The sequence below is a fragment of the Halomonas sp. CH40 genome (assembly GCA_041875495.1).
Classification (GTDB): Bacteria; Pseudomonadota; Gammaproteobacteria; order Pseudomonadales; family Halomonadaceae; genus Vreelandella.
Genome location: CP112982.1, coordinates 1,438,689 through 1,496,359 on the forward strand (window position 1 = coordinate 1,438,689; position 57,671 = coordinate 1,496,359).

51 protein-coding genes (2 of these 51 cut by a window edge) are annotated in these 57,671 nt (G+C 55.9%); 41 read left to right on the forward strand and 10 right to left on the reverse strand.

All coding sequences use genetic code 11. The features are described from left to right. From OR573_06565 to nqrM, 8 genes are all read left to right on the forward strand, one after another. Positions 1-1,186: the 3' portion of a glyceraldehyde-3-phosphate dehydrogenase gene (locus OR573_06565; protein XGA81293.1), read on the forward strand. Its footprint begins 272 nt before the window's first position; the window shows 1,186 of its 1,458 coding nt (coding positions 273-1,458); its start codon lies off the left edge, out of view; its stop codon occupies positions 1,184-1,186. Positions 1,187-1,488: 302 nt separating this feature from the next. Then, on the forward strand, positions 1,489-2,838 hold the full coding sequence (locus tag OR573_06570) for a Na(+)-translocating NADH-quinone reductase subunit A (GenBank protein XGA81294.1): 1,350 nt from the start codon (positions 1,489-1,491) through the stop codon (positions 2,836-2,838). Continuing rightward, the gene (locus OR573_06575; protein XGA81295.1) at positions 2,838-4,064 is read left to right on the forward strand and encodes an NADH:ubiquinone reductase (Na(+)-transporting) subunit B; all 1,227 of its coding nucleotides are present in this window, start codon (positions 2,838-2,840) and stop codon (positions 4,062-4,064) included. The genes OR573_06570 and OR573_06575 overlap by 1 nt, the downstream gene beginning before the upstream one ends. Next, positions 4,064-4,882, forward strand: coding sequence for a Na(+)-translocating NADH-quinone reductase subunit C (locus tag OR573_06580; GenBank protein ID XGA81296.1), 819 nt, complete (start codon positions 4,064-4,066; stop codon positions 4,880-4,882). The genes OR573_06575 and OR573_06580 overlap by 1 nt, the downstream gene beginning before the upstream one ends. Before the next feature lie 3 nt (positions 4,883-4,885). Then, positions 4,886-5,554 (forward strand): NADH:ubiquinone reductase (Na(+)-transporting) subunit D, encoded by a 669-nt coding sequence (locus tag OR573_06585; GenBank protein ID XGA81297.1) that lies wholly within the window; start codon positions 4,886-4,888, stop codon positions 5,552-5,554. 1 nt (position 5,555) lies between these two features. Then, positions 5,556-6,173, forward strand: a complete 618-nt coding sequence (gene nqrE / locus OR573_06590) for an NADH:ubiquinone reductase (Na(+)-transporting) subunit E (GenBank protein ID XGA81298.1) — start codon at positions 5,556-5,558, stop codon at positions 6,171-6,173. Between the two features lie 74 nt (positions 6,174-6,247). Next, the gene (gene nqrF / locus OR573_06595; GenBank protein ID XGA81299.1) at positions 6,248-7,480 is read left to right on the forward strand and encodes an NADH:ubiquinone reductase (Na(+)-transporting) subunit F; all 1,233 of its coding nucleotides are present in this window, start codon (positions 6,248-6,250) and stop codon (positions 7,478-7,480) included. 186 nt (positions 7,481-7,666) lie between these two features. Further along, positions 7,667-7,927: a (Na+)-NQR maturation NqrM gene (nqrM, locus tag OR573_06600; GenBank protein XGA81300.1), complete on the forward strand. Its 261-nt coding sequence runs from the start codon at positions 7,667-7,669 to the stop codon at positions 7,925-7,927. Between the two features lie 11 nt (positions 7,928-7,938). Here the strand turns inward: nqrM and holA are convergent, their stop codons facing one another. Genes holA through leuS form a run of 3 tightly spaced genes read right to left on the reverse strand, consistent with a single transcriptional unit; the run spans position 7,939 to position 12,079 of the window. After that, positions 7,939-8,997 (reverse strand): DNA polymerase III subunit delta, encoded by a 1,059-nt coding sequence (gene holA / locus OR573_06605; protein ID XGA81301.1) that lies wholly within the window; start codon positions 8,995-8,997, stop codon positions 7,939-7,941. Beyond that, positions 8,994-9,497 carry a hypothetical protein gene (locus OR573_06610; protein ID XGA81302.1) on the reverse strand — a complete coding sequence of 168 codons (504 nt, stop codon included), beginning with the start codon at positions 9,495-9,497 and terminating at the stop codon, positions 8,994-8,996. Before OR573_06610 ends, holA begins: the two co-directional genes overlap by 4 nt. After that, entirely contained in the window at positions 9,494-12,079 is a 2,586-nt protein-coding gene (leuS, locus tag OR573_06615) for a leucine--tRNA ligase (protein ID XGA81303.1), read from the reverse strand. Before leuS ends, OR573_06610 begins: the two co-directional genes overlap by 4 nt. Before the next feature lie 156 nt (positions 12,080-12,235). On the opposite strand from leuS, the gene OR573_06620 reads away from it, so the two are divergent. The 3 genes from OR573_06620 (at position 12,236) to OR573_06630 (ending at position 14,152) form a co-directional block, all read left to right on the forward strand. After that, complete coding sequence (locus OR573_06620; protein ID XGA81304.1) at positions 12,236-12,745, forward strand: zinc ribbon-containing protein; 510 nt, start codon at positions 12,236-12,238, stop codon at positions 12,743-12,745. 329 nt (positions 12,746-13,074) lie between these two features. Continuing rightward, positions 13,075-13,266 (forward strand): hypothetical protein, encoded by a 192-nt coding sequence (locus tag OR573_06625; protein XGA81305.1) that lies wholly within the window; start codon positions 13,075-13,077, stop codon positions 13,264-13,266. Positions 13,267-13,276: 10 nt separating this feature from the next. Beyond that, positions 13,277-14,152: a hypothetical protein gene (locus OR573_06630; GenBank protein ID XGA81306.1), complete on the forward strand. Its 876-nt coding sequence runs from the start codon at positions 13,277-13,279 to the stop codon at positions 14,150-14,152. Positions 14,153-14,360: 208 nt separating this feature from the next. On the opposite strand, the gene OR573_06635 is transcribed toward OR573_06630, so the two are convergent. Further along, positions 14,361-15,680 carry a hypothetical protein gene (locus tag OR573_06635; GenBank protein XGA81307.1) on the reverse strand — a complete coding sequence of 440 codons (1,320 nt, stop codon included), beginning with the start codon at positions 15,678-15,680 and terminating at the stop codon, positions 14,361-14,363. A gap of 587 nt (positions 15,681-16,267) precedes the next feature. On the opposite strand from OR573_06635, the gene OR573_06640 reads away from it, so the two are divergent. The 6 genes from OR573_06640 to OR573_06665 all read left to right on the forward strand — a co-directional run bounded on the left by OR573_06640 (position 16,268) and on the right by OR573_06665 (position 23,720). Next, positions 16,268-16,909: a SatD family protein gene (locus OR573_06640; protein XGA81308.1), complete on the forward strand. Its 642-nt coding sequence runs from the start codon at positions 16,268-16,270 to the stop codon at positions 16,907-16,909. A 48-nt stretch (positions 16,910-16,957) separates the two neighbouring features. Further along, the gene (locus OR573_06645; GenBank protein XGA81309.1) at positions 16,958-17,305 is read left to right on the forward strand and encodes a hypothetical protein; all 348 of its coding nucleotides are present in this window, start codon (positions 16,958-16,960) and stop codon (positions 17,303-17,305) included. Between the two features lie 323 nt (positions 17,306-17,628). After that, entirely contained in the window at positions 17,629-17,847 is a 219-nt protein-coding gene (locus OR573_06650; protein XGA81310.1) for a hypothetical protein, read from the forward strand. 266 nt (positions 17,848-18,113) lie between these two features. Further along, positions 18,114-19,424: a TolC family protein gene (locus OR573_06655; protein XGA81311.1), complete on the forward strand. Its 1,311-nt coding sequence runs from the start codon at positions 18,114-18,116 to the stop codon at positions 19,422-19,424. After that, positions 19,421-20,548 (forward strand): efflux RND transporter periplasmic adaptor subunit, encoded by a 1,128-nt coding sequence (locus OR573_06660; GenBank protein ID XGA81312.1) that lies wholly within the window; start codon positions 19,421-19,423, stop codon positions 20,546-20,548. Before OR573_06655 ends, OR573_06660 begins: the two co-directional genes overlap by 4 nt. Continuing rightward, entirely contained in the window at positions 20,535-23,720 is a 3,186-nt protein-coding gene (locus OR573_06665) for an efflux RND transporter permease subunit (GenBank protein ID XGA81313.1), read from the forward strand. Before OR573_06660 ends, OR573_06665 begins: the two co-directional genes overlap by 14 nt. A gap of 35 nt (positions 23,721-23,755) precedes the next feature. Here the strand turns inward: OR573_06665 and OR573_06670 are convergent, their stop codons facing one another. Next, complete coding sequence (locus OR573_06670) at positions 23,756-24,832, reverse strand: TauD/TfdA family dioxygenase (GenBank protein ID XGA81314.1); 1,077 nt, start codon at positions 24,830-24,832, stop codon at positions 23,756-23,758. A gap of 100 nt (positions 24,833-24,932) precedes the next feature. Between OR573_06670 and OR573_06675 the strand changes: the two genes are divergently transcribed. Beyond that, the gene (locus tag OR573_06675) at positions 24,933-25,409 is read left to right on the forward strand and encodes a DUF6314 family protein (protein ID XGA81315.1); all 477 of its coding nucleotides are present in this window, start codon (positions 24,933-24,935) and stop codon (positions 25,407-25,409) included. Here OR573_06675 and OR573_06680 read toward each other — a convergent pair. Further along, complete coding sequence (locus tag OR573_06680; protein XGA81316.1) at positions 25,406-26,290, reverse strand: LysR family transcriptional regulator; 885 nt, start codon at positions 26,288-26,290, stop codon at positions 25,406-25,408. The two genes, OR573_06675 and OR573_06680, sit on opposite strands and share 4 nt — an antisense overlap. A gap of 158 nt (positions 26,291-26,448) precedes the next feature. On the opposite strand from OR573_06680, the gene leuC reads away from it, so the two are divergent. The 18 genes from leuC (at position 26,449) to OR573_06770 (ending at position 46,605) form a co-directional block, all read left to right on the forward strand. Continuing rightward, positions 26,449-27,900 (forward strand): 3-isopropylmalate dehydratase large subunit, encoded by a 1,452-nt coding sequence (gene leuC / locus OR573_06685; GenBank protein ID XGA81317.1) that lies wholly within the window; start codon positions 26,449-26,451, stop codon positions 27,898-27,900. Positions 27,901-27,903: 3 nt separating this feature from the next. Further along, positions 27,904-28,542, forward strand: coding sequence for a 3-isopropylmalate dehydratase small subunit (gene leuD / locus OR573_06690; GenBank protein XGA81318.1), 639 nt, complete (start codon positions 27,904-27,906; stop codon positions 28,540-28,542). Positions 28,543-28,607: 65 nt separating this feature from the next. Next, positions 28,608-29,690 (forward strand): 3-isopropylmalate dehydrogenase, encoded by a 1,083-nt coding sequence (leuB, locus tag OR573_06695; GenBank protein XGA81319.1) that lies wholly within the window; start codon positions 28,608-28,610, stop codon positions 29,688-29,690. Between the two features lie 109 nt (positions 29,691-29,799). Further along, positions 29,800-30,912, forward strand: a complete 1,113-nt coding sequence (gene asd / locus OR573_06700) for an aspartate-semialdehyde dehydrogenase (protein XGA81320.1) — start codon at positions 29,800-29,802, stop codon at positions 30,910-30,912. Positions 30,913-31,212: 300 nt separating this feature from the next. Next, complete coding sequence (locus OR573_06705) at positions 31,213-33,321, forward strand: hypothetical protein (GenBank protein XGA81321.1); 2,109 nt, start codon at positions 31,213-31,215, stop codon at positions 33,319-33,321. A gap of 20 nt (positions 33,322-33,341) precedes the next feature. Beyond that, complete coding sequence (truA, locus tag OR573_06710; GenBank protein ID XGA81322.1) at positions 33,342-34,280, forward strand: tRNA pseudouridine(38-40) synthase TruA; 939 nt, start codon at positions 33,342-33,344, stop codon at positions 34,278-34,280. Further along, positions 34,280-34,915, forward strand: coding sequence for a phosphoribosylanthranilate isomerase (locus OR573_06715; protein XGA81323.1), 636 nt, complete (start codon positions 34,280-34,282; stop codon positions 34,913-34,915). Before truA ends, OR573_06715 begins: the two co-directional genes overlap by 1 nt. Positions 34,916-35,052: 137 nt before the next feature. Then, entirely contained in the window at positions 35,053-36,240 is a 1,188-nt protein-coding gene (gene trpB, locus OR573_06720; protein ID XGA81682.1) for a tryptophan synthase subunit beta, read from the forward strand. A gap of 9 nt (positions 36,241-36,249) precedes the next feature. Continuing rightward, positions 36,250-37,053 carry a tryptophan synthase subunit alpha gene (gene trpA, locus OR573_06725; GenBank protein XGA81324.1) on the forward strand — a complete coding sequence of 268 codons (804 nt, stop codon included), beginning with the start codon at positions 36,250-36,252 and terminating at the stop codon, positions 37,051-37,053. 167 nt (positions 37,054-37,220) lie between these two features. Beyond that, on the forward strand, positions 37,221-38,273 hold the full coding sequence (gene accD, locus OR573_06730) for an acetyl-CoA carboxylase, carboxyltransferase subunit beta (GenBank protein ID XGA81325.1): 1,053 nt from the start codon (positions 37,221-37,223) through the stop codon (positions 38,271-38,273). Then, on the forward strand, positions 38,266-39,552 hold the full coding sequence (gene folC / locus OR573_06735; protein ID XGA81326.1) for a bifunctional tetrahydrofolate synthase/dihydrofolate synthase: 1,287 nt from the start codon (positions 38,266-38,268) through the stop codon (positions 39,550-39,552). The genes accD and folC overlap by 8 nt, the downstream gene beginning before the upstream one ends. Before the next feature lie 38 nt (positions 39,553-39,590). Continuing rightward, entirely contained in the window at positions 39,591-40,163 is a 573-nt protein-coding gene (locus tag OR573_06740; GenBank protein XGA81327.1) for an SPOR domain-containing protein, read from the forward strand. A 3-nt stretch (positions 40,164-40,166) separates the two neighbouring features. Continuing rightward, a complete protein-coding gene (locus OR573_06745) occupies positions 40,167-40,715 on the forward strand; it encodes a CvpA family protein (protein ID XGA81328.1) in 549 nt (182 codons plus the stop codon). Between the two features lie 113 nt (positions 40,716-40,828). Further along, complete coding sequence (gene purF / locus OR573_06750) at positions 40,829-42,349, forward strand: amidophosphoribosyltransferase (GenBank protein XGA81329.1); 1,521 nt, start codon at positions 40,829-40,831, stop codon at positions 42,347-42,349. A 119-nt stretch (positions 42,350-42,468) separates the two neighbouring features. Beyond that, positions 42,469-43,683: an O-succinylhomoserine sulfhydrylase gene (locus OR573_06755; protein XGA81683.1), complete on the forward strand. Its 1,215-nt coding sequence runs from the start codon at positions 42,469-42,471 to the stop codon at positions 43,681-43,683. Positions 43,684-43,933: 250 nt separating this feature from the next. Beyond that, positions 43,934-44,491, forward strand: coding sequence for a cytochrome b (locus OR573_06760; GenBank protein XGA81330.1), 558 nt, complete (start codon positions 43,934-43,936; stop codon positions 44,489-44,491). A gap of 47 nt (positions 44,492-44,538) precedes the next feature. Next, a complete protein-coding gene (locus OR573_06765) occupies positions 44,539-45,123 on the forward strand; it encodes a YceI family protein (GenBank protein XGA81331.1) in 585 nt (194 codons plus the stop codon). Positions 45,124-45,279: 156 nt separating this feature from the next. Then, positions 45,280-46,605: an MATE family efflux transporter gene (locus tag OR573_06770; protein ID XGA81332.1), complete on the forward strand. Its 1,326-nt coding sequence runs from the start codon at positions 45,280-45,282 to the stop codon at positions 46,603-46,605. 17 nt (positions 46,606-46,622) lie between these two features. Here the strand turns inward: OR573_06770 and OR573_06775 are convergent, their stop codons facing one another. From OR573_06775 to OR573_06785, 3 genes are all read right to left on the reverse strand, one after another. Continuing rightward, complete coding sequence (locus tag OR573_06775) at positions 46,623-48,104, reverse strand: NCS2 family permease (GenBank protein ID XGA81333.1); 1,482 nt, start codon at positions 48,102-48,104, stop codon at positions 46,623-46,625. Positions 48,105-48,204: 100 nt separating this feature from the next. Then, positions 48,205-49,395 (reverse strand): aspartate/tyrosine/aromatic aminotransferase, encoded by a 1,191-nt coding sequence (locus tag OR573_06780; GenBank protein XGA81334.1) that lies wholly within the window; start codon positions 49,393-49,395, stop codon positions 48,205-48,207. Then, positions 49,396-49,680, reverse strand: coding sequence for a 4a-hydroxytetrahydrobiopterin dehydratase (locus OR573_06785; GenBank protein XGA81684.1), 285 nt, complete (start codon positions 49,678-49,680; stop codon positions 49,396-49,398). Positions 49,681-49,907: 227 nt separating this feature from the next. Here OR573_06785 and cobA point away from each other — a divergent pair, with 227 nt between their 5' ends. From cobA to glpK, 5 genes are all read left to right on the forward strand, one after another. Continuing rightward, positions 49,908-50,714 (forward strand): uroporphyrinogen-III C-methyltransferase, encoded by an 807-nt coding sequence (gene cobA, locus OR573_06790; protein ID XGA81685.1) that lies wholly within the window; start codon positions 49,908-49,910, stop codon positions 50,712-50,714. A 152-nt stretch (positions 50,715-50,866) separates the two neighbouring features. Next, positions 50,867-52,135, forward strand: a complete 1,269-nt coding sequence (locus OR573_06795) for a kinesin (GenBank protein ID XGA81335.1) — start codon at positions 50,867-50,869, stop codon at positions 52,133-52,135. Between the two features lie 141 nt (positions 52,136-52,276). Next, on the forward strand, positions 52,277-54,106 hold the full coding sequence (locus OR573_06800) for an SLC13 family permease (protein ID XGA81336.1): 1,830 nt from the start codon (positions 52,277-52,279) through the stop codon (positions 54,104-54,106). 62 nt (positions 54,107-54,168) lie between these two features. Then, positions 54,169-54,951: a DeoR/GlpR family transcriptional regulator gene (locus tag OR573_06805; GenBank protein XGA81337.1), complete on the forward strand. Its 783-nt coding sequence runs from the start codon at positions 54,169-54,171 to the stop codon at positions 54,949-54,951. 147 nt (positions 54,952-55,098) lie between these two features. Continuing rightward, positions 55,099-56,583 carry a glycerol kinase GlpK gene (gene glpK / locus OR573_06810; protein XGA81338.1) on the forward strand — a complete coding sequence of 495 codons (1,485 nt, stop codon included), beginning with the start codon at positions 55,099-55,101 and terminating at the stop codon, positions 56,581-56,583. A gap of 113 nt (positions 56,584-56,696) precedes the next feature. Here the strand turns inward: glpK and OR573_06815 are convergent, their stop codons facing one another. Continuing rightward, positions 56,697-57,671, reverse strand: partial view of a glycerol-3-phosphate dehydrogenase/oxidase gene (locus tag OR573_06815; GenBank protein XGA81339.1) — the 3' portion only. Its footprint extends 678 nt past the window's final position; 975 of the gene's 1,653 nt are visible here — the last part of the coding sequence; its start codon lies beyond the right edge, outside the window — the gene reads right to left on this strand; it ends in the stop codon at positions 56,697-56,699.

Sequence of the window (57,671 nt, forward strand, 5' to 3'; positions counted from 1 at the left end):
TATTGGCAAGCTTGGCGTGATGCTTAAAAAGCAGGGCGGTGGCGACGTTGAGGCCTTCCTGCGCAAAGAGCTGCATGAAATTGTCGATGGCTATCAGCCTGGTGCCAGCATTGGCGAACCTAAAGATGTTGTTCTGTATGGCTTTGGCCGGATTGGCCGCCTACTGGCGCGCATCCTGGTCGAGAAAGCCGGTGGCGGTAACCTGTTGCGCCTGCGTGCTATCGTCGTACGCGGTCGCGGTGACGTCGCCAAGGATCTGGAAAAGCGCGCCAGCCTGCTGCGTCGTGATTCCGTCCATGGCCCGTTTGAGGGTACGATCAGCATAGACGTGGAAGCGCGTACGCTGACAGTGAACGGGAATGTCGTCCAGGTTATCTACGCCGACTCGCCAGACGAGATTGATTACACCCATTACGCTATCGACAATGCCGTGGTTGTCGATAATACCGGTATCTGGCGTGATGAAGCCGGCCTTGGCCAGCACTTGGCATGCAAAGGCGTTTCAAAGGCATTGTTGACGGCGCCCGGCAAAGGCTCAATCAAGAACATTGTTTATGGCATCAATCATGATGCTGTTACGGAAGACGACAAGATCATCTCTGCAGCGTCCTGCACCACCAATGCTATCGTGCCCGTTCTCAAAGCATTGAACGACCAGTACGGCGTGGTCACCGGCCATGTGGAAACCGTGCATGCCTATACCAACGACCAGAACCTTATCGATAACTACCATAAAGGTGATCGTCGTGGCCGCAGCGCAGCGCTGAACATGGTATTGACCGAAACCGGTGCGGCCAAAGCCGTGGCCAAGGCGCTGCCTGAGCTTGAAGGCAAGCTGACGGGTAACGCCATTCGCGTGCCGACGCCTAACGTTTCCATGGCGATTCTCAACCTGACTCTGGAGAAAGACACCGACGCAGAAGCACTGAATGACTACCTACGCGATGTTTCCATCAATTCTTCCTACCAGAAGCAGATTGATTTTGTAGATTCGCCCGAGGTGGTGTCATCTGATTTCGTCGGCAATCGTCATGCCGGTATTGTTGATGCCAAGGCGACCATTGCCAGCGATAATCATGCTGTCGTCTACGTCTGGTATGACAATGAGTTTGGCTACAGCTGTCAGGTCGTGCGTATCCTGCAGCAAATGTCCAACGTCACCTTCCTGAAGCTGCCACATGCGTGATTTCACGCCATGATGAGGTCATTACAACGCCACCTACGGGTGGCGTTGCTGTTTCTGGGGGTTAATCCAGCAAAAGCTATGCCCGTTTCGTCTATGACACTTTTAGTATATAGCACTTTTGGCGAGCGTCAGGGATGTGGTCATTGGACGCGGTTATCTTTATAATGAGGTAGATTTTTGGGGTGGTTTGAGCTTGTTTCAAGCTTCAAGCCGGACTGGTAACAATCTGAGAAACTAATAAGAATTCGAATCCATTCGAACCCCTTATCTTCGTTTATCCGATCCATCAACTGGGCGAGACTATGATCGAAGTCAAGAAAGGCCTGGATCTCCCCATCACGGGAGCGCCCGAGCAACGCATTGAAGATGCCAAGCCCGTGCGTCACGTGGCAATCCTGGGCACTGACTATGTCGGTATGAAGCCGACTATGGAAGTCAAGGAAGGGGATAAGGTCAAACTGGGCCAATTGCTCTTCACCGATAAGAAAATTGCGGGCGTGCGCTTTACAGCGCCTGCAGCAGGTGAAGTCGTTGCCATTAACCGTGGCGAAAAGCGTCGTTTACTGTCTGTAGTGATCAAGGCCGATGAGGCTGAAGAGGCGGTGTCATTTGCTTCTCATGATCGCGCAAACCTTGAAAGCCTTGAACGACAGAGCGTTGTTGACCAACTGGTTGAATCGGGGATGTGGACGGCGTTACGCACGCGCCCGTTTTCCCGTACGCCGGAAGTCGATAGTGCTCCTGCTGACATTTTTGTCACTGCCATCGACACCCATCCTTTGAGCCCTGAGCCTGCTTTGATCATCAATGAGCAGCCCCAGGCGTTTGAGGATGGTCTGAAAGTGTTGGCACGGCTGACCGAAGGTAAGGTTTACCTGTGCAGCGGTCCGGACAGCAGTATTCCTGGCGGCAACATCAACGGTGTTCAGGCGCAGACTTTCTCGGGCCCGCATCCTGCTGGCTTGGTGGGAACACACATCCACCATCTGTCACCAGTTGCACTGCACAAAAAAGTATGGCACATCGGATATCAGGATGTGATTGCGTTTGGCAAGCTGTTCACTGAAGGCAAGATTGATACACAGCGTATTATCGCCATTGGTGGGCCACGCGCCGAGAAGCCGCGTCTTGTGCGTACCCGTATTGGCGCCAGTACTGATGAACTCTTGCAGGGCGAAGTGATCCAACCAGATGATACCCGTGTGATTTCTGGTTCTGTTTTCTCTGGTGCGACGGCAGAGGGCAACGTGAATTTTCTGGGGCGCTTCCATCAGCAGATTAGTCTGTTGGAAGAAGGAAACAAGCGTGCTTTCATGGGCTGGTTATCACCAGGTGCTAACAAGCACTCGGTATTAGGAATTTATATTTCTAAAATCAAGGGGCTCAGCAACTATGCGCCGACGACATCCACCAATGGTTCGGAAAGGGCCATGGTGCCAGTCGGAGCCTATGAGACAATCATGCCGCTAGACGTCATGCCAACTCAGCTGTTGCGTTCACTGATCGTAGGTGACATTGAAGTTGCCATGCAACTGGGGTGTCTGGAGCTGGATGAAGAGGATTTGGCGCTATGTACCTATGTTTGCCCCGGCAAATATGAGTATGGCCCCATCCTGCGTGACAATCTCACCATGATCGAGAAAGAGGCCTGATGATGGGTATTAGACAAACACTCGACAATCTCGAACCCAACTTCCACAAAGGCGGCAAGTTCGAAAAGTTCTACCCCCTTTACGAAGCGGTCGATACAATTTTCTATTCGCCACCCAGCGTGGCAAAGACCACCGCTCACGTGCGTGACGGTATAGACCTCAAGCGCATCATGATCACGGTATGGATGTGTACCTTCCCAGCCATGTTCTTTGGCATGTGGAACGCTGGCTGGCAGGCCAATACCGCGATTGATGCGGGCTATGCCTCCATGGCGGGCTGGCGCGAAGCTATCATGATGACCCTGGCAGGCGGGCATGACCCGAGCAGCCTGTGGGCCAACTTTGTGCTGGGTGCTACTTACTTCCTGCCGATCTACCTGGTCACCTTCGTGGTGGGTGGTTTCTGGGAAGTACTGTTTGCCATCAAGCGTGGCCATGAAGTCAACGAAGGCTTCTTCGTAACTTCTGTACTGTTTGCGCTGATTCTGCCTGCTACTATCCCGCTTTGGCAGGTGGCGCTGGGTATCACCTTTGGTATTGTCATCGGTAAGGAAATCTTCGGCGGTACAGGGAAGAACTTCCTCAACCCCGCTTTGACCGGCCGTGCTTTCTTGTATTTTGCCTATCCTGCACAGATTTCAGGCGACGCTGTCTGGGTCGCGGCAGATGGTTATACCGGTGCCACGGCACTGTCGATGGCTTTCCAGGAAGGCATGTCTGCGCTGTCTTCTACCTTCAGCTGGTGGGATGCCTTCCTGGGCTTCGTTCCCGGCTCAGTGGGTGAAGTGTCAACGCTGGCCATCTTTATTGGTGCAGCGGTTCTGCTCTGGACGCGCATCGCCTCCTGGCGAATCATGCTGGGTGTCTTCCTGGGCATGGTGATCACCAGCACCCTGTTTAACCTGGTCGGCTCAGAAACCAACCCGATGTTTGCCATGCCCTGGTATTGGCATCTGGTGATTGGTGGCTTTGCCTTCGGTATGGTGTTCATGGCCACGGATCCGGTATCCGCTTCCATGACCAATCAGGGGCGTCTGGTGTTTGGTGCGCTGATTGGTGTGATGACCGTCCTGATCCGCGTTGTTAACCCGGCCTTCCCGGAAGGCATCATGTTGGCCATTCTGTTTGCTAACCTGTTTGCACCGCTGATCGATCACTTCTTTGTCCAGGCTAACATCAAGCGTCGTCAGAAGCGTGTTGGTGCACCGGCCGAGGAGATTGCCTGATGGCTCAAGGTAATAATTCGATCAAAAAGATTCTGACTGTTGCATTTGCCCTTTGCGTCGTCTGTTCGATCATTGTATCGACAGCAGCCGTCGCATTGCGTCCGCTGCAGCAGACAAATCAGGAACTTGATCGTAAATCCAACATTCTCAACGTGGCCAAGCTTTCTAACTCAGATACGAGCGTTGAGGAAACCTTCCGCGACAAGATCACTGCGCGCGTGGTGGATCTGCGCACCGGTGAGTACACGGATCAGTTTGATCCGGATACCTTCAACCAGTTTGAAGCAGCGCGTGATCCGGCAACGGGTCGTACACTTTCGGGTGATCAGGACATCGCGGGTCTTTCGCGGGTTGAAAACTTTGCCACCATCTACCTTGTTGGTAATGTCGATGATCCCGACCAGATTGTTCTGCCTATTCGCGGGCAGGGCCTGTGGGGCAGCATGTATGGCTTCCTTTCCGTGGAAGGTGATGGCAATACCATTGTCAGTATCACTTACTATGATCATAGTGAAACACCAGGCCTGGGGGCTGAAGTGAACAACCCTCGCTGGCAAGCGCAATGGGAAGGTAAAAAAATCTACGATGACGAGGGTGACCTTTCGCCGGAAATTCATCTGACCAAGGGCGGTGCGAGCTCCGAGTACGAAGTTGACGCTCTGTCGGGTGCAACCCTGACCAGTAATGGTGTCACCAACATGTTGCAGTTCTGGATGAGCCCTGAAGGTTTTGGTGAATATCTGGCGAAATTCCGTAGTGGAATCACCCAGGAAGAAGCTCAACAAGCCGATGTCGACCTCGAATCGGAAGGAGCCTAAAACATGGCAGACGTTACGCCTAAAAGTGTCCTGACGGCACCTATCTTCAAGAACAACCCCATTGCGTTGCAAATACTGGGGATCTGTTCTGCGCTGGCCGTCACCACAAGCATGAGCGTTTCGTTGGTAATGGCACTGGCCGTTATCTTCGTTACTGCTTTTTCTAGCCTTTTTGTTTCACTGATCCGTAACCACATTCCTTCCTCGATCCGTATTATCGTTCAGATGACGATTATCGCTTCGCTGGTTATCGTGGTCGATCAGATCCTCAAAGCGTACGCCTACGAGATGTCCAAGCAGCTGTCGGTATTTGTTGGCCTGATCATCACTAACTGTATCGTCATGGGTCGTGCAGAAGGTTTTGCCATGTCCAATACGCCTGGCATGTCCTTCCTCGATGGTATCGGTAACGGTATTGGCTACGGCTTTGTTCTTATGGTCGTTGGTTTCTTCCGTGAACTCCTGGGGTCGGGCAGCGTATTTGGCGTCACCATTCTGGAGACTGTCCAGAACGGTGGCTGGTACGTGCCTAACGGCATGATGCTGTTGCCGCCATCAGCCTTCTTTATTATCGGGCTGTTGATCTGGGTGCTGCGCGCAGTCAACCCGGAACAGGTGGAATCCAATGAGTTCAAGATGAAAGAAAATACCCAGCCGAAGGAGGCCGTGTAACATGGAACATTATCTGAGCCTTTTTGTTGCCTCGGTATTCGTTGAGAACCTTGCGCTGGCATTCTTCCTCGGCATGTGTACTTTCCTGGCCGTTTCCAAAAAGGTGTCATCAGCCTTTGGTCTGGGCATTGCGGTCATCGTAGTACTGACGATTTCTGTTCCGGTTAATAACCTTGTCTTCGGCTTTTTGCTGGCAGAAGGTGCGCTATCCTGGACGGGAATCAGCGGTGCTGAAAACATTGATCTGTCCTTCCTGGGTCTGTTGAGCTATATCGGTGTTATTGCCGCTCTGGTTCAGATCCTGGAAATGTTTCTGGATAAATACGTACCGGCGCTCTATAACGCTCTCGGCGTCTTCCTGCCGTTGATTACGGTTAACTGTGCGATTCTCGGCGGCGTTCTGTTCATGGTGGAACGTAACTATAATTTCGGTGAATCCGTCATTTATGGTTTTGGTTCTGGTGTTGGCTGGGCGCTGGCGATTACCGCACTGGCAGGTATTCGTGAAAAGCTGAAGTACAGCGATGTGCCTGCAGGCTTGCAGGGCCTGGGTATCACCTTTATCACTGTGGGCCTGATGTCACTGGGCTTTATGTCTTTCTCCGGCATTCAGCTTTGATGAGAGATGGTTTTTCCGGCGGCGCCTCAAGGCGCTGCCGGTTCACTGAAAACCCTCAGCAATAGGAAACCGACATGGTTGATACAACTGTCATCTTGCTCGGTGTCGTCATGTTTACCATCATCGTCATCAGTTTGACGGCGATTATTCTGGCGGCCCGCAGTAAACTAGTAAGTAGCGGGGATGTAACCATTGAAGTGAATGGTGATCCTGAACATACCCTGTCTACCCAGGCCGGTGGCAAGCTTCTGAACACGCTGGCAGCCAACGGCATCTTCCTTTCTTCCGCCTGTGGCGGCGGCGGCTCCTGTGCGCAGTGTAAGTGTCGTGTAGAAGAAGGCGGCGGCTCTATTTTACCGACCGAGGAATCTCACTTCACCATGCGTGAGAAAAAGGAGGGCTGGCGCCTTTCCTGTCAGGTGCCTGTCAAGCAGGACATGAAAGTCGAAGTGCCGGAAGAAGTCTTTGGCGTCAAGAAGTGGGAAACCGAAGTCACCGCCAATCCCAACGTGGCGACCTTTATCAAGGAACTGAACCTGAAGCTGCCGGAAGGCGAGGAAGTTGCCTTCCGTGCCGGTGGTTATGTTCAGCTGGTCGCGCCGCCTTATGATATTAAATTCTCCGATTTCGACATCGAAGAAGAATATCGTGGCGACTGGGAAAAGTTTGGTCTGTTCGACATTTCCCACAAGAATGACGAAGAAATCATTCGTGCCTACTCGATGGCCAACTATCCGGATGAGAAAGGGCTGCTCAAGTTCAATATCCGGATCGCGACGCCGCCTCCTGGCACTAATCATCCGCCTGGCCTGATGTCTACCTATGTGTTCAGCCTGAAGCCGGGCGACAAGGTAACTGTCATGGGGCCCTTTGGTGAGTTCTTCGCCAGAGACACTGATGCCGAAATGGTGTTTATCGGTGGTGGTGCGGGTATGGCACCGATGCGTAGCCATATCTTTGACCAGCTCAAGCGTCTGAAATCAAGCCGCAAGATTTCGTTCTGGTACGGTGCGCGCTCCTGGCGTGAGACCTTCTATAATGAAGAGTATGACAAGCTGGCCGAAGAGTTCCCTAACTTTGAGTGGCATCTGGCGCTGTCCGACCCCCAGCCGGAAGATAACTGGGAAGGGCCGACCGGCTTCATCCACAACGTTCTGTACGAAAACTATCTGAAGGATCACCCGGCGCCTGAAGACTGTGAATACTACATGTGTGGGCCGCCGATGATGAACGCCTCCTGCATCAAGCTTCTGCTTGATCTGGGCGTGGAGCCTGAAAATATTCTGCTGGATGACTTTGGCGGATAATTTCTACTCTTACCGGTACAGCGGGGCTAGCCAATCGGCTGGCCCCGTTTTTGTATGGGGCCATGATTGGTCGAAAAGGGCACTATCAGCGTATAATACTGTCAATTAGGATAGGAGAAACGTGGAGCCACTGTTTGTTGTTGTATTGGCCCCACGCATACTCACTGTTAAACGAGGTGTTCAATAATGGCAATCTGGTTACTGGTATTTGGTTTCATGCTGCTGGTAATGGGCGCTATGGCAGTCGGTGTCATTCTGGGCCGCAAGCCTATCGCAGGCTCATGTGGTGGACTGAACCAGATCGGGATGAAAAACGGCTGTGATATCTGCGGCGGCAAGGATGAAGTGTGCGAAGAGGAAAATCGCAAACGCCGTGGCGTTTCTGTACGTCGCACCAGCGATGAAAGCCGCGGTGCTGACCTTGGCTACGATGCAACGCGCCGTTGATTGGTAGAGAACTAATGCAGCCGATAGGTCCAGGCAGATTCTGCCAGCAGGCCGCGGCCACCGGCCAGGGTGAAGGCAAGATCATGCAATCCTGGCCAAAGCGGCACAGGTGATGCGCCTTTAACAGCCAGATCCAGGCGCTGGGCCATCAGCAGCAGTTTGTGCAGGCGCTTCATGGGTAAGCGTTGAATGGCCTGTTGGTAGGCAGGGCGACGTTTATCAAAAATCATCGGCTTCTGTGCCTTGCAAGCATGTTCAAAGCTCTGCCCTTGATCAATGTGTTGATGAATGGATAGCAGGGTGCGTAGTTCGCGGCTCAGTGCCCAAAGCACAATTGGCGCCTCAATCCCCTCGCTTCGCAAGCCGTGGACGATGCGTGAAACTCTGGACGGTTCACCTTTCAGGCAGGCATCAGCTAGATTAAAGACATCAAAACGTGAATTGTCTTCCACGCCCTGGGCAATAGTGTCGGCACTGATACGCGCGTTAGCGGGGAGCATCAGAGCCAGCTTTTGCAGTTCCTGGTCAGCCGCCAGCAGGTTGCCTTCGGTACGTTCGCCCAACAGTCGGGCTGCGTCCATATCCAGCTGTAAACCGTGCAAACCAGCGCGGTCGCGCAGCCAATAGCCCAGGCGCGAGGCATCGACCGGCCAGACGGGCACAAACAGACCGTGTTTATCCAGCGCCTTGAACCAGGCGCTTTTTTGTTGTTTGGCATCCAGTTTGCCCATGCTGAGTAGCAGGATATCGTCGCTGCCGTCCATCTGTTCAGCATAGTGAACCAGCATCTTGCTACCTTCCTGCCCCAGCTTCTGGTTGCCCAGGCGCACATCAATCAGCTTGCGCGAGGCAAACAGGGATAGGTTGCCAGCAATATCCAGCAAACGGCCCCAGGCAAAGTTGGGTTCAACGTCAATCACTTCCCTCTCTTCAACGCCGGCTTGCCGGGCAGCGGCGCGTACCGCATCGCAGGCATCACGGTGCTGAAGAGGCTCATCCCCGGCAACAATCACGACCTTGGGAAGGCGCTTTTCAAGGGCGGCTGGTAACTTGTCAGCAAATACCTTCACTCGAACGTCTCCAAAGCACTGATGCGTTCCACGACACGCTGTGCCAGGCGCTTGGATAGCGTTAAACGCGTTTCCTCGATCAGGCTTTCACGGTTTAACAGATCATCATCATTAAGGCGCTGGCGGCTGATAACGCTGAGGGTCTGGTTGTTCAGTGCAAAGCCACCGCTTGATCGCTCCTGCACGGATACCTGGATTTCCAGGCTAAATTCATGCTCTTGGCTGCCGGAATCTTCCCCGCCCAGGCGCCGCTGTTCAAGCGTCGGCGATGAGAGGGTCAGCCGCCAGGGCGCCTCTTCGTCAATACCATTGCCAAGGTTGTTGAGCTCCACGGTCAGGTTGCGCGCCACCAGGCTACGCGTATCGCCTTCCAATGCCATCGGTGGAATATGGCGCTGTCGCTGAGTGCCTCGCAGCTGAAAGCCACAGCCGCCCAACACGGCAGCCGAAGCTGCCATGCCTGTCATCAGGGTAAGGCGCAGAAAATGACGGCGCTTCATCCACTCACCACAATATTGACCAGTTTGCCGGGCACAACGATGACTTTACGCACCGTCTTGCCGTCGATATGCCGCTGGACATTGTCATCGGCCATGGCCAGCGCTTCCACTGTGGCCTTGTCAGCATCAGCATCGGCTTCAAGCCGGGCGCGCAGCTTGCCGTTGACCTGTACCACCAGCTCAATGGTGTCACGGGTCAGGGCCTGTTCGTCCACCTGCGGCCAGCGAGCGTCAATCACAGGCTCGGCGTGACCCAGTTGCTCCCAGAGGATATGGCTGACGTGGGGAACAATAGGTGCTAGCAGCAGAACGCTGGCTTCCACAGCCTCCCGGGCCACGGCCAAGCCTTGTGGGCTAGTATCTTCGAACTTGGCTAGGGTGTTGGAAAGCTCCATCACAGCGGCAATGGCCGTATTGAAGGTGATACGGCGGCCGATGTCATCGCTGGCTTTCTTGATGGTTTCATGGGTCTTGCGCCGCATGGCCTTCTGATCATCGTTCAGGCTGGCAGTCTCCAGGGCAGGCGGCTGGCCAGCCCCCAGATGTTCCTGCACCTGACGCCACAGGCGCTTGATAAAGCGGTGCGCGCCTTCTACGCCAGATTCCGACCATTCCAGCGACTGCTCCGGCGGAGCAGCAAACATCATGAACAGGCGCACGGTGTCAGCGCCAAACTTGTCTATCATCGATTGCGGGTCAACGCCGTTGTTCTTGGACTTGGACATCTTCTCGATGCCACCCATCTCGACCGGCTGACCATCGCTGACCAGTATGGCGCTGATCGGGCGGCCCTTGTCATCGCGCTTGACCTCGACATCCGCCGGGTTGAACCATTGCTTACCGCCGTTGGAGGTCGTGCGGTAGTAGGTTTCAGCAATCACCATGCCCTGGGTGAGCAGGCGCTGGAAGGGCTCGCTGGCCTCGACCAGCCCGAAATCACGCATCAGCTTGGTGAAAAAGCGCGCATACAGCAGGTGGAGAATGGCGTGTTCGATGCCGCCCACATACAGGTCGACCGGCAACCAGTAGTTGACCCTGTCGTCGAGCATGGCTTCATGGTTATCCGCACAGCAGAAGCGCGCAAAATACCAAGAAGATTCCATAAAGGTGTCAAAGGTATCGGTTTCGCGCAGCCAGCCATCGCCCAGTTCGGAGAACTCTGGCATTTTCTTCAACGGCGAGCCGGAGGCATCGACGGTGACTTCCATCGGCAGCTCGACCGGTAATTCCTCGTCGGTGAGCGGCACGGTTTCACCGGCGGGGCCGTACTTCACCGGAATCGGCGCACCCCAGTAGCGCTGGCGGGCAACGCCCCAGTCGCGCAGGCGATAGTTGGTCTTGACTTCACCACGGCCCATTTCAGCCAGTTTGGTGGCAATGGCCTCAAAGGCGGCTGCGAAAGCCAGGCCATCAAGCTCGCCCGAGTTAATCAGCGTACCGTAGTCGGTGTAGGCTCCTTCAGAAAGGTCAGGGGTGCTGCCATCTTCAGCGGCAATCACCGGGAGAATCTCGATGCCGTACTTGGTGGCAAACTCCCAATCGCGCTGATCATGAGCTGGCACGGCCATAACGGCGCCAGTGCCGAATTCCATCAGCACGAAGTTGGCCACATAGATGGGTACTTGCTTGCCATTAAGCGGATGAATGGCGATATGTCCGGTGGGCAGGCCTTTTTTCTCACGCTTGGCCATTTCGGCTTCAGAGGTACCGCCCTTGGCACACTCCTCACGGAAGTTGGCAATCTCAGCGCTGGTTTCAGCCGCCTGCTTGGCCAGCGGGTGGTCGGCGGCTACCGCCATGTAGCTGACCCCCATCAGAGTATCCGGGCGGGTGGTGTAGACCGACAGCGGCTCAGCGAGCTGACCCTCTGCGGTTTCAATATCAAAACTCAGTTCGACGCCACGGGATTTGCCAATCCAGTTGCGCTGCATGGTTTTGACCTGTTCCGGCCAGTCGATATGATCCAGATCCGCCAGCAGTTCATCAGCGTAATCGGTAATTTTCAAAAACCACAGGGGGATTTCCTTACGTTCGACAAGAGCGCCGGAGCGCCAGCCACGGCCTTCAATCACCTGTTCATTGGCCAGTACGGTCTGGTCGACCGGGTCCCAGTTGACCGTCGACATCTTCTTGTATACCAGCCCTTTATCCACCAGCTTGGTGAAGAACCACTGTTCCCAGCGGTAATAGCTGGTATCACAGGTGGCAAATTCGCGACCCCAGTCATAGGCGAACCCCAGCGCTTTCAGCTGGTTGCGCATATAATCGATATTCTGGTAGGTCCACTTGGCGGGCGGCACCTGGTTCTGGATCGCCGCATTTTCGGCGGGCATGCCAAATGCATCCCACCCCATCGGCTGCATGACGTTCTTGCCCTGCATACGCTGGAAGCGCGAAACCACATCGCCGATGGTGTAGTTACGCACATGGCCCATATGCAGTTTGCCGCTGGGGTAGGGGAACATCGAGAGGCAGTAGAACTTCTCTTTTGAAGCATCCTCTACGGCTTTGAAGCACTGGTTCTTGTCCCAATACTGCTGTACCTGGTGTTCGAGTTCACGTGGGCTGTAATGTGCGTCCATCGGTTTGTTCAATGCCTTGGCGTGGGCGCCCGTAAAAAAATCGGGCAGGGTGAATGATGAAAATCCAATGTATGTTGTCGCATCTGATTGTATCCTATGCGAGAGGAACCTTGAACGGTAACCCAACATCCGCGCAACGTGAGTAAGGAGAGGTTTATGCAACAGCAACAAGACAAACGCCTGCGCGAAGGCTATGAACGCCTGCTGGAGCGGCTGCAGGAAGGCGCCAATGAACTGACCTGGGATGCACTGCAGAAGGACCTTGATGACGCGGTTGAATTTGAAAGTGAGCTGGAAGAGTTCACCAAGGATGAACTGGCCCTGCTGCGCGCCTGGGTAGAGCGCGACCTGAAAGACATGCGCTTCTTCCTGGCGGATACCGGCAAGCAGGTCGCCCAGTGGCTGGATATTGATATCGATGCGCTATCGCGCCGGGTGGCGGAATCGCTGCTCTCGATTGCTGACCGCAGTGTGGTCGAGCGCGAACGCTTTGAAGATGATCTGGAAGCGGCCCGTGCCGACTACTGCGCAGGCGAGATGGCCGCCCCTGGCAAGATGGCCTGCGTACACTGTGACGCCGTTGTCACTCTGGAGGAAGTCGCCCGCCTTGAACCTTGCCACCAGTGCGGCCACCGTTACTTCTACCGCCTGTCTCAAGCGTCCTAGACCTTTAACCAAGCGCCTAACAGGCTAATCATGACCACCACGCCGCTGCTCAGCGCAGCGGCATAGATCAGGTTGTTCTTCATCATAAATCGAGTGCACCCAGAGCAGGGTGGCCAGTGGCAAAAAGCTGAGCAAAGCCTGAGGGGTGCCAAAGTCGTCTAACAGCGATTAGCATCTCCGGCTAAGGGCAGGCTTAGGTTTCGTCCATGTTGGTAGAATGCTTTGCACAGCTTGATAATGTCACTTAATATAGAATCATATAATCTAAATCGATACGGCTTATCCAAAAGAATTAATAAATTAAATCAATGATTTAATTGGTGAAAAAAATGGTTTCTTACATCAGTGTAAGCCAGAAAAATGGTTTCGCGCTTCGCCTGCAAGAAAAAGAGCGCATCCGTTTCAAAGAGTATGCCGAGATGAAGGTGTCGGCTGAAGAAGTGGAGCGTGCCTCTCAGTTTTCTGGTGCAAGGGAACGCGCCCGCATTATTCGCGGAGCCCCCGTGCCTGCCCCTTTATAAGCGAGAATGAATGACAGATAGTCTTTCGATCAAGCCGATACTGCGGCTTATCGCTGAGCTGCCTCTGGAACACCAAGAGCGCCTGGTACTCCTCGGAGGCCAGGCGATTGCGTTTTGGGGTGCCTATTTTTTTGAAGATCGTTTGGAAACGCCGGAAGCGGCAGCACTGACTTCCTCTGATTTAGACATTGCTGCTGGCAGTAAAGAGGGAGTGCGGGTGTTGGCCAGGGCGTGGGAAGCGTCAGCTACATTCCCTGGCCCTGATGACCAAACGCCCAATATGGCTGTTATTGAATTGCAACGCCCCGAGCTACGTGAAGGGGGAGGGCATTTCACGGTCGATGTGATGAACAGTGTTTATGGCAATGTTGACGCTAGTGATCTAACCGCTTGGTCCGAATTGGTAGAGTGGACGCTGGATGAAGAGGCACATAGCGTTGTGCGGTTTCGTGTGGTGTCTCCGCAAATGCTTCTATGGACACGCATCGCTAATTTGCAATATCGATACATGAGCGAGTCAGCCACGCAACGTGAGCTCGTGAGAACTAAAGTGCTTTGTGAAATTGTAAGGGAACATCTTGATAACTTTGCACAAGATATTCTTCTGGAACCGGCATTGCGACGGCCGGCACTGAAACATGCGGCTTTCGTATATCGGGACATTGCGAAAAGGAGGGAAACCAGGGTTGTATTGGCTAATCATCCTGAATTGATTGAGCCGTTTATGGGTACCATTCCTGATTCTCCCTTCTGGCCCGATAAACTTCCTGACGCTGCTACCAGGTGGCAGCGCTGGTTAAGTCGACGTGTTGAAACGCTGCGTGCTCATCGTAAAAATCGTGCAGCCATCAAAGCGGCTAAACAGGCTTCTTCGAACGATGCATAAGTGACTTTATTCCCGCACTTTTATCTGCATGCTACTGACACACCCACTCTTTCTTATCTCCTGGGTTATCTGGGTGATCAGCTAGGGGGTATCGGTCTTGGCTTTTCAGCCAATGGGCTGTTTACACCACAAATGCTTTTCCTATTATGTGCGAGGTGGCGCCTTGCATCAGCAGCCACCGCTATTTCTATCGCCTGTCGCAAGCGTCCTAGACCTTTAACCAGGCGCCTAACAGGCTAATCATGACCACCACGCCGCTGCTCAGCGCAGCGGCATAGATCAGGTTGTTCTTCATCATATGGTAGCCACTCACCCCATAGCGGCCCTGCAATGACAGGTTGATGCCTGACAGCGGGCCAACGCTGGTGCCCACCGCCCAGGCAGACAGAGCCACAAAGGCAAAAAGAGTCTGCTCAGCGCCTTCAAGGGGCAGCATTGAGGCCAGCACCGAGACGCCGATAATCGGATGCAAACCTAGCAGAGCGCTCAGGGAAATGGTCGCAAAGCTGATCAAGGCCTGAGGGATGCCGAACTCGGCAAACAGCGACCAGCTATCGCCGGTGGCGGCCTCCAGCAGCGTTGACAGCCCCAGGGTCAATAAACCCGCGGCCAGAAATAGCGAAATCTCTCCGCGCATGGCTGGCAAGCGGTTAAGGGTATGCTGGGTGGCCCGCCGACGAGTCCATTTCAGGCCTTCTGGCAGGTTGCTGGCGATAGCCACCAGTGGCAGCAGAAAGGTAATAATGCTGACAATGGAAAGCGCTGGCGTCAGCACAAAATGAAACAGCATCACCAAGGCAGCCATGCCAACCGGCATCAGCAGGCTGCGCGGTGAAAGCGAAAAGCCGTCGGTATCGCTCAGGTCAAAGCGCTGGCGCAGCTCCAGCGCCGTGAACAGCCCGGCCAGCATGGCCAGTGGAAAGCCTACCACCGCCACGGTCAGGTAGTTCATTTCCGGCACCAAGGCCATCACCACCCCCATGGAAGCAAAAAACGGTGACCACAGCGCCGCGCTGGAAAGCCCCCGGTTCAGAGCCAGAAACTGTGGCGTACTCAGCGGCTTATGGCGGGCCAGGCGGTCTCCGACCATGAAGACCGTTGAAAGGTTGAGAATCGTGCCGAGAAAATGCACCCCCAACCAGGTACGTAAAATCCCGCCTGCACCCGTCACTGATTGCCCCGGCACGCCCTTGCGGCCCTGCTGTTTACCAATCAGTGAAATAAAGCTCACCCCTACCAGCATAGCGACCACAAAGGTGTTGCCGGTTAGCATGCCAGGCCAATCAATGGCCGCACCATACACAAAGCGCGCCATCAGCAGCATACCCAGGCCAACGGCTATCAAGGCCGCTGCCTGTAGGCGTGAACGACGTGGAATGTCCCGCCACAGCAGCACCACCCCAAGCCATAGCAAATAACTCACTGCCAGCACGGTGGAAACCCAGCCGGTAAAGCCGACTATCTGTAACAGCAGTGCCAAAGCGATCAATACCCCCGCTAACCGCTGCCTGATGGTTGTCTCTTGCATCTTATTCCCTTGGGGAGTGAGGAGGGCAGGCTAATCGGGATTGTACTGATTTACCAGCCACCTGGTACAAGCTACTGGGTATTTACGTGACACAATAAAAGAACAGCGCGCTTTGCAAGGCTAACGTGAGGTAGGTAAAGTAAAAACACATAGATAAGTAAGTGCTCAATCAGCATGGGTGAAAATGGCCTGATTTTCATTTCCTGCTGGTGTGTCTTGGCGGTAGCGTGGCTGAGAAAGCTAGTTAGCGACGATATTAGCAGGTTGAAATTTTCCATACGATTGCCCTGATACTCCTCGCTTGCTTAGTTTTGTGCCGCAAGGAAGCCGTTGAATCGCTTAGAAAAAGTTGGAAATGAGCAAAAGTTGCAAGTAGGTCTATCCTTTCTTACGGGGAAAGGTGCTTTAAGCTTCCTGTATTCCCTGCACGACTGGATCGCCAACTACATCGATTCGGACATGGCCTGCCAGGCAACATGCTGATGGAGATAAGTCATGGCCAGAAATATGCATGAATATACTCATATATTGTAATTATGAACAAAATAACTCATAGTTGAGATTAATGTATATTAAGGTTCATAGTAATGCTGGCTACCGTTGTACTGTGCGATATCAGGGATTCTCGCAAGATCTCAGATCGACAAGCGTTTGCCGCTCAGGTATCCCACTGTCTGGACGCGCTTAATGAGCAGCCAGATGATCTGATTGCAAAATTTGCCGTACAGGCCGGTATTGATGAATTTGCCGGTATTGTGACCACTCCAGCCAGTGGTCGAATCATGCAAAAACTCTGGTTTGGACTTTATCCTCAAGCAGTCAGATGCTCGGTGGTGGTTGGCGATCTGGATGTTCAGGCCATCGCCAATGATTCCGATCAGCCGCCTGCCGTGTATCACTTTGATGGTCCAGCTTTTCATCAGGCCGCAGATCAACTGGTCGTAATGCAACAGTCGGAGCAACTGTTTCGTTATCACCACGCTAATCTGGAGACCTGGCAAAGCGAGCTGATAAGCGCACTGGGTGATCAGCTGTATGCGCAGATGCTGGGCTGGACACACCGCCAGCACGAGATCGTCCGCGAGTATATGCAGCGTGACTCACAATCTGCAACGGCCAGGCATCTCGGCATCGATCAGTCGGCCATCAGTCACAGCCTGTCTGCCATGGACTACTCACGCTTCAGAAGAAATCTTGGCCTTTGGCAGGCATGTTTCGATGAAATATAGCTGCGTTTTCCTCAACTCAATAGCAACCAATAAAAGCTTGGATCAAGTATGGAAATTCTAGTTTGGCTGATCGCCTACACACTCACTGCTTCATTAAGCGGGGTGTTCGTAAGAAAATGTTTTAGCATGGCTAAAGTACCCGATGTCAACGATGAAAGAGAGAGTGTTGGTGGAGTGATCGGCAAACTTGAAAACGTACTGGTTCTCACGATCGTGATGGTCGAAGCCTATACCGCTCTTGCATTGATTTTTGCCGCCAAGAACATTGTACGAATCGATAAAAATGACGAAAAGTCAATCAACTATTACATTCTCGGCACTCTGGCCAATTTTACATGGTCACTTGTCATGGCCATGTTGGCCAAGTTCGTTATTATCTATCTGAGCCCCTCATAGCCGATCAATGCGATCACGCAAAGCGACTGAACTGTCTTTACCAGGCAGCGAAAGCTCACCTCTACCAGCAACCACAAAGATATTGCCAGTTAGCAGGCTAATATTGTCTGCGATGCTTTACCAGCCGACAAGTGCCAGCATCTCGTCAGTGAAGTGAATTGATAAAACTCTGAATTCAATAAGCCGTGTCAGACGAATCCTCGGTAAACGCTTTTGCGTTGAGGAAAAAGGTGCCCATAAAACTGGTTATCTGCTAAATTAGTGCATGTAGATAAACAGTGTCTACACGTACTCATATCAACGATAGCGACAGGAGATGATTTATGGCTGAGTGGCGTAAAGTAGCGAAAGGCTTTGCCTTGGGTGACGGGCACGTTAGCACTAAAGAAGTGGACTTGTTGCGCGAGCTGATTCTGAAGGACGATCATGTAAGCCAGAGCGAACTGAATTTTCTGAAAGAAATCAAAGCTGAAGCGAAAACGTCAGTCCAGGTGCTGGACGAGTTGATCGCTGAATGTGAAGAAATGGTCAACGGCAAATAAAAGTCGTTAGTAACCAAGGCGCGGCTGAGCATGCTTGCGTGCTGCGCCTATCGATATTGCTCCAAATGGCGTCATCGCCAGTAATACGCAGATACATATCCCATTCGGTTTTCCTTTCAATACGTCAGCCCACTGCCGCTTGATTGCGCTGCAGCTCCTCAATAGCTTCTTATCTACATACTTGAGCAGCTAACCAGACACGACACTAGGTGTTAAACTTGGTTGAGTAAGCTATTCAGCTACCCGTTCCAAGATCAGGAGTGTGCTTGCTGTATATAAGAGCATTTGTTGCTGTCGTCTTTTTGTTGCCTGGGGTAGCCAGCGCACTTTCGCTGGATGAGGCGCTGGCCACCGCCACGCGTGAGGCGACCCAACTACAAACCCTGGAGGCGGAGGTTCAGGAAGCGGAAGCCGTCTATCAACAGTCCTCTCAGGCGTTTCTGCCCACTGTTACCACGGATGCGGCGTGGCTGCGGGCGGATTCCTCGTTGATTACCGGTGTGCCAGTGCCGGTGCTGGGGATACCGCCGCGTATCGAGAGCACTGATTTCGGGCCGGTAGAAGGTTCGATGGTGGGGCTTCAGCTCATCCAGCCTGTCTACAACGCCGATGCCCTGCAACAGCGTGAGGCAGCCCGTCTGAATGTCGATGCCCGCCAAGAAGCGCAACAATGGGGGCAGCAGGCCCTGCGTCTGGAAGTGGCTCGCCGCTACTTCAATATCCTGCGATTACAGCAGCATGAAAGCGCTGCCCGCCTGTCTCACACGGCGGCTCAAAAGGCTGCCCGGCTGGCTGAGGCAAGCTATCAACAGGGGATGGCGGCGCGCCTGGACATGGAACAGGCCAATGCCCAGCGGGCGGCCGCCGAAGCGCGTGTTGCCCAGGCGCAAAGCGACGCATTGGAGGCGGAATACCAGCTAAAGAATCTGCTGGGTATGGCGCCACAGGAGCCGCTGCACGTGACAGACTCCATGCCGCGTCCCCATCCGCCAGTCACAAGGGACGATACCACGCCGCGCAGAGACCTGCAGGCCCGCAAACTGGCCGTTGATGCCGCAGAGGCCAAGGCCAGCGCCTCACAAGCCGAGTGGCTCCCCCGGGTGAACCTGCTGGCCAGGCAGCAGTGGGTGCAAGGCAATCAGCCGCTGGAAGATCATGCCGATGGCTGGCTAGTGGCGGTCAATCTGCAATGGACGCTGTTTGATGGATTTGGCCGTGAAGGGCGAATGGCCGAATCCCGAGCCCAGGCCCGGAAGGCAAAGGTTGAAATGGAGGATACCCGACGGCGGATTCAGCAGGAACAGGCAGTGGCCACCCGCCAGTGGCAGGCGGCATACACCGCCTGGCAGGCCGCTGAAAACGCTGAAAAAGCCGCTGAACGTGCCGCACGCCTGGCCATACGACGCTATGAAGAAGGCCTGGGGTCAATGACAGAGCTGCTTGCTGCCCAGGCGCGCCTGGATCAGCAGCAAGCCACCCTGATTGATGCCCGCTACCAGGCCCTGCTTGCCGGTATGAACTACCATTTGCAGAACGGCCGTGACCCCTTACTCGCGCTTGGTCAACCGTCCCCATGAAGATGCTTGTCTCAACATTTCTGTTAGCAATGATGCTGTTGCTTACCGGCTGTTTCAGCGATGCGCCGCCATCCAAGGAAACAGCCAGCGAAATCCCCAGCGTCCAGATTGCCGAGGTTCAGGCCTGGCAGGGGGCGGTCAGCCAGAAGCTGCCCGGCGTGGTGCGCCCCGGCAAGCGTGCGGCCCTGAGCACCCGTTTTGCCGGCACCCTGCTGTCAGTCGAGGTTAACCCCGGTGACAGGGTGGCCACCGGCGACCTGCTGGCCAGGGTGGATGCCAGGGAAGTCAATGCCGCCATCGCGGCGACACGCACCAAAATCAGCGCCACTCAAGCTGGCGTGGAACAGGCCCGGCTGGAAAGCCAACGGTTGGAGCGGCTTTACGCCGAAGACCTGATAGCCCGTGTTCGAATGGAAAGGGCCCAGGTCAAGTATCAGGAACTGCAAGCCCAGCTCCAGGCCGCCGAGTCCGAACTTGAGGCCCAGCAGGCAAACCTGAGCTATACCCGGTTAACCGCACCTTTCAACGGCAGGGTGACCGAAACGCCGGTGGATACCGGCAGTTTTGTCGGGCCTGGCCAGCCATTGGTGATCATGGAATCCCGGGGTCAGTTACGCGTGGATGTTCCGGTGTCCAGCCAGGTGGCTTCCCGCCTTGCGCCCGGTGCGCAGCTTTCCGTGATTATCGGGCCGCAGGGTAAAAGCCTGCCGGCCTCTCTGATCAGCGTGGTGCCAGCGCTAGGGGAAGAGGCCACCGGCCAGCGCCTGAGGTTGAGCCTGGAAACCACCGATGACCAGCTTGCGCCAGGTCAGGTTGTCTCTGTGCTGGTGCCGAATAGGGCGCAGCAGACGCAGGCCAGCGAGTGGGTGGGGCTGCCCCAGGCGGCACTGTTGCGCAGAGGCCAACTGACCGGAACGCTGGTGGTCGAGCAGACCAGCAGTGGCTCTGTCGTGCGTCTTGAGTGGATAAAGCTGGCTAACCCACCAGCCAATGACAGTGAGCTGATTCCCGTGACCCAGGGCTTAACGGTGGGCGACAAGGTGGTATTGAACCCTTCTGCCAAACTTGAGGACGGGCAAACGGTCACGGTCAAGCCATCAGGGCCGCAACATGCAGGAGAGTAAGCTGGGTCTGGCAGGGCGGATTGCCAATCGGCTGCTTGATTCGCCCATCGTGCCGCTTTTTGTGGTGGCCTGCTTGCTGCTAGGCGGCTATGCACTTTTGGTAACGCCCCGGGAAGACCGGCCGGATATTGATGTGCCCACTGCCACGATCCTCATCCCCTGGCCGGGGGCTGGCGTTGAGCGCGTTGATAACCAGCTGGCGCGTAAAGCGGCCAGCTGGGTGCGGGAACTTCCCAATGTCAGTGATGTGCGCAATAGCAGCTCAAGCCATGCGGCGCTTCTATCAGTAGAGTTTACTCCGGGTACGGCCAAGGAAAAGGCCTTTTCGCAGCTGAGTGAACTGTTTGGCGCCCGTCGTGATGCTCTGCCCACTAACGCCGGCCCGGCCACCATTGAGACCTATGGGGCCTCGCGCCTGGCAGTGCTGACGGCCACCCTCAGCAGCAAGACCCTGGGCCCGGACGGGCTGGAAGAGGTGGCGGCTGAACTGACGTCAGATGTCTTGCGTATTCCCGGCGTGCGCGACGTGGAACGTTTCGGCGGCGACCGCGCTGCGATTGAAATCCTGCCGGACCCAAACGAACTGGCGGCCCGCAAGATCCCCCTGAACCAGTTGGCCGAGGCGGTAGCGGGTGCCAATCTGCAGGTGCCCACCGGCCGCCTGGAAAGCCCGCCGGTCACCAATCTTCAGGCAGGAATGAAGCTAGATCAGCTTGAGCAGCTGGGGCGCATCCCCGTCGGTAGCGATGGCGGAGGCCCGGTTTATCTGGAGCAGGTGGCGGATATTCGCCATGGCCGAGTGGAAAACAATCAGGCCGTACTGCACTGGCAGGAAGGCCATTCAGCGCCTTTCCCGGCCGTGACGCTGGCACTAACCACCCTGGAAGGCCGGAACGTTAGCAATGTGACGGAAGCAGTCATCACGCGGCTGGAGCAGTTCCAACAAGAGGTCCTGCCGTCGGACGTCCACCTAGATATCACCCTGGATGCGGGGGAGGATGCCACGGCCAGGGTCTACAGCGTGCTGTCGCAGTTATTAACCGGCACCCTGGTCGTCGTAGGAATTATCTGGCTGGGTCTCGGCTGGCGGGCCGCCGTGGTGATCGCCATCATGATGCCGTCTTCGCTGGCGATTGTGCCCTACCTGTACCATCACCTGGGGTTCACCCTGAACCCGGTATCGATTGCCGCCATGATTCTGGCCATCGGCATCCTCTCGGATGATGCCGTGGTCATACTGGAAAACGTTGCGAGACATTTTCAGCGCGCGGGCGAAAAAAGTCGTGAGCTTACCGTCAAGGCGGTCAATGAGGTGGGTAACCCGACCATACTGGCAGATCTGCTGGTGGTCGCGACCCTGTTACCCACCGCCTATATTACCGGCGAAATGGGCCAGTATATTCGCGCCATTCCGCTGGGCGCCTCGGCTGCCGTGCTGTTCTCCCTCTTGGTCGCCCTGACGATTACGCCTTATTTCGGCTATCGCTTGTTGAAAGTGAAGCAATCTGAAAGCGATGAGAAAGAAGAGCAGCAAAGCCACAAAGAGCGCAGAGAAGACAGCCCCTTTGTGGCGCGCTATCGCTGCCTGCTGGCGCCCTTTGTCCGCTTTGCCATATTGCGCTGGCTTTTCTATCTGGGCCTGGTGATCCTGTTGCTGTTAAGTCTTGCATTGGTAGCAACACGCAGCGTGCAGATCGGCCTTACGCCCTTGCTGGATCGGAATCTGTTTGCGGTCAATGTGGAGCTGCCCGCCACGGCCACCCTGACCGAGTCGCTTGGCGTGGCCTCTGATCTGAACCGGCAGCTGCGTCAATTGCCGGAAGTCAGGGCGGTCACCGTGTATGCTGGCCTGACCCCGCCGATGATCTATCCGCCAGAAACGCTCACGGCCCCCACTGATAAAGCGCCTCGGGATCTGACCCTGCATGTAAGCCTGGTGCCTGAACAGCAGCGTGACCGTCAGAGTTACCAGGTCAGCCGAGAGGTGGCTCAACAGCTCGGCAGCTGGCTGGCGCCTCACCAGGCCACTGGCCATATAGCACGGATTCCTTCCGGCCCCGCCAGCGACCGGGCCATTACCGCCGAGATCTACGGGCCAAGCCCGCAGGCGCGTCAGGCCGTGGCCGATGAGCTTGAGCAATGGCTAGGCGAGCAAGAAGGAGTGATTACCACCAGCCAGAGCCCCATGGCGGCCCTGCCGTCTTTGAACCTGAACGTTAACCCGCAGCAGGCAGCAACCTATGGGGTCATCCCGGCTGAGGTGACGCGCACCCTATCGCTTGCCATTGCGGGCAAAACCCTCGGCGACTGGTCCGGCAGTCAATATGCCTGGGATTCAGTGCCGATCATTCTGCGCCTGGCCAAGCAGGACCGGGGTTCCGAACAGGCCATCCGTAGCCTTTATACCCTGAGTACCAGCGGCCAGCCGGTGCCGCTGGAATCGCTGCTGGATTTAAACCATGACGACGGCGAACCTGCCAGGTATCGGCGTAATCTGATGCCGGTGACCACCGTCTTTGCTGATCTGGATCGTTCCGTGGCGCAGCCGCTGAGCGTGCAGCTGGAAGCGCTGGTAAGTCAACAGTGGCCGGGCACGGAGATTCGCTGGCGCCAGCCGCCGGATGAAGCCGCGACGCCTTTGCTCTACTGGGCCGGTGAATGGGAAATGACCCGAGGCGTCTACAGGGATCTGGCCGTCGCAGGGCTAGTGGTGATGGTGCTGATCTATGTCCTGTTGGCCGGCTGGTTTGGATCCTACACGCTACCCCTGTTGATCATGCTGCCCATTCCGCTGATCTTTATCGGGGTGATACCGGCCCATTGGCTATGGGGGATCAATATTGCCGGCACAGGGGTGTTAGGGGTGATTGCCCTTGGCGGCATCGTGACCCGCAACGCCATCCTGCTGGTGGACTTTATTGAGCAGCGGCTTAACGAGGGGATGGCGCTGAAAGAGGCCGTGGTGCAGGCGGGCGCCCAGCGCACCCGCCCGATCCTGCTGACCGCGGCGACGGTGATGTTCGGCAGCGGCGTGCTGATTTTTGAGCCAGCCCTGGAGCCGCTGGGCCTTACCCTCGCCAGCGGTGTGCTGGTATCCACCCTGCTGACCCTGGTGCTGATCCCGATCCTCTATTACCACGCCTTTAGCCCCAGGGATGGCAAAGAGGTCTGAACATTGCCGAGGGTGTCGGCAACAGCTTTTTACCCTCAGTTCTGCATTGGGATATCGTCCTTCCAGCGAAAACCGATCCCTCCGGCTTGCCATATGCCGTCGTGGTTAAAGGGGTGAGGCCCGGCAAGATTGATATGTTGGGGCAGGCCGAAGTGGGGCGCCAGGTTCTGTTTGGCCTTGACCGTGACGCGATCCATGATGCGCAGGCCCTGCTGCTCAGCGGACATATGCGCTTCCGGCGCTGCCCGGTGAGCCAGCGCCCAGTTATCCACGTAGAGCAGGTCGCCGGTGTCGTAGTGGTAACGAATGCCGTAGCCCTTGTCGAAGGAGGCGTTTAGCAGGTCGTTGTAATCATTGAATAACTGCTTGAGTTCGTCGGCATTGAGCAGGCGCATCTGAGCAACATCCGCCGGCTGGCGCTGCAGTTCCTCAATGGGCACGCCGTCTTCTGGCAAGCGCTCAATCACTGCCCCCGTCATGCCCAGGTGCAGCCAGACGCTTTTGCGCCCCGAGATAGGGTGAGTATGCACCACAGGGTGGCTAACCCCGGAGGCGGAGTTGACCGATACCAGGCGTTCCCAGTAAGCCTGCTTTTCTTCGGGCAGGGCATCAAAGGCGGCGCCCTGGTGGGCAAAGTGGGTGCCGCCGCCGTGTTCTGGGGCGCGGGCCATATAATAGGCTGAGTGGGAGAAAATCGCCGCCTCGAAGCTGCCGTCGTTGTGCCACTGTGGGCCAACGCCAAGAATACCGTAGCGGTCATCATTGGAGCAGCGGAAGATGTCCCGGTTCATATCTGGAGTGGCGGGGTGAACGCCGTGGGTCGAGTGGATTTCTCCCGCGCCCCACCATTTGCTGGCTTCCACCAGTTCGTTGGCGGAAAGCTCGGTCTGGTGCTTGAAGACAATAAAGCCACGCTGGGCCATTTCAACTTCCAGCGCCTTGATCACTGCCTCAGGCAGCGCTGAACGCACATCAGCACCGCGGATTTCAATGCCCAGTGGTTCAAGCTCAGTGGCCGTCAGGCCGTGTTGCTCAAGCAGTGCCAGGTGTGCCGGGTCGATGGCAGGAATGGTTGAAGACGTATCGTCCAGGCGTGTCTGCAGGTTACCCATGATAAAATCGCCTCTATGGGTGAATTTACCCTCAGCCTAACCGACTGTATAAAAGTGACAAGTCCGATTTTGCAGGCTCGCTGTTGTTAAGGAGAGAAAGATGCAAACTTCTCAAGAGGTGCTCAGCTGTCTGCGCCGTGTGCGCGCACTGCATTTTAACGCGCAAAGTCAGGCAGGTACCGGCTGGGAAGGGGTGGGCAAGGGGGAGGTCAAGGTTTCAGCAGCGCAGGAGAACAGCCTGGTATTTCACGAATCAGGCAACTGGCAGCCGAACCACAAAAGCGCAGAGCATCCGTCTGCATTTGCCTTCACCAACACCTTCCGCTGGACAGCAATAGGGCATCAGCTGCGTCTGGAGCATTTGCGCTTTGGTGTGGATAAGCCGGTGTTGCTGTTTGATATGGCCCCGGATGAGGCAGGGCAGTGGCGGGAAGTCGACCCGCATCTATGCGGCCAGGATGTGTATGCCGCCTCGCTCACGATTAAAGGTAACCAGATTCGGGTGGCCTGGTCGATTCAGGGTCCGCGCAAGCAGGAGTCGATTGTGTATAGCTACCAGACTGACCCGTCTGCCTAGCGGCCCTGTTCCAGCGCCTCAATCATCTTGCGGGCAGCATTGGAAAGGGTACGGTTGCTATGGGTGAGATAGCCCAGCGGGCGGTAAAAGGGTGACGTATCGACGGGTAGTTCAACCAGATCCTCATCCAGCATTCTTTCGGGCAGCAGGCTCCAGCCCAGCCCCACGCTGCACATCATCTTCAGGGTTTCGAGGTAATTGGTCGACATGCTCACCGATAGCGCCAACCCCTTATGGGCGAAACGCTCTTCTATTAGGCTGCGGGTAAAGGTCTGGGCGCCGGGTAATACGCAGGGGTATTCGCACAGCGTGGTCAGCGCCAATGGCTTGGCCGGGCGGCTGACCTGCCTGGCCAGTGGGTGGTCGTGGGCACTGACAAAACACATGCGATCGCGCCAGCGCTCGGTGACGCTGAGCTGCTCGACCGGGTGTGGCGCCAGGGTGACTACCGCCAGCTCAAGATGGCCATTCAACACACCCTGATAGGCAAGCTCAGAATCGACAAAGCGCAAGTCCAGATCCACCTCTGGATGTTGCTGGGTATAGGCCTTGAGAATCGGCGGCAAGCGGTGCAGGCCAATATGGTGGCTGGTGGCCATGGTCAGGCGTCCGCCGACCTGGCCGGACAGATTGGCCAGGGCACGGCGGCTGTCTTCCACGCTGAGCAGGATATGGCGCGCCTGGGGCAATAGCAGCTCACCGGCTTCGGTCAAGGCGATGCGCCGCCCGATGCGATCAAACAGCCGGGTGTTGAGCTGATGCTCCAGCATGGCGATACGTTTGCTGACTGCTGGCTGGGTCAGAAACAGCTGATCAGCAGCCTTGGAGAAACTTTGTGTATCGGCTACGGCCAAAAAGGCTTGTAGATGTTGAGTATCCATTCGTATTCCTGTTGGGAATCTAATCCATAAATAACATGAATTGATTTTATCTGCGAGCGGGGTAATATTGTATTCACTACCCTGCAGCACGCCATCAGGTTCACGTCCAGGGTTACCTCATCGCTGGAAAATCACAGGGCCATGGCCCGGGAGAGCATATGTCAGCTAAAACACTTTACGACAAGCTGTGGGATCAGCATCTGGTCAAGCAGCGTGATGACGGCACTGCGTTGATCTACATCGACCGCCACATGCTTCACGAAGTCACCTCGCCCCAGGCTTTTGAAGGTCTGCGCTTGGCTAAGCGCAAGCCATGGCGCCTGGATGCCAACCTGGCGACTGCGGATCACAACGTCCCAACGACCTTGATCGAGCGTGCCGAAGGCAATAAAGGCATCAAAGACCCGATTTCCCTCATTCAGGTGCAGACTCTTGACGACAACTGCCTTGAGTACGGTATTACCGAATTCGGCATCAACGACCCGCGCCAGGGAATCGTCCACGTCATCGGCCCTGAGCAGGGCGCGACCCTGCCAGGTATGACGGTAGTGTGCGGCGATTCCCACACTGCCACCCATGGTGCCTTTGGTGCTCTGGCCCACGGCATTGGCACCTCGGAAGTCGAGCACGTGCTGGCGACCCAGTGCCTGCTGACCCAGAAGATGAAAAACATGCAGGTGCGGGTTGAAGGCGAACTTGGCCTGGGCGTGACCGCCAAGGATGTAGTGCTGGCGATTATCGGCAAGATTGGCACCGCGGGTGGCACCGGCTATGCCATCGAATTTGCGGGCAGTGCGATTGAGTCGCTGTCGATGGAAGGGCGCATGACGGTGTGCAACATGGCGATTGAAGCCGGTGCACGGGTCGGCATGATTGCCGTGGATGACACCACCATTAACTACATTGGCAACCGTCCTTACGCGCCCACCGCTGAGCAGTGGGAAGCGGCAGTGGCTGACTGGCGCAATCTGGTCTCGGACCCGGATGCCGAGTTCGATAAGATCGTGACGCTGGATGCCGCCGAGATTGAGCCGCAGGTCAGCTGGGGCACCAGCCCCGAGATGGTGACCGGCATTTCCGGTCAGGTGCCTGATCCGGAAGCCGCCCTGGATGAAACGATCAAGCGTAGCCATGTGCGCGCTCTGGAATATATGGGCCTGCAGCCCAACCAGAAAATCACCGATATTCAGCTGGACAAGGTCTTTATTGGCTCCTGCACCAACTCGCGTATCGAAGACCTGCGTGAAGCCGCCAAGGTGGCCAAGGGCAAGAAGGTTGCCAGCAATATCCAGTTGGCCATGGTAGTGCCGGGTTCTGGTCTGGTGAAGCGTCAAGCGGAAGAAGAAGGCCTCGACAAGATATTTATCGAGGCGGGCTTTGAATGGCGCGAGCCGGGCTGCTCCATGTGCTTGGCGATGAATGCCGACAAGCTGGGCGCAGGCGAGCACTGTGCCTCGACCTCCAACCGCAACTTTGAAGGTCGTCAGGGCTACGGTGGCCGCACGCACCTGGTCAGCCCGGCAATGGCCGCCGCCGCCGCGATTGCCGGCCACTTTGTGGATGTACGCAGCTTGCCTGCCAACGATGCCAACCACGCCCAGGAGGCTTGAAGCATGAAAAAATTTGAACGTTTTGAAGGGGTGGTGGCACCACTGGATCGCGCTAACGTCGATACCGACCTGATCATCCCCAAGCAGTTTCTCAAGTCCATCAAGCGTACCGGCTTCGGGGTTAACCTGTTTGACGAACTGCGCTATCTGGACGAAGGCCAGCCGGGCCAGGATTGCTCAAACCGCCCGCTGAATCCTGATTTCGTGCTCAACCAGCCCTGTTATCAGAATGCCGAAATCCTGCTGACCCGGCGTAACTTTGGCTGCGGCAGCTCCCGGGAGCACGCCCCCTGGGCGCTGGAAGATTTTGGTTTCAAGGTGGTTATCGCGCCGAGCTTTGCCGATATCTTCTATAACAACGCCTTCAAGAACGGCCTCTTGCTGGTGCGCCTGGAAGAAGATGAGATTGAGCGCCTGTTCCAGGAAACCGAAGAGCGCGAAGGCTATGCGCTGGATGTGGATCTGGAAAACCAGCGCATTATTACGCCACGTGGCGAGATCCTTGAGTTTGACGTGGACGAGTTCCGCAAACACTGCCTGCTTGAAGGCCTGGATGATATTGGCATCACCCTGCAGGATGACGCCGTGATTCGTCAGTTTGAGCAGCAGCATCGTGAACAGCGCCCCTGGCTGTTCCGCTAAGCGGTTGGTTGTCTTCCTGGCTGAATAACAGAGTTCAGCCTGACTCATGATTGAAGGATCCTGTAATGACGCACAACGTTTTACTTCTGCCAGGTGATGGCATCGGCCCCGAAATTGCTGCCCAGGCCAAGCGCCTTCTCCAAGCCTGTCAAGAGACCGGGCTGGATATCCAGCTGGAAGAAGGCCTGGTAGGTGGCTGCGCCTATGATGCTCACGGTGAACCGCTGCCCGAAGAGACCCTGGCCAAGGCCAAGGCGGCCGACGCCATCCTGCTCGGCGCAGTGGGCGGCCCTCAGTGGGACACCCTGGAAGACCTTTCCAAGCGCCCGGAAAAAGGCCTGCTGGGCTTGCGCAAGAACCTTGGCCTGTTTGGCAACCTGCGCCCGGCCATGTTGTACCCCCAACTGGCTAGCGCTTCCAGCCTTAAGCCAGAGCTGGTCGCGGGTCTGGATATCATGATCGTGCGCGAACTGACCGGCGGCATCTATTTTGGTCAGCCCAGGGGCATTGAAGAGCGCAACGGCGAACGCGTCGGCTTTAATACCTATGTGTATTCAGAAAGCGAAATCGAGCGCATCGGCCGGGTGGCTTTTGAAATGGCCCAGAAACGTGGCAAGAAGCTGTGCTCTGTGGACAAGGCCAACGTGCTTGAAGTGACCATCCTGTGGCGTGAGGTGATGAACCGGCTGGCGCCGGAATACCCGGATGTCGAGCTTTCCCATATGTATGTGGACAACGCCGCCATGCAGCTGGTGCGCGCGCCCAAGCAGTTTGATGTGATGGTGACGGGCAACATGTTTGGCGATATTCTTTCCGACGCGGCAGCCATGCTGACCGGTTCGATTGGCATGCTGCCGTCGGCATCGCTTAACGAAAGCGGCCAGGGCATGTACGAACCCTGCCATGGCAGCGCCCCGGATATTGCCGGGCAGAATATGGCCAACCCCCTGGCGATGATGCTGTCAGTGGCGATGATGATGCGCTACTCACTGGGTGAGGCGGCCATGGCCGAGCGCATTGAAGCAGCGGTCGGCCAGGTACTGGATGATGGTCTACGCACCGCTGATATTGCCTCTGAAGGCATGCAGACAGTCGGTACCGATGCCATGGGCGATGCGGTGCTTGCCGCTTTTGCCAAACAGCAGTAGTGCAGTAGGATCGGCATCCAGAGCCATTGGCCCTGAGCCAATGGTCGGAAAAATTATTTTTAATAGTTGTGTATAATGGGCGGTTCATTCTTTATTGGAGGACTTCACGATGTTGAAAGTCGGTTTCGTAGGATGGCGCGGTATGGTCGGTTCTGTGCTGATGCAGCGCATGCAGGAAGACGGTGATTTTAACGGCATTGAGCCGATTTTCTTCACTACTTCCCAGGTTGGCCAGCCGGGTCCCGATATCGGCGTTGACGTACCTCCGCTCAAGGACGCCCATTCACTGGACGAACTCAAGCCGTTGGATGTGATTGTCACCTGCCAGGGTGGCGACTACACCAAAGCTGTCTACAGTGATCTGCGCAACAGCGGTTGGAAAGGCTACTGGATCGACGCCGCCAGCTCGCTACGTATGGAAGACGACGCCACCATCGTACTGGACCCGGTCAACCGCCAGGTTATCGATGCCCAGCTGGCCAAGGGTTCCAAGACATTTGTGGGTGGCAACTGCACCGTCAGCCTGATGCTGATGGGCCTGGGTGGCCTGTTTGAAGCCGATATGATCGAGTGGATGACCTCGATGACCTATCAGGCAGCTTCTGGCTCCGGCGCCAAGCACATGCGTGAACTGCTCAACCAGATGGGCGCCCTGCATGACTGTGTGGGCGCAGAGCTGAAAGATACTTCCAGCGCGATTCTGGATATCGACCGCAAGGTCACAGCGGCCATGCGTTCGGGGGATTTCCCCACCGATAACTTCGGCGCACCCTTGGCAGGCAGCCTGCTGCCGTGGATCGATACCAAGCTCGATAACGGCCAGAGCCGCGAAGAGTGGAAGGGGTCGGTCGAGACCAACAAGATTCTCGGCCTCGACAACAACCCGATCCCGATTGACGGCCTGTGTGTGCGTATCGGTGCCATGCGTTCGCACAGCCAGGCGTTCACCATCAAGCTCAAGCAGGACGTGCCGATGGATGAAATCGAAGAGCGCATTGCCAAGCACAATGAGTGGGTCAAGGTGATCCCCAATGACAAGGACGCCACCATTGACGGCCTGACGCCGACCGCCGCCACAGGTACGCTTCAGGTACCGGTAGGCCGCTTGCGCAAACTGGCCATGGGCGGTGAATATCTGTCAGCCTTCAGCGTGGGTGACCAACTGCTGTGGGGTGCTGCAGAGCCGCTCAAGCGTATGTTGAAGATTCTGCGTGAGCAGTAATTTCGCATTTGCGAGGCGTTAAAACGTAATAATCAGGAAAGGGGCTATCTCGATAGCCCCTTTTTTGTGGCCAGTTTTTGCAATCTTTTTATGCACTAATTCGTTTAAGCTTTTATTGTTTAAGTGGGTGCTTATTTTTTTGGGTTACGGCTTTCATTTTGATAGGGCTTTAAATGATAGGGCTTTAAAAGAGTTAATTAATATTAAAAATAAGCTAGGATTGGAGGCTGGGTCAGTAGCTAAGAGCTATCGACCATGGGTTATTAGGCCATGATGGCGCGAGGCAAAAAAGGGGGTTCAATGAAACGATTAATCTTACTGGCGGTGCTGGCAGCATGGGGAGCCGTAAGCCCTTTGGCAATGGCGCTGGATATCGGTGAGCCAAACGTTGAATCTTCTCTTGATTCTCCGCTGAGGGCGACAGTGCCGCTGACCGATACCGGTGGTTTTAGTACTGGTGATATTCGTGTTGGCCTTGCCGAGCCTTCCGCTTTCCGAGCCCTTGGCCTTGACTGGACGTCTCTGACAGAAAATGTGTCGATATCGCTGGAGGGCGCTTCGCGGCCCTATTTGCAGTTGACCTCATCGACCCCGGTAAGCGACCCCTGGCTGGATTTGCTGTTAACCCTGGAAACGCCTGATGGCCGCCAGTCCCAGGTGCTGACGCTATTATTTGATCCACCCGGTACGCCATCCGCACAAGCGTCTGAGGCTGGCTCATCAAGAGTGGTCAGCAGCACGCCGGTATCTGCGCCAACAAGCCCGCAAAGCTCAGCAGGTTCAGCAAGCTCTCGCGAGCCTGCCTATATCAACAGTGGCGATACCTTGTGGAGCGTTGCGGCACGTGTCAAACCACCTCAGGCCAGCGTTCAGCAGATGATGCTGGCCCTGCTTGAAGCCAATGAAAGCCGCTTTCCATCTGGCAATATCAATGATATGCGGGCGGGATATACCCTGGAAATGCCCAGTGATGCAGAGGTTTTCAGTCAGTCGCCTGCGAATGCAGCCCGTATCATAGATACCATGAATACTGCCTGGCGTAATCGTGGTAATGAGTCAGTGCAGCCAGTATCCTCTGCGTCTGCTTCATCATCACAAACGGCCACCGAGTCGGGTGAACCTAGTGAATCCGCTACGCCGTCTGAAGATACGCCGCTTGCGGATGTAGCGCTTGCTGAAACTGCCACCGTGGAAGGTGAGAGCGCCGCTGATAGTAATGATCCCGACGTCGTTATTTCGCCTCAGGCGATTGAGGTTGCGCAGGCCCTGAACAGCCAGTTACGCGAAGTGCGTCTGAATGAGCAGCGCCAGCAGCTTGACCAGTTACGCCAGGAGCGTGAGTTGATGCAGACTGAAATTGAAGCGCTTCGTAACGAGGTGGCGAGTCTGAATCAAGCCTTGGCGGCGGCGCAAAGCCTTGTGCCTCAAGGTTCACCATCCAGCCAGCCAGACGAGCAGACGGCTGTTACGGATGATTCGCCAGCTGATCAACCTGGTGCTTTGGCTCAGGCGATGGCCTGGAGCCAGGATTTTTATGCGCAATCACTGCGCGACAGCCGCTGGCCGCTGGCTGCTGCCGCGGTTCTCTTGCTGTTAGTTTTATTGCTGATGATACGCCGCCGCCAGGCCAAGGAGTGGCAGGAAGTCAAAACCCACCAGGCTGATGCTGAACCCTCTGGCGCCACCAACGTCGTTCAGCCAGCACCAAAGGCAGCCTATGTGCCACCAGAAACGGCCCAGTCTGCGGCGGCTGTCACGCCTGCCAGTACCCAGGCAAGCGAGACAGGTGAGGCAAGCGAGGCAAGCAAGGCAAGTAAGACAAGCGAGACAACCACGCGCGATCAACCCAGCCGCGTTAGTGCCATTGAAGAAGCGCGAGAAACACTGCAGGTAAATACCGGTAACGAAGATTCACCTGAAGAAGCGCTCGACAGTATCGAATCAGAATCAGCAGACCTGAGACGCAGCCAGGCCTCTGTGCTTTTCGGCAAGAACTCACCTGATTCGGAACCGCTTGATCTGGCAATAGTAAGCGGCCAAGAGCTCGAGGAAACGAACGAGGCGACTAAGAAAGCTGAATCAGAAGGCGATACACAAGCTGACGAATCCGCTGAAACACAACAGCAAGGCCACGGCAACGATGAGCGCAAGCATTTTATCGATTACCAGCCGCCGTCCCTGAGCGCAGAGCCGCAAAGTGACAAAGATACGGAAACGCTGATGCAGCCAACCGTGGAATTTGAGGCGCCTGATGAAGCAAATGATCAGGCTGAAAAGAAATCGTCTAGCCGTGATCAGAAGCGTTCCAATACCCAGGCGGCAAGCCAGAAAGTGGATCTGGATGATGATTGGGAAATAGAAGAGGTGGCATTCCAGCGCCCAGGTCGGGATAATACGCGGTCTTCCTAACCTGATAATTATGTGAACTGATGTCGCTGTTTGATCGCTTTGATGAAAAAACGCCGCTGACAGGCCGTCTCGCCATGGGTATCGAATATGACGGTACCCATTACTGTGGCTTTCAGCGCCTGAGCCACGCAGCTTCCGTTCAGGCCAGCCTGGAAGAGGGGCTTTCACGGGTCGCTAACGAGCCGATCAGGGTACATGCCAGCGGGCGTACCGATTCCGGCGTCCACGCGACCCGTCAGGTCATCCATTTCGATGCGCCGGTCAAGCGTAGTGAGAAAGCCTGGATCTTCGGTGCCAATACCCATCTGCCCAGAGATATTGCCATTCGTTGGGTAAAGCTGGTGCCGGACTTTTTTCATTCCCGCCTGCATGCCCTGGCCCGTCGTTATCGCTACCTGCTGATTAACCAGATGAACCGGCCAGTGCTGGAGAGGGCGAATGTCACCTGGTGCCGCGACCCCTTGGATACGGATGCCATGCACCGGGCAGCCCAGGCGTTGGTGGGGGAGCACGACTTCTCCAGTTTCCGCGCTGCCGGCTGTCGTTCCAGAACGCCACGGCGTTTCATGCACTTCATTGACGTTAAGCGTTTTGGCCCCCTGGTGATGGTGGATGTGCAGGGCAATGCCTTTTTGCATCACATGATTCGCAATATCGTCGGGGCGCTGGTCAGTGTCGGGCGAGGAACCCAGGATGAAGGCTATATCGAGCGCTTGCTGGCGCTGCGCGACCGTAAGCAGGGTGATGTGACAGCCCCGGCCTGTGGTCTGCACTTTGTTGATTCCTGTTATGATGACGCCTTTGACTTGCCCCGCGAACCTCTTGGCCCCAACCTGCTGGCCTTTACTGGAGAGTGGACCGGTGAGCGGGTGATTCCCGATAACGCCATGGTGCGCCTGCGCCGTGAACAGGTCAGCGGCCTGCTCAATGTACCCACTGCGGAGAAGCCAGTATTGTGATGCCTATTCAGCGAACGCGAATCAAGTTCTGCGGGTTAACCCGTCGTCAGGATGTGGCCGCCGCGGTTGCCATGGGCGTTGATGCCATCGGTTTCGTGATGTGGCCCGACAGCAAACGCGCTATCAGCGTTGATCAGCTTGCCGAGTTGGCCGCTGATGTACCAGCGTTTGTGACCCGCGTTGGCCTGTTTGTTGATCAGCCTGAAGACATCATAGCCGCCTGTTTGCCCTACCTTGATCTGCTGCAGTTTCATGGTGATGAGTCAGCGGAAGTGTGCGAACGTTATGATCGTCCCTGGATCAAGGCGTTACGCATGCGTGATGGGCTGGATCTTGCCGCCGCCGCCAAGCGCTATGGTAATGCCAGCGGGCTGCTGCTGGATGCGTATCGTCCCGGCGTTCCGGGTGGCACCGGGGACACCTTTGACTGGTCGAGAATTCCCGCAAACCTGGCAAAACCTGTTATCCTCGCAGGTGGTTTAGTGGCAGATAACGCAGGCACTGCGGTTCATCAGGTGGCTCCCTATGCGCTTGATGTTTCGGGTGGAATTGAAAGCGCACCGGGCATCAAGGATGCCACCAGAATGCAAGCCTTTGTGGATGCCGTGCAAACGGCGAACCAAACGCCGTCCTGACTGCCAGATAGTATATATTTCATCTACTTTTGCCCGTTCGGGCAATCTTGAGAGGTATCCTTGTGACTGTCTCTGCAACCGTCTCCAACACCGCTTCCCAGGCTGGTACCAAGACCAGGTTCAGCGACCTGACGCAAATGCCGGATGCCCGTGGCCATTTTGGCCCTTACGGTGGGCGTTTTGTGTCGGAGACGCTGAGTTTCGCGCTGGAAGACCTGGAAAACACCTATGCCAGCATGCGCAATGATCCTGCCTTTCAGGCAGAATTTGATCGTGATCTTGCCTATTTTGTTGGTCGCCCCTCGCCGCTTTATCATGCCGAGCGCTGGTCGCAAAAACTCGGCGGTGCCCAGATCTGGTTAAAGCGTGAAGACCTGAACCACACCGGCGCCCATAAGGTAAACAACACCATCGGCCAGGCACTGCTCGCCAAGAAGACTGGCAAGCCCAGAGTCATTGCTGAAACCGGTGCTGGCCAGCACGGTGTCGCAACGGCGACGGTCGCCGCCCGCTTGGGGCTGGAGTGCGATGTCTACATGGGCGCGGCCGATGTGCAGCGTCAGAAGCTGAATGTTTACCGCATGCGTCTGCTTGGCGCGCGGGTCATTCCGGTCGAGTCCGGCACGCGCACGCTCAAGGATGCTATGAATGAAGCCCTGCGCGACTGGGTTACCAACGTCGATAACACCTTCTATATCATTGGCACGGTGGCAGGTCCGCATCCTTATCCGCAGCTGGTGCGTGATTTCAACAGCGTAGTGGGGCGTGAAGCGCGTATCCAGTCAATGGAACAGATTGGCCGCCTGCCGGACGCCCTGATTGCCTGTGTGGGCGGCGGCTCCAACGCCCTGGGGCTTTTCTATCCGTTCGTGGAAGACGAAGAAGTGGCCATGTACGGTGTGGAAGCCGGTGGCGACGGAGTTGAAACCGGTCGTCACGCCGCACCTTTGTCATCCAATGCGCCGCGCGGTGTCCTGCATGGTAACCGTACCTACCTGATGTCGGACGAGGCAGGTCAGGTGTCGGATACCCACTCGATTTCTGCTGGCCTGGACTACCCAGGTGTCGGCCCGGAACATGCGCTGTGGAAAGACGTCGGGCGGGTCAACTATGTTGCCGCCAACGATGATGCGGTGCTGGAAGCCTTCCGTGAGCTGACGCGTATGGAAGGCATCATGCCTGCGTTGGAAACCGCGCACGCCCTGGCGCATGCCAAGGTGTTGGCACCTACCATGCGCACCGATCAACATATTGTGGTGAATCTTTCAGGCCGTGGCGATAAAGACATCATGACGGTCGCCAAGCTCGACGGTATCGAAATCTAAGGGATAGTAATGAGCCGCATCAAACAACGTTTCAGTGACCTTCAGCAGCAGGGCCGCAAGGCCCTGATCCCTTATATCACCGCCGGTGATCCGGCGCCTGAGCATACCGTCGGCTTCATGCATGCCCTGGTAGAAGCCGGTGCTGACATCATCGAGCTGGGTGTACCCTTTTCCGACCCCATGGCCGATGGGCCGGTGATCCAGAAAGCCTGCGAGCGGGCGCTCAAGCAAGGCACCCGTCTGGTGGACCTGTTTGACATGATCACCACCTTCCGCCAGACCGATACCACAACGCCTATCGTCCTGATGGGATACCTGAACCCGATTGAACGTATCGGCTATCAGGCCTTTGCTGACCAGGCTGCCCGCGCCGGAGTGGATGGGGTGCTGATTGTGGATATGCCGCCTGAAGAAGCGGAAGAAATCGGCCCGCTGCTCAAAGCGCATCAGCTGGATGCCATCTTTCTGGTGGCCCCTACCACCTCCCATGAGCGTGCCGCTACAATATGCGCCCACGGTGAAGGTTACCTCTATTACGTCTCCCTGAAAGGGGTGACCGGAGCCGCCACGCTGAATGCAGACGATGTGGCGGAGCACCTGGCGCCGCTGCGTGAAATGACCGATCTGCCGCTATGCGTCGGGTTCGGCATTCGCGATGGCGTGACTGCCGCAGAGGTGTCCAAGGTAGCGGATGGCGTGATAGTGGGCAGCGCGCTGGTATCACGCATAGCGGCCAGTGCCGATGCTCCTGAAACCATCGCTGGGCAGCTTAAAACCGTGCTCAGCGAGATGCGCACGGCCATGGATGCCTAGTTGATGAATGGCTAGGTGGATTGTTGCAGTTGACATTTAATCACAGGCGTTACGTTATTTTACCCGCGTGGGTGTATCCATGTTGTCAATCACCGGGTATTAACGTCTGACAACCTATCAGCGCCTGGCCATGCCGGGCATTGACGTATAATGGAAGCCTTTTTGATATGAGCTGGCTAGATAAGATTGTTCCCTCCATGGGGCGTATACAGCGCAAAGACCGCCGCGCCAGCGTGCCTGACGGCCTGTGGCGTAAGTGTCCGAAATGTGAGGGAGTGCTCTATCTTCCTGAACTGGATAAGCATCAGAGCGTCTGCCCCAAGTGCGACCACCATCTGCGCCTGACCGCGCGCAAGCGCCTTGACTGGTTTCTGGACAAGGAAGGCCGTGAAGAAGTCGCCAAGGACATCGCGCCAAATGACCGTCTCAAGTTTCGCGATTCGAAAAAATACAAGGATCGCCTGACAGCGGCACAAAAGGAAACCGGTGAAAATGACGCCCTGGTGGCCTTCAAGGGGCAGCTGGATGGCTTGCCGATTGTTGCCGTTGCCTTTGAGTTCACCTTTATGGGCGGCTCCATGGGCGCGGTGGTTGGCGAGAAGTTTGTGCGCGCGGCTAGCCTGGCGCTGAAAGAGCAGATTCCTTTGGTGTGCTTTTCGGCATCGGGCGGGGCGCGCATGCAGGAAGCCCTGTTCTCGCTGATGCAGATGGCCAAGACCTCAGCGGCGCTGGAAAAACTCAAGCAGGCAGGAGTGCCGTATATTTCGGTGCTGACTGATCCGGTGTTCGGGGGTGTTTCAGCGTCATTGGCGATGCTCGGTGATCTGAATGTCGCCGAACCGAATGCCCTGATCGGCTTTGCTGGCCCCAGGGTGATTGAACAGACCGTGCGTGAGACCCTGCCTGAGGGCTTTCAGCGCAGCGAGTTCCTGCTTGAGCATGGCACCGTTGACATGATCGTGCATCGCCACGCGATGCGTGAACGCCTGGGCGGCATCCTGCGCAAGCTGACCCATCATCAAGCCTTGAGCGAGGTGCCGGCTGAAGAGCCATTGGCGGCGGCTGATATTAGCGAACCTGTTGTGGATGAAGCGGCTGTTGCTGCTGAGCCAGCTTCGCCAGAGGAGGGTGCCAAGCCGGTCGCTCAGGATTCAGCGCCTGAGCAAGGGGCAGCGTCCAATTCCTCTGGCCATGGGGATGACACCCCCCGTCATGGCTAAGTCGCTTGCCGTATGGCTCGACTACCTTGAGCAACTTCACCCCGTAGGCATTGATATGGGGTTGGAGAGGGTAGCGGATGTCGCCCGGCGTATGCAGCTGCTCGACCGTCCGATTGCCCCCAGAGTGGTCACCGTCGCCGGTACCAACGGTAAGGGGTCAACGCTTGCCATGATGGCAGCCGTCGCCGCCGCTCATGACATGCGGGTGGGCACTTATACCTCACCTCACCTGGTGCGCTACAACGAAAGGGTGACGCTGCTGGGTAACGAAGCCAGCGATGAGCAGCTGGTGGCCGGTTTTGAACAGGTTGAAGCGGCGCGTTGCCGCTCGCCTGAAATCAGCCTGACGTATTTTGAAGCCGGTACCCTGTGTGCGCTCTGGTGTCTGGCCCAGGCCAGGCTGGATATCGTCTTTCTCGAAGTCGGGCTGGGTGGGCGCCTGGATGCGGTCAATATCATTGATGCCGATGTCGCCATCGTCACCACCATTGCCCTGGATCACGCCAACTTTCTGGGAACTGATCTCGCCCAGATAGGGCGCGAAAAGGCGGGTATCTTCCGTTCTGGCCGACCGGCAGTATTGGGGAGTCAGTGCCTGCCGGATAGCGTGGCAGATACCGCCCGTAAGTTGGGTGCCCCTCTGTACGAATTGGGTTCCACCTTTGAGCGTTCGTCGGTTGAAAGCGAACTCTGGCAGTGGCAGGGCCAGAACCCTGAGGGCCAGCGGTTAACCTTGGATAACTTGCCTGACCCTGGATTACCGCTGGATAACGCCGCCACGGCGCTACAGGCGCTGACGCTGGCAGGCTGTGATCTCAACGCTGAGACAACCCGGCAAGCGCTGGGCAATGTTGTGCTTTCCGGGCGGATGCAATGGATAGGCCAATGGTGCCTGGACGTCGGGCACAATCCGCATGCGGCAGCCTACCTGGCAAAACGCCTTGGGGCGCAGGCAAACGGCAGGCTCTGGTGTGTGATTGGCATGCTGGATGACAAGGATATCGAAGGCGTTGTGGCGCATTTAATCCCTGTGGTGACCGACTGGATCTGTGTTGGCTTGTCGGGGCCAAGAGGGCGTTCGGCACAATCACTGGCAGTAGAAATTGAACGCCAGGGCGGTGTTGTGCATGGGTATGCTGCAACGCCAGTACTTGGGGCTGAAGGGTTGAAAGGCAAGCTGATGCCCGAAGATCGCGTGCTTGCCACTGGCTCGTTTTTTACCGTAGGGGAACTGTTGGCAACTGATCTGCCACAGGCGACGTGCGCTAACCCGGTGTAAACACATCGCAGGCGCATGCTGAGAGGAGGGAGAAAGACATGAAATACGGCAAAACAGAACGCATCAGCGGTGCGGTCATTCTAGTGGCTCTGGCCATTATTCTGCTGCCCTGGTTAATGAGCGAGCCTGAACCCAGGGCAGATCGCCAACAGCCTTCTTTCACCATAGAGCGCCCGATCGATGTGCCGCGCCGTGAAGTGGTGGCCCCTGAGCAGCCAGAAAGTATCCAGCTGGCCAATGAGCCAGCGCCCATTTCATCAGGTGCTGTGGCAACGGCAGTCACAGCCTCAAACCCCGAGTCTGTGAACGCTGCATTGCCCAGCAGTTCAGAAGACGCTGGTGAAACCAGTGGTAACGATGCCATGCCCGCAGCCAACTCTGAAGGCGAGTGGGGGGTGCAGATCGGTAGTTTTGGCAACGCTGAAAACGTTGAGCGTTTGAAAACCGAGCTAGAAGAGCAGGGGTTCAGCGTTTTTACCCGTGAACGCAACGAAGAGCTGACGGCGGTTCTGGTCGGCCCTTTTGAAACTTCCGCACAAGGTGAGCGTGCCATGGCCCTGGTAAAAGAGCGGGTCAATTATCAGGGCCTGCTGGTGCGGGTGAGAGACTAATCTATGGCGTTAACCTGGATTGATGCGTTGTTTTTGGCCGTGCTGGCACTTTCCACGCTGGCGGGTTTTGCACGCGGCCTGATACGCGAAGCCCTGGGCCTGGCGGCCTGGGTCGTTGCCCTTCTGGTTGCACGGGTATTGGCGGAGCCGGTAGCGGATCTGCTGGCAGAGTTTATCGACAACGCCGATGCGCGTTTGGTGCTGGCCTTTGTGCTGGTGATTTTTGCAGTAATTTTGCTGTGTGGTATTGTCATCCGCCTTGTGCATGCCGCCATTGTCTGGGTCGGCATGGGGTTCTTGAATCGGCTGGCAGGCGCGGCCTTCGGTGCTGCCCGTGGCGCGGCGATTCTGGTGGTGGTGACGGTGATGATTACCCTGACCCCACTGGTCGAACTTGAGGCCTGGCAGGAAGCCACCTTGAGGCCGACATTTGAGCAGCTGCGCGCGTGGGCATTGAGTCAGCTCGACCAGTGGGAAGGCCGTTTGCCACAGGCGCCAGATTCATTAAAGGATATTCCTTTGCCGCAGTTGCCGCAGAGCAATGCTGGATAAGCGGCTGATAGCAAGCGTTAACAACCGGCTGATTGCCATTGTCTGTATAGCTAGGGTGCCGAATCTCAGTGCTTCTGGTCACCTGTGTTATCGTATCGAGTGAGGTATAAAGTATGTGCGGTATAGTGGGCCTTCTGGCCAAGCAAACGGTGAATCAGGCGATTTATGATGCCTTGACCGTACTTCAGCACCGAGGCCAGGACGCTGCGGGCATGATGACCTGGAGCGAAGGACGCTTTCTACTGCGCAAGAGCAACGGCTTGGTGCGCGATGTGTTCCATACCCGCCATATGGCTCGCCTGAAAGGTAACCTGGGCATTGGCCACGTTCGCTACCCGACGGCTGGCTCGTCCAGTGAGGCAGAATCACAGCCTTTCTATGTGAACTCGCCTTACGGCATTGCCTTGGCGCACAATGGTAACCTGACTAATTCAGACCAGCTGAAACAGGAGCTGGTCTCGACTGATCTGCGTCATATCAATACCAGTTCTGATTCAGAAGTACTGCTCAACGTGTTTGCCCACGAACTGGGCAAACAGGGGCTGCATCTGGAAGCGGAAGATATCTTTGACTCAGTGCGTCGCGTGCATCGTCGCTGCAAGGGCGGCTATGCGGCAGTCGCCATCATCAATGGCTTTGGCATGGTGGCCTTTCGCGATCCCTTTGGCATTCGTCCGGTGGTGTTTGGCACCCGTCAGGTAGAGGGCCAGCAGGAAGTGATGATTGCCTCTGAATCCGTGGCGCTTGACGTGGGTGGCTTTGAACTGGTGCGGGATCTGGCGCCTGGGGAAGCGATTTTTGTCGATATGCAGGGCAAGATTCACACCCAGGTATGTGCCGACCGCCCGGTCCTGCGTTCATGCATTTTTGAACACGTCTATCTGGCTCGTCCTGACTCGATCCTGGACGGTGCCTACGTCTATGGCACCCGTATGCAGATGGGCCGCAAGCTGGGCGACCGCGTGTTGAGCGAATGGCCTGATCACGATATCGATGTAGTGATCCCGATTCCCGATACGTCACGCACCTCGGCGCTGGAAATGGCTCAGCATCTGGGGGTGACCTACCGTGAAGGTTTCATGAAGAACCGCTATATTGGCCGCACCTTTATCATGCCCGGACAGACCCAGCGTAAGAAATCCGTGCGTCAGAAGCTGAACGCCATTGATGTGGAGTTCAAGGACAAGAATGTCCTGCTGGTGGATGACTCCATCGTGCGCGGTACGACCTGCAAGCAGATTATCCAGATGGCCCGGGATGCCGGGGCGCGCAACGTCTATTTTGCCTCGGCGGCACCGCCGGTACGCTACCCGAACGTGTACGGCATTGACATGCCTGCGGCGTCAGAGCTGATTGCTCACGGCCGCACTGAACAGGAAGTCGGGGAGTTGATCGGTGCCGACCGCATGTTCTATCAGGATCTTGAAGACCTGAAAGAAGCCTGCCGCGAGGTTAATCCGGATTTTGACGGTTTCGACTGCTCGGTGTTTGATGGCAACTACGTGACCGGCGATATCGATAGCGCCTACCTGCAAGCGCTTGAGGAAAGTCGCAGTGATTCCGCCAAGGATCATAGTGCCGGTGATCATGCCCTGGTGGATATGCATAACCAGGATGACGATCTGGATGACTGATGATCGAGCAAGAGGAGCTTCCCATGCACGATGATTCTATTCACGAAAACGCTATCCACAAGAACGCTATCGACAAAAATTCCGGGCACGATGAAACGCTGTCTCCGTCGTTGGATGGGATGTCGTTGGATGAGGCGTCGGCAGAGGATATGTCACTCGCAGACATGTCGCTTGAAACCCTGGCAGTGCGTGCTGGCCATGATCGCACGGCTGAGCAGGAGCATTCCGAGCCCATCTTTCCCACGTCAAGCTTTGTATACTCCAGTGCCGCTGAGGCGGCGCGCAAGTTCAGTGGGGAAGAAGCCGGTAACGTCTATTCACGTTTTACCAACCCGACGGTACGCACCTTTGAACAGCGCCTGGCGGCGATGGAAGGCGGCGAACGCTGCGTGGCGACCAGTTCCGGCATGTCGGCGATTCTTGCGACTGCCATGGCGTTATTGAACGCCGGGGATGAAATTGTTGCCTCGCGCTCGCTGTTTGGCTCAACGGTCAGCCTGTTCGATAAATATCTTGGCAAGTTCGGGATTGTCACCCGCTATGTGGAACTCTCAGACCTCGATGCCTGGGAGGCTGCCATCACCCCAGCGACCAAGCTGCTGTTTGCCGAGACGCCCTCCAATCCGCTGTCTGAAATTGCTGATGTGCCTGCCCTGGCGGCATTGGCCAAGCGGCATGGCGTCTTGCTGGCGATTGATAACTGCTTTCTGACACCAGCGTTACAGCAGCCTTTGGCGCTGGGAGCGGATCTGATCATCCACTCGGCCACCAAGTATCTTGATGGCCAGGGGCGTGCCGTCGGTGGTGCTGTGGTGGGTAGCCATGCGCTGTTGGAAGAGGTGTTCGGTGTGATGCGCACCTGCGGGCCTTGCATGAGCCCCTTTAATGCCTGGGTATTTACCAAGGGGCTGGAAACCCTGTCGCTGCGCATGAAAGCGCACTGCGCACAGGCGTTAAGCCTGGCCAGGTGGCTGCAACAGCATCCGGCCGTCAGCCGTGTTTACTACAGTGGCCTTGAGGATCATCCTCAACATGCACTGGCACGCCGACAGCAGAAGGGCTTTGGGGCCGTTTTGGGGTTTGAGGTCATCAATGGCCAGCAGGGCGCCTGGCAGGTGATTGATGCGACCCGAATGCTGTCGATTACCGGTAACCTCGGCGATGTCAAAACCACCATCACTCATCCTGCTACCACTACCCACGGTCGCCTTTCCGAGGCACAGCGGGAGGCCGCCGGCATTACCCCGGGGCTTATTCGCGTCGCAGTTGGGCTTGAGCACCTGGATGATATTCAACGTGATCTGGTGCGTGGACTGGATGCTTTGGCTGGGTAATCACGCGACTTCTGCAAAGACACAACAACCGGGCGCCACTGCCCGGTTGTTATTTCTGCCATATTATTTTGTGAGCGGTATTTTTTCCGAATGAAGTGTTCAGCTTTTTTCAGCAGTCTAACTCTCTCTTAAAGGCTATTATCACTGAGTAAATTATGAGGCCAGTCAATACTCTCTCGTGATTGCGAGTTTGTGTTTTTAGATAGGTTTGTTCTCGACAGCGCTATGACATTAATTGAAGGGCATCACCATGTGGAAGAACAGTCGGACGGGCTGGGGACTTATCGCCATTTTTATGCACTGGGTGAGTGCTGTTGTGATTATTGGCCTTTTTATACTGGGCTGGTGGATGACGGGGCTGGGGTATTATGACCCATGGTATAATCAGGCACCCTGGATTCACCGTTCGTTGGGTGTTCTGCTATTAGGTTTTATTATATTCAGAATCCTTTGGCGACTTGTTCAACCAACGCCTGTTGCCGAGGGTAAACGCTGGGAAAACATTGCCGCTCATGCAGGCCATTTACTGCTTTACGTGCTGTTACTGACGGTATTTGTCAGCGGCTATCTAATGTCAACGGCGAAAGGCAGCCCGATTGATGTCTTTGGCTGGTTTGATCTTCCAGCCACTCTGCATGATTTACCCAACCAGGCCAGCCTGGCGGGAGATATTCACTGGTACAGCGCTCTGGCGCTGATCATTCTGGCCTCAGGCCATATGCTGGCCGCTCTCAAGCACCACTGGGTTGATCGTCACGCGACCTTGAAACGTATGCTCGACCCGCGTTATTCATTGCGCGATAAATAACCCTTGTTTAAATAACGATTCTATAAATCTGCGAAAGGAAGTTTACTATGATGAATAAAACCGCCATTGCTGCCGCTATTGCCGCTGTTAGTCTGGTACCGCTCAGTCAGGCCCAGGCCGATACTTATGCTGTCGATATTGAAGGTCAGCATGCGTTTATTCAGTTCAAGATCAATCATCTGGGTTTTTCATATATTCTGGGTAGCTTTGAAAACTTTGATGGCGAATTCTTTTATGATCCGGAAGACCTGGAAGCATCTTCAATCGATATGGAAGTACAGGTTAACAGCTTGAATTCCAATCACGCTGAACGTGATCGTCATATTCTCAGTGAAGACTTTCTCGACGCCAGTGAATATCCAACGGCAACCTTCACATCAACCGGTTTTGAGCCAACGGATGAAAATTCTGGCGTACTGACGGGGGAGTTGACCCTGCGCGGTGAAACCCAGAGCTTTGAAATGCCGGTGACCCTGATGGGTGAGGGCGAAGACCCCTGGGGTAACTATCGCGCTGGTTTTGAAGGCAGCACTGAATTGACCCTGGCAGATTACGGTATCGATATGAGCAGCTTCCCGGAAGCCATGCATACCCTGGAACTTTACGTGACGTTTGAAGGCGTTCGTCAGTAAGCTCTCAGGCATTGTTAAAAATGTCATGATGATAGCCACCTCAGTCAAAGACTGGGGTGGCTTTTGTGGCTTCATCCATCAAGGTCTGGAGGTTGTGTCATCAAGATCGCGTCGCAGCATGCTTTAGGTAAAACCCTATGGCAGCAAACATGGCCAATGGCGATTGGGGTGCTGGCGCTGCTGGGCTTCCAGCTGGTTGATAGTGCCTTTATTGCCCGCCTGGGCACAGCGCCCCTGGCCGCACAATCCTTTACCTTCCCGCTATCCTTTCTGATTATTGGTGTTCAGGTCGGGATGGGGATTGCGATTGCCGCGCTTATTTCGCGGACAATTGGCGCGGGTGAAAACGAGCGCGGCAAACGCCTTGGCAGCCTGGTATTGATGATGGGAAGCGGCGTGATCGCTCTGCTGGCCCTGCTGCTGGGGCTGTTCCAGGACGTTATTTTCACCCAGCTAGGCGCCGATGAGACAACCCTGGGCTACATCAACCGTTATTGGTGGCCGCAGCTGCTTGCCGCCTGGCTGGGCGCGCTACTGTATTTCGTATACAGCGTTTTTCGCGCCCACGGCGACACCCAGCTGCCCGGTAAGATGATGGTGCTCAGCAGCGCCGTCAATCTGGCGCTGGACCCTTTGCTGATTTTCGGGGTTGGCCCCTGGGAAGGCCTGGGCCTGCCCGGGGCTGCCTGGGCAACAACCCTTGCTTTCTCTACTGGCCTGGCGATTACTGGCCGACGGCTGATCCTGCGCCAATGGTTGAGGATGACGGGGCTTTATCAAGAGGCTTTGGTCTCATCGCGGCCCTTCATGCAGATAGCCGGACCGGCGATGATTGGCCAGTTAATGCCCCCCTTGGCTGCCATGCTGGCGATTGCGGTGGTGGCTTCCATGGGCGAAACCCATGTGGCGGCCTGGGGGTTGGCAAGCCGTCTGGAAACGGTCTCACTGATGGTGATTCTGGCCATGACGATGTCGCTACCGCCCTGGCTCGGGCGCTGTTACGGGGCCGGTGATTGGGGGCAGATACATCGCTTGATGCGGCTGGCCCTGAAAGTGGCGCTGGTCTGGCAACTTGGGTTGGGGATTGTGTTGGCGTTGTTGGCACCCTGGGTTGCCGCCGCCCTGACCAGCGAAAAAGCGGTACAGGATGCCCTCATCCTGTTGATCCGCTTTCTGTTACCCAGTTATGCGGCTCTGGGTATCTGTATGCTAGTGGTGTCAGCGGGCAATGCGTTGGGCTGGCCTTTACGTTCCATGCTGCTGTCAGCCGCGCGGTTATTTATCTGCTATCTGCCATGCATCTGGCTAGGCTCGGTGTTAGGCGGTTGGTTGGGCATAGCCATGGGCGCTGCCGTGGGGAATGTATTGGCGGGGTTGGTCGCCTGGCGAGTGCTGGTCAGTATTCTTTCCAGCCCCAAGCGTAAGCCTGACCAGAATCCGTCAACTGAGGATCACCCCGGCGAGGCGCGCTCACCGGGGTGATTGATATTCCAAGGGCTTTACAGGCTACGGCGTTGCTGCCACTCGAAATAGACCAGCATGGCCGCCATGACCAGATAGCCAATCACAAAATCCGGGGCAGCGTTCAGGGTCAGCTTGGGCGCATGCATCAGGCCGACAAAAGAAAAGCCCGCCGCCGTCAGCGCGAAGGCGGCGGCGCGCCGGAACTGATGGTCGATCACTGAGACGGTAATGGCACCCAGGAAAATCGCCATGAACATGGCGCCCTGTCCCATCAGTACAATGGCGTTGGAGATGTCACTGACCACCTCCTCCGCGCCACGGTTAAAGCGGGTCATCACGTAGTTGGCAAAGTAGGGCAGCATGGCCAGGGCAACGGCAGGATAGTAACGCGTGTCGTTGGCTTGGAAGGCCGTAGCAATCATCGAAATGCCGACAAACACCAGAATAGGGGCCACTACGGAAACCGGAATGATCGCTGCCAGCGCTGCAATCAGGCCAAACATGGTGGCGATGGCGTAAACAGCTCCGTTTAACAGGCTGTAACCGCGTCCGGCGCCCATCCACTTGGCACCCACGGTGGCAATATACACCGTGGTCGGAAAGACCCCACCAAACAGGGCGCCCAGCATGGTACCGGCGCCATCCACTGCCTGGCACTCCCTGACATCATAGCCATCGCCCGCGGCTTCCATGGCTTCCACGTTATTGATGGTTTCAATGGCGTTGTAAAGGGTGATGGGTAGCACCACGGTCAATACCGCCAGCATGCTGGTAAACAGCAGCCCTAGCCCTTCATACCAGTCCAGTCCCGGTACTAGCGGGTAAAAGCCCAGATGAGTGAAGGCATCGCTGAATCGCTCACTTCCGGCATCGCCAATCAGATAAGCCATCAGGGTGCCGACAATAATCGCAAACAGGGAGGTCGGTATGCGGAAAGGCATGCTGACCCGTGCCACCAGACCAACAATAATCAGGGTTAGCACAACCAGGCCGATAATCGGCATTTCCAGGGTTTTGAACAGCATCTCACCGGCGATAAAGGTCAGCGCCACGCCTGCTACTGCACCCAGCATGGCGGCGCGGGGAAGGTGGTACTGCACCCAGCGGCCAATAAAGCTGATGGATGTCTCAATGGCACCGCTGATAAAGCAGGCAGCAACGGCAATCTTCCAGGCCATTTCCGCATCGCCGGTCAACTGTTTGGCAGGCAAGAGCACGCCAAACAGAAATACAAACATCACAGGGGTGGAAATACCGTAGGAGAGGGCGGTGACATCGTTGCGGTTTTCCTTGCGTGCCAGCCGCGATGCGCTCCAGGCATAGTAGAAGTTGCCCGCCATGACGGCGACCGCCGCCCCAGGCAGCACCTGCCCATAGACAATCTCGGCGGGAAAGCCCATTCCCAGCATGGTGATGGCAATAATCACAAAGTTGGCGATATTGTTCTGAAAAAGCGCAAAGAAGGCGTCCGTATCTTCTTTTTTATACCAAGGGTAGGGCGTGCTGCTTGCTGCCATTGTCAGTCTCGCTGTCTGGAGGATTGCAAAGGCGGTGATTCTACGCAAAAAAACGCCCAGGAGTATCCCCCTGGGCGTTTTTCAGGCTCAATACTGGCGTTTAGTCGTTAACGGCAGCAATCGCCTTGGCAAGGTAGGGCAGGTTTGCATGCGAGAACCCGGCCACATTGGCACGGCCTGAGCGCACCATATAGATACCGAATTCATCGCGCAGGCGGTCAACCTGTTCCGGGGTCAACCCGGTGTACGAGAACATGCCCTGTTGTTCGGCAACGCAGGCATATTTCTCAGCCAGCCCATAAGGCTTGAGGGCCTCGACGAAATCACGCCGCAGGGTATTGATGCGATCGCGCATTTCCGTCAGTTCTTCGCGCCACATGGCAGTTAGTTCTGGGTCGTGAAGGATTTCACTGACAATCGAACCGCCATGCGCCGGCGGGTTGGAGTAGTTTTCACGGGCAACGATAGCCACCTGGGAGCGCACGTTCTCCATCTGCTCAGCATCTTTGGCGACCATGATCAGGCAGCCGGTACGCTCGCAATAGATACCGAAGTTCTTGGAGCATGAGCTGGTAATAATGACTTCGTCCAGCTGCTCCGCCATCAGGCGAACGCCGTAGGCATCTTCGTCAAGCCCCGCACCAAACCCCTGGTAAGCAAAGTCAATCAGCGGTAGCAACTGGCGCTCACGGACGACCTCCAGCACGGTTTGCCACTGCTGCTGGGAAAGGTCAAAGCCGGTCGGGTTGTGGCAGCAGGCATGCAGCACAACAACATCGCCTTGCGGAATCTGTTTGATGGCTGCCAGCATGCCATCAAAGTCGAGACGGTTATCCGCGTCTACATAGGGGTATTTCTGCAGCTCGATGCCGGCTGCCGAGAAAATGCCCAGATGGTTCGGCCAGGTAGGGTCGCTGACCCAGATACCTTTATCCGGCAGCTGAGCAGCAATAAAGTCTGCCGCCAGGCGCAAGGCACCGGTGCCGCCGGGTGACTGAGTGGCGCTGGCACGATTGGCTTCCAGTACCGGTGAGCTGGCGCCCAGCACCATGGGCAGAACGGCCTTGCCATACTCGGGCGCACCGTGGGAACCAATGTAGGTCTTGGTGGTTTCATTCTTGAGCAGGCGAGCTTCCGCTTCCTTGACAGCGCGCATTACCGGCGTAGTGCCGTTTTCATCGCGATAAACCCCGACGCCAAGGTCGACCTTCTGGGGGTTGGTATCTTTCTTGAAAGCTTCGATCAGCCCGAGAATGGCATCTCCAGGGACTCGCTCAATATGCTCAAACATTTATTTGGCTACCTCGTCAGTTCTGGCGGCAAGAGTGAAATCGTCATGACACAGGCCACCTTTATCGTGGGACCACCAGGTTACCCTTGCTTCGCCCCACTGAGTGGTGATTTTGGGATGATGGTTGGCCTGTTCGGCCAGATCTCCCACCCGCTGGGTAAATGCCAGGGCTTGGGCGAAGTCGCTAAAGGTAAAGCGGCGTGTCAGCTTCATGATGCCATCGCGGTCGATAATCTGCCACTCTGGAAGCGCTTCAGCCTCTTTCAGGCAAGCTTCCAGGGTCATGGGTTCTGCCGCCTGGCTGGATGATGTTTCATGGTTGGCCATGATGCTTCTCCTCGCGTTGGTTGGCTTCATATATTCCTTAATTGAATATAAATCTTATTATATATTCTTTTTTATTCTTTAAAATATTGGCTACCGTTATCCCTAACGTTTTTTTGTTTGTGAGGTATCGGCTGTTGTTTCCTGATCGTCCTGTTGTGGACTCTACCTTTCTAGACCGCATTCCTGTGCAGCGCCCGGGAAGCGTCAGCCTCGTGGGCGCAGGCCCGGGTGACCCCGAGTTGCTCACTCTGAAAGCCTATCGACGGATCATCGCCGCCGACGTTGTGCTTTATGACCGCCTGGTAAGCGAAGAAATCCTGGCGCTTATTCCGGCGAGTGCGCAAAAATACTATGTCGGTAAAGCCTGCTCTAACCACAGCGTAGCACAACAGGATATCAATCAGTCACTGGTGGATTGGGCCCAGGCTGGCCGCACGGTTGTTCGCCTGAAAGGCGGTGACCCGTTCATTTTTGGGCGCGGCGGAGAAGAAATGGAAATCCTGGTGGCCAACAATGTCAGCGTTGAAGTGATTCCAGGCATCACAGCTGCCTCCGGTTGTGCGGCTTATGCTGGCATCCCGTTAACCCACCGTGATTATGCCCAGTCCGTGCGTTTTGTGACTGGCCACCTGAAGCAGGGCGGCGAAATGGATTGGCCTTGCCTGGCACAGCCAGGCCAGACCCTGGTTTTCTACATGGGGCTTGGGAATCTGCTGCATATCTGCTCTTCGCTGATGGCTCATGGGTTGTCGGCGCACACGCCCATGGCCTTGATTGCCCAGGGAACTACCCGCCATCAGCAGGTTCATATTGGAACCCTTGCCTCGCCACCGCCTGGTTTTTATAGCGGTGCAATCAGTTCACCTGCTTTGATTGTAATTGGTGATGTGGTGGCGCTCAATGCCCAGCTTGACTGGTTCGACCCTGGCAAAGCGGGCACGACTGGGTACGCTAATGAGGATGTCAACAGAGCTGTCACATCTTTAGCGTAAGGTAATTTAACGTTCAGCTTACTTGTGTGACTAGCCAGATGCACACAGCTGTGTATGCTGTAAGGGGTAACGCTTTTTTCGTTTGCCAATCACCGTCCGCTGTCATGCATAATTGCAATAATCAACAGCGCTTTCGAGAGAGAGAAGCATCCATGTCAGATACGAACAAACCATCCGAAGACAACAGCTCAGCTGAGAATACATCATCGACATCTCCCAGTTCAGCTGCCGCCGCTACCAAGCCTGATATGAAAACCCTGATGCAGGATAACCGTGTGAGAGGTATTGCCGGTATTGCGGCGATTGCGGTTATCTGGGCAGTGATCGCTCAATCCAGCGCCGGTTCCCGGGCAGATCGCATTGATATGGTAGAAGGTCAGCTGGCTGAAGCCGAGCAGTCAAGCCAGGAGCTGAGGTCCCAGCTTTCTGAGCTTGAAGAAGCCGAGATGAACCTTACTGCCATGCAGGAAGAAATGGCCGCTCTCGAAGAGCAGCAGGCGGCCACCCAGGCAGAGCTGGAATCAACCCAAGCAGCCGTTAGCGAAGCAGAGGAAACGCTGGCATCACTGGGTAAACAGCGCGAGTCCCTTGAGCAGCAAATCGAGTCACTGACCGGTGAAGTTGAAACCCATGAAGCCCATCTGGAAGAGCTTAACAGCGAGCTTGCCCAGGTAGAACAGACGCGTGACGAGGCACAAGCAGCCCGTCAGGAAGCTGAAGAAGCGCTTCAGTCAGCGCAAGCCGACCGCCAGGAAGCCGAAGAAGCACGCCAGCAGGCCGAGCAGGAACGTGCCTCTGCAGTAGAGGCTCGCGAGCAGGCGGAAGCTGACCTTGAGAGCCTTAATGGTCAGATTGAAGAAGCCAATACCCATCTGGAAGCCCTTCAGGAAGAAATCGCTACTACCCAGCAAGAGCGTGACGCCCTGGTAGAGGAACGCGATACCCTGACCAATGAGCGTGATGCACTGCAGGAAGAAATCGAAGGCTTGACTGCGCAACGTGAAGACGAGCAGGCCAGCCTTGAAGAGGTGCGCACCGAGTTCGGCGATCTGCAGGTGGCGCTTGAGATCGGCCGTGAAGAGCTGACGTCGGTCAATGACAATATTGATCAGCGTGAATCGCAGCTGGAACGCCTTGAGACACAGCTGAACAATTGGCGTGAAGAGCTAAACTCTCTGGAATCGCGTATGGCGGAAGTCGATGACACGACTGAAGGTGAAGCCGCTTCAACACCCGTAGAGGCCAGCGACGATGCATCTGCTGGCGAAGCGGCTACTGAAAGCGAAGCCGTTGAAGACGCCACAGAAGATGAGGCCACAGAAGATGAGGCCGCTGAAGATGAGGCCGCTGAAGATGAGGCTGAAGAGACAGACGAGCAGGACGCTGAAGATCAACAGGAAGATGAAGAAACCGAAGTATAGGTTATGTTGCTTTTCCCGGCTGGCTAGTACTTGAATTACTCAGCGCGACAGGCGGGTATTAGTAATCCCTCGAGCGGGCATCTGCATTGCGCAGATGCCCGCTTTGTGTTTAAGGTTTGGTTTTACGCAAAGTGATTACACATGGATATCAGTGTACCGACAATCAGCGTCAACGGGATAGCACCCAGCACCCTGGTGTTTGGCGTACTGGGATTAACGCTATTGGCATTTATCTGGGGGCGTTTTCGCTACGACCTGGTGGCGCTGTCCGCTCTGCTGGGCTCGGTGATGTTAGGGCTAGTGCCCGCGGATGAGGCGTTTAGCGGTTTTGGCCACCCGGCGGTGATTACCGTGGCCGCCGTGCTGGTGTTAAGCCGCGGTTTTGAGCGCTCTGGTGTGGTTGATGTCATTGCTGAACAGGTGCTTAAGGCGGGTGAGCGCCTGATACTGCAGCTGGCGGTGCTGGTAGGCACAGTGGTGGTGCTTTCCGGCATTATGAATAACGTGGGCGCGCTGGCCTTGTTGTTGCCTGTCGCCCTGCGTCTTGCTCGCGAGCATAATACCTCGCCGTCACTGCTGCTGATGCCGCTGGCTTTTGGTTCCCTGCTGGGTGGTCTGACCACCCTGATTGGAACACCCCCTAATATTATCATTTCCAGTTATCGCAGCAGCGTCACCGGTGAAGCCTTCAGTATGTTCAGCTTCTTTCCGGTGGGAGCGGTCGTGGCGCTTGCTGGGCTTGTGTTTATTGTCCTGATCGGTTGGCGGCTAACACCCAAACGTGCTGGCAATGCTTCTACAGAAGGGATGTTTGATACCGCCCATTATCTGGTTGAGCTAAAAGTAGACGAAGATGCCAAGGCTAACGGTATGACCCTGCAACAGCTACGTCATGAACTCGAGGAGTCTCTGCCTATTCTGGCGGTGGTACGCGATGAGCAGCGGCGCACGGGCAATGCCTTCTATGCGGCCCTTAAGCCAGGAGACATTCTGTTGTTGGAAGCCGGGCCTGAAGACCTCAAGCAGTTGGAAGATAAGCTGGGGCTAAGTGTTATCAGTGCCGATCAAGAAGATGAAGGCGAAGAGGAAGACACAGACAATCAGGTAGATACAGAAGGCTTGCAGCTGGTAGAAGCTGTCATACGCAATGATTCAATAATGATTAATCGCAGCGTTCGCCAGCTCAGATTGCACCATCAGTTTGATATGCACCTGGTGGCCGTTGCCAGAGATGGTGAACGCCTCAAGCAGCGCCTGCGGGATATTCGTTTTCAGGCGGGTGACGTGGTGCTGTTACAAGGTGACGAAGAAGAAATGCATGAAAGCCTGGCGACTCTGGGTTGCCTGCCATTGGCCAGCCGTGAGCTTCAGCTTGGTCAGCCGCGCAAGCTACTGCTTTCAGTGACTATCTTTGCCTTGGCGATTGTGGCCATGCTGCTGGATCTGTTGCCAGCGGCCGTGGCGTTAAGCACGGCGGCACTGGTTTCCTTGCTGATTGGTATCCTGCCTCTACGAGAAGCCTACCAGGCGATTGATGGCCCGGTGATTATGCTGTTGGGCGCCATGATTCCCGTCGGCCAGGCGTTGGAAACCAGCGGTGGAGCCGCGCTGATTGCTGAAGGTCTGCTCCAGCTAGGCAGCAGCTGGCCCATACCGGCGACGCTGGTAGGGCTTTTTCTGCTCAGCATGCTGCTTTCCAATGTGATCAACAATGCGGCGGCGGCTTTATTGATGGCACCGATTGCCATCAGCCTGGCAAGAGGGTTTGAGGTATCGCTTGACCCGTTTCTGATGGTGGTGGCAGTCAGCGCTTCCTGTGCGTTTCTTACCCCGATTGGTCACCAGTCCAATACCTTGGTGCTGGGGCCGGGAGGCTATCGGTTCAGCGACTACTGGAAATTGGGGTTACCGCTTTCCCTGCTGGTCATGCTGGTAGGTATTCCTATGATACTTTGGCGTTGGCCGCTATAAATGTATGAAAATTTTGCTAGGCTTGCAGTCATTAAAAGCGAAAATTATCAACGGGCCGGGCCATGAACCAACATTACCGACAAGACGCGATCGTAGAACTGGTGCGCCAGCACGGTTACGTCAGCATTGAGCAATTGACCGAACATTTTGCGGTAACGCCGCAAACCATCCGGCGTGATCTGAATACCCTGGCAGAAGAAGGTCGTATCCGCCGGGTTCACGGTGGGGCCGGTATAGAGTCAAGCACCGTCAATACCGCCTACAGCACGCGCAAAACCCTGCACCTCGAAGAAAAGGAACGCATTGCCCGCACCCTGGCTGCTCACATTCCCGACCATGCTTCGCTGTTTATCAATATCGGCACCAGTAACGAGATCATTGCCAAGGCGCTGCTTGATCATCATGGGCTGGAAATTATCACCAACAATCTGAGCGTTGCAGCCATCCTGCAGCATAAGGAAGATTTTACGGTAATTGTTGCTGGCGGCCAGGTTCGCTCCCGGGATGGCGGTATCATTGGCGAGGCCACCATCGACTTTATCAATCAGTTCAAGGTGGATTACGGCATTATCGGTATCAGCGGCATCGATGAGGATGGCTCACTGCTGGAGTTTGACTACCAGGAAGTGAGAGTGGCGCAGGCCATTATTGCCAATTCACGACGCGTCTACCTGGCCGCCGACTATTCCAAGTTTCATCGTAACCCCGTGGTTCGCCAGGGCAATATCGCTCAGCTGGATGCACTGTTTACCGACCGTCATCCCCCTGAGGCAATAATGCGCCTGCTCACCCAGCATGATGTGGCCCTGCATATTGCCAAAGCTGATAACCAACGCGCCCTGTAGACACATCTAACGTTGTCCTTAACTAAAATTCATGATGACAGGCTATAATGTTGCTCAGGTATATTTTCGCACTTGAGCCTTTAGAGGCAGTAAAGTAGCCTTGTAGTGTCGTAAAACGAAAACCAACAAAATAAAGCGAAACTTCCCATGCCATCTTACATACTCGCTATCGATCAAGGCACCACCAGCTCACGGGCTATTCTGTTTGACCGTCAGGGTCAAGTTGTCAGCGTTGCCCAGCAGGAATTTCCTCAGCACTTTCCCAACGACGGCTGGATAGAACACGACCCAGAAAATATCTGGGATACCGTCATTGCAACCTGTCGGGATGTGATTGCCAAGACGGGTATTGATATTCAGGACATTGCCGGGGTCGGGATTACCAACCAGCGTGAAACCACCATAGTGTGGGATCGCCAGACCGGAAAGCCGCTTTATAATGCGATTGTCTGGCAGGATCGTCGTACCTCTCAGCTGTGTGAAAGCCTGCGCGATGAAGGGCATACCGAGGCCGTTCAAGCCAGTACCGGGCTGTTGATTGATCCGTATTTTTCCGCCACCAAGATTGCCTGGATTCTGGATAACGTTGACGGTGCCCGTGAGCGTGCAGAACGCGGCGAGCTGGCGTTTGGTACCGTCGACAGCTTTCTGATCTGGCGCCTGACCAACGGCCAGCACCACGTCACCGATGCGACCAACGCCTCGCGCACGGCGCTGTTCAATATTCATGAGCAACAGTGGGATGAAGCGCTGCTGGCGCTGTTCCGTATACCTGCCAGTCTGCTGCCAGAGGTCAAAGACTCCAGCGACGATTTTGGCAGCATTGCCAAGGAGTGGCTGGGCGCGGAACTACCCATTGCCGGGGTTGCCGGTGACCAGCAGGCCGCCTTGTTCGGGCAGGCCTGTTTTACTCCCGGTATGGGCAAGAGCACCTATGGCACCGGGTGTTTCATGATCGTCAATACGGGTGATGAACCCGCCACATCACGCAACCGCCTGCTGACGACCATCGGCTACCGTTTGAACGGTAAACCGACCTATGCCATGGAAGGCAGTATCTTCGTGGCCGGAGCGACCGTACAGTGGCTCAGGGATGGTCTCAACCTGTTTGCTGATGCGGCGGAAACCGAGGCCCTGGCCCGGGAAACCCGCAGCGGTCACAGCGTTTATCTGGTGCCTGCCTTTACCGGCCTGGGTGCGCCTCACTGGGATCCAAAAGCGCGCGGTGCCATCTTCGGCCTGACCCGGGATACCGGCATTGCCGAGATCGTTGCCGCAGGCTTGCAGGCCGTCTGCTATCAGACCCGAGACCTGCAGCACTGCATGAACGATGATATGGCGGCCACGCCCGGTAAGCTGCGGGTTGATGGCGGCATGGTCAAGAATAGCTGGGTGATGCAGTTTCTCGCCGATATGCTAGGGGTTGAAGTCGACCGCCCAGCGGTGTTGGAAACCACGGCGCTGGGTGTCGCCTACCTGGCGGGGCTGCGCCTGGGCTGGTACGCCAACCTGGAAGAAATTCAGGGGCTGTGGCGCTGCGAGTCGAGCTTTACCCCCAAAATGGATGAAGCCACCCGGGAAGATCTGTATCAAGGCTGGCTGGATGCGGTAGCACGGGTCAAATCAAACTGATCTGAACACATCCGCAACATAAAACCCCACGGGCAGTGAAATGCCGGTGGGGTTTTTTATTAGACCCTAGCGCTGGCGTTCGGCTATAGAGGAGGGCTCAAGCACTGCTTCTCTCAAGCACTAACGCGGTTCTGGCCACTTTCAGTAAAGCGCGCGGTATCCGGTACTTTATCGAAATATTCATTGAAGCGTTCTTCTGCCTGATCGCCGAACAGCATGTGGCAGGCTTCTTTCAGTCCTTCAGAGTGGCGCAGCTCTTCATGGGGAACCACCAGGGATACCTTGGCACGCCGGCGCAGGAAGTCGTCAAGCTTGGTGACCATTTCACTGCGGTGCGTCTGGCGCAGTTCGCAGCGGATATATTCGGTGCCCTCAATCAGTAGTTCGGCCTCACGTGGGTCCTGGCGAATCTGCTCAAGCATATCCAGCGACTGGGCCGCATAACGCCGCCACAGGCGCTTGCTGAGCGGCTCAGACGATGTTTCAGGCGTCATCTCGTCAAGCCCCATGCGCTCAGCCTGCTGCATGAACTCGCGCTTGACGTCTTCAGAGGGTTCGCCGTACCACTTATAGTCCGGGAAGGGGATATCAACGCCCAGCTTGCTTACTTCATCGCTGATTTCATCACCCACATTAAGGCAGTCGGTCAGCTTGCCGCCAAAAATGCTGATGTGAGCGCTGTCGGCATTGGTGTCCACCACATGTTTACGCGATAACTGCTGGAAATCCCGGTCTTTGCCTTTACTTGACTTGATGGCCAGCGGGCGCACACCGCAACGGGTAGAAATAATATCCGCCGTGGTAATGGGTTTTTCCAGTGTTAGACGCGTATTGATATTTTCCAACACGAAATCGATATCTTCCTGAGTGACATCGACTTCCGGTTGTTCCATATGCGTATCGGTCGTGCCAATGCAGGTACGGTTACCCATGGGGATGACGAAGAACAACCGGCCATCGTTGGCAAAAAATGCCAGTACCCGTTTGGAGTCCGTCAGCTGGGGTACGATCAGGTGGATACCCTTGGAATACAGATGCTGATGCTGGGTCTGCTGGCCGGTCAACTTGTTGTGATGATCCACCCAGGG

Bases quoted from the DNA above. Each gene is read 5' to 3' on its own strand.
- nqrM (XGA81300.1), top strand. From the start codon at position 7,667: ATGGCAATCTGGTTACTGGTATTTGGTTTCATGCTGCTGGTAATGGGC.
- trpA (XGA81324.1), top strand. From the start codon at position 36,250: ATGAGCCGCATCAAACAACGTTTCAGTGACCTTCAGCAGCAGGGCCGC.
- trpB (XGA81682.1), top strand. From the start codon at position 35,053: ATGCCGGATGCCCGTGGCCATTTTGGCCCTTACGGTGGGCGTTTTGTG.
- OR573_06755 (XGA81683.1), top strand. From the start codon at position 42,469: ATGTCGTTGGATGAGGCGTCGGCAGAGGATATGTCACTCGCAGACATG.
- leuD (XGA81318.1), top strand. From the start codon at position 27,904: ATGAAAAAATTTGAACGTTTTGAAGGGGTGGTGGCACCACTGGATCGC.
- OR573_06610 (XGA81302.1), bottom strand. From the start codon at position 9,497: ATGAAGCGCCGTCATTTTCTGCGCCTTACCCTGATGACAGGCATGGCA.
- OR573_06740 (XGA81327.1), top strand. From the start codon at position 39,591: ATGAAATACGGCAAAACAGAACGCATCAGCGGTGCGGTCATTCTAGTG.
- leuB (XGA81319.1), top strand. From the start codon at position 28,608: ATGACGCACAACGTTTTACTTCTGCCAGGTGATGGCATCGGCCCCGAA.
- OR573_06775 (XGA81333.1), bottom strand. From the start codon at position 48,104: ATGGCAGCAAGCAGCACGCCCTACCCTTGGTATAAAAAAGAAGATACG.
- OR573_06630 (XGA81306.1), top strand. From the start codon at position 13,277: ATGACAGATAGTCTTTCGATCAAGCCGATACTGCGGCTTATCGCTGAG.
- OR573_06645 (XGA81309.1), top strand. From the start codon at position 16,958: ATGGAAATTCTAGTTTGGCTGATCGCCTACACACTCACTGCTTCATTA.
- OR573_06675 (XGA81315.1), top strand. From the start codon at position 24,933: ATGCAAACTTCTCAAGAGGTGCTCAGCTGTCTGCGCCGTGTGCGCGCA.
- OR573_06580 (XGA81296.1), top strand. From the start codon at position 4,064: ATGGCTCAAGGTAATAATTCGATCAAAAAGATTCTGACTGTTGCATTT.
- truA (XGA81322.1), top strand. From the start codon at position 33,342: ATGTCGCTGTTTGATCGCTTTGATGAAAAAACGCCGCTGACAGGCCGT.
- OR573_06765 (XGA81331.1), top strand. From the start codon at position 44,539: ATGATGAATAAAACCGCCATTGCTGCCGCTATTGCCGCTGTTAGTCTG.
- OR573_06780 (XGA81334.1), bottom strand. From the start codon at position 49,395: ATGTTTGAGCATATTGAGCGAGTCCCTGGAGATGCCATTCTCGGGCTG.
- accD (XGA81325.1), top strand. From the start codon at position 37,221: ATGAGCTGGCTAGATAAGATTGTTCCCTCCATGGGGCGTATACAGCGC.
- OR573_06575 (XGA81295.1), top strand. From the start codon at position 2,838: ATGATGGGTATTAGACAAACACTCGACAATCTCGAACCCAACTTCCAC.
- OR573_06705 (XGA81321.1), top strand. From the start codon at position 31,213: ATGAAACGATTAATCTTACTGGCGGTGCTGGCAGCATGGGGAGCCGTA.
- OR573_06800 (XGA81336.1), top strand. From the start codon at position 52,277: ATGGATATCAGTGTACCGACAATCAGCGTCAACGGGATAGCACCCAGC.
- leuS (XGA81303.1), bottom strand. From the start codon at position 12,079: ATGGACGCACATTACAGCCCACGTGAACTCGAACACCAGGTACAGCAG.
- OR573_06680 (XGA81316.1), bottom strand. From the start codon at position 26,290: ATGGATACTCAACATCTACAAGCCTTTTTGGCCGTAGCCGATACACAA.
- OR573_06660 (XGA81312.1), top strand. From the start codon at position 19,421: ATGAAGATGCTTGTCTCAACATTTCTGTTAGCAATGATGCTGTTGCTT.
- OR573_06570 (XGA81294.1), top strand. From the start codon at position 1,489: ATGATCGAAGTCAAGAAAGGCCTGGATCTCCCCATCACGGGAGCGCCC.
- OR573_06760 (XGA81330.1), top strand. From the start codon at position 43,934: ATGTGGAAGAACAGTCGGACGGGCTGGGGACTTATCGCCATTTTTATG.
- folC (XGA81326.1), top strand. From the start codon at position 38,266: ATGGCTAAGTCGCTTGCCGTATGGCTCGACTACCTTGAGCAACTTCAC.
- OR573_06585 (XGA81297.1), top strand. From the start codon at position 4,886: ATGGCAGACGTTACGCCTAAAAGTGTCCTGACGGCACCTATCTTCAAG.
- OR573_06640 (XGA81308.1), top strand. From the start codon at position 16,268: ATGCTGGCTACCGTTGTACTGTGCGATATCAGGGATTCTCGCAAGATC.
- asd (XGA81320.1), top strand. From the start codon at position 29,800: ATGTTGAAAGTCGGTTTCGTAGGATGGCGCGGTATGGTCGGTTCTGTG.
- OR573_06745 (XGA81328.1), top strand. From the start codon at position 40,167: ATGGCGTTAACCTGGATTGATGCGTTGTTTTTGGCCGTGCTGGCACTT.
- nqrE (XGA81298.1), top strand. From the start codon at position 5,556: ATGGAACATTATCTGAGCCTTTTTGTTGCCTCGGTATTCGTTGAGAAC.
- purF (XGA81329.1), top strand. From the start codon at position 40,829: ATGTGCGGTATAGTGGGCCTTCTGGCCAAGCAAACGGTGAATCAGGCG.
- nqrF (XGA81299.1), top strand. From the start codon at position 6,248: ATGGTTGATACAACTGTCATCTTGCTCGGTGTCGTCATGTTTACCATC.
- glpK (XGA81338.1), top strand. From the start codon at position 55,099: ATGCCATCTTACATACTCGCTATCGATCAAGGCACCACCAGCTCACGG.
- leuC (XGA81317.1), top strand. From the start codon at position 26,449: ATGTCAGCTAAAACACTTTACGACAAGCTGTGGGATCAGCATCTGGTC.
- OR573_06715 (XGA81323.1), top strand. From the start codon at position 34,280: ATGCCTATTCAGCGAACGCGAATCAAGTTCTGCGGGTTAACCCGTCGT.
- OR573_06785 (XGA81684.1), bottom strand. From the start codon at position 49,680: ATGACCCTGGAAGCTTGCCTGAAAGAGGCTGAAGCGCTTCCAGAGTGG.
- OR573_06670 (XGA81314.1), bottom strand. From the start codon at position 24,832: ATGGGTAACCTGCAGACACGCCTGGACGATACGTCTTCAACCATTCCT.
- OR573_06635 (XGA81307.1), bottom strand. From the start codon at position 15,680: ATGCAAGAGACAACCATCAGGCAGCGGTTAGCGGGGGTATTGATCGCT.
- OR573_06620 (XGA81304.1), top strand. From the start codon at position 12,236: ATGCAACAGCAACAAGACAAACGCCTGCGCGAAGGCTATGAACGCCTG.
- OR573_06805 (XGA81337.1), top strand. From the start codon at position 54,169: ATGAACCAACATTACCGACAAGACGCGATCGTAGAACTGGTGCGCCAG.
- OR573_06795 (XGA81335.1), top strand. From the start codon at position 50,867: ATGTCAGATACGAACAAACCATCCGAAGACAACAGCTCAGCTGAGAAT.
- OR573_06665 (XGA81313.1), top strand. From the start codon at position 20,535: ATGCAGGAGAGTAAGCTGGGTCTGGCAGGGCGGATTGCCAATCGGCTG.
- OR573_06650 (XGA81310.1), top strand. From the start codon at position 17,629: ATGGCTGAGTGGCGTAAAGTAGCGAAAGGCTTTGCCTTGGGTGACGGG.
- OR573_06625 (XGA81305.1), top strand. From the start codon at position 13,075: ATGGTTTCTTACATCAGTGTAAGCCAGAAAAATGGTTTCGCGCTTCGC.
- OR573_06770 (XGA81332.1), top strand. From the start codon at position 45,280: ATGGCGATTGGGGTGCTGGCGCTGCTGGGCTTCCAGCTGGTTGATAGT.